We start from the raw sequence: 57,671 nt of genomic DNA on the forward strand, positions 1-57,671 counted from the left end.
CGGCACTCATAGGCGCCGGTGGCGTGGACGGGGTAAAGACACGAATCAAATAGACCGGTCGTCTATAGATAGAGCAAAGAGAAAGGCGGGAGGGCCTGCGCCGCGCCGCCTCAGATGTAGAGCGCCAGACCCAGCAACTGCCGCGTGCCCACCATGGCCGTGTCCAAGGGCGCGCGGTCGCGGGTGATCTTGGCCAGCAGGCTGGCGCCGAGCCAGCTCTGGTAGAGCGTGAGCGCGGCCGCGTTCGCGTCCGGCGGGGCCGACAGCGAACCGTCCTGCCCGCCCTCTTCGATGCAGCGCGCCAGGCGTTCGACGATGCCGCGGGTCCCGCGCCCCAGTGCTGCGCGCATGCTCTCGGACAGGTCGCAGACCTCCGCGCCCAGCTTGACCACGAGGCAGCGGCTCTGGGCCTCATCGCCGGTCTGCGAGTCCAGCCAATCGTGGAAGTAGCCGATCAGGAGACGCGCGGCAGGCCCCGGCTGCGCCAGCAGGGTATCCATACGCGCCAGGTAGTCGCTGAAATAGGCTTCCAGCACGGCCTCGCCGAAGGCCTCCTTGGAACCGAAGTAGTGATAGAACGAGCCCTTCGGCACCTGCGCCGCGGCCAGGATTTCGGCCAGGCCGACCGCGCTGAAACCCTTGCGCAGCAACAGTGGGTGGGCCACGTCGAGGATGTGCTGGCGGACGTCGGTGGGGGCGGTGGCGGTATTCATGGCTACGGACTCTAAACTCAATTAGACCGGTCGTCTAGAACGATGAACAGGACGTAGGCTTACGGAGCGGGAACGCCGAATTGCCATCCGAGGCCCTAGGGCCTCAACCCGTCGCTGGAACCCGGGCTCGATCAGCAGGCAGAAGGACGGAGCTGCAAGGACATCCTGCTATCAGGAGTGCCGATGCCGGCTGCGGATAAAGACCGCTGCAAGGCGACGCCCAATCGCCTTGTCAGAGAGCACGTTGATTTGATGTGGCCGCCAGCCACCCACGGAAATTCGAATTGACCATTACTGTCGGTGCGCACGGAGTAGCGATCGTCGAGCACGATGTGATGTTAGCCGCAGGCAACTCGGAGGCAGCGCCATCGCCTCCAAGCAGCGGGTCGGCCTGAGCAAGCCGTATTCAGCGGCATAAGGAAATGGTCCAGCCATTGTGCGCAATCTGCAGTAAGGCCGAGCAGGTTCCACAGAGGGCGAGAGAAACTGTCCGGGACGAGCCGGACACTTGATCCGGATCAAGGCGCAATACGGCGAGCGCGGATAGCCTGCCGTCATGCGCACTCAACAGCCCACCTTCGATGCCGCGACCCTCCGCAAATATGATCGGCCTGGGCCGCGATATACGTCCTATCCGACCGCGCCGCAGTTCTCCACCGGGTTTGGGGAAGACGATTTGCGGTTGGCTGCCAGGGCCAGCAACGGCGATCCCATCCCGCGCCGGCTCTCCCTGTATGTGCATGTCCCATTCTGCGCCAATCCGTGCTTTTACTGCGGTTGCAATCGGATCATCACCCGGGATCCGGTGCGAGGCGAGGTCTACTTGGTGAGGCTCTATCGCGAAATCGCGATGATGGCCGAGTTGTTTGATCGGGATCGGGAAGTAATCCAGTTGCATCTGGGCGGCGGGACGCCGAATTTCCTGTCGCCAGGACAGTTGGAGGAACTGGTCGCTACCCTGCGCACCCAATTCAGGTTCTCCGATTCGCCCAGGCGTGATTTTTCGATCGAGCTTGATCCGCGTTGCGTTTCACCTGATGACGTCGCGGCGCTGGCTTCGATTGGATTTAATCGCGCCAGCCTCGGCGTGCAGGATTTCGATCCGGCGGTGCAGGCTGCCGTCAACCGTATCCAATCGATAGACGAGACAACGGCCATCGTAGAGGCCTGCAGGCGCCACGGCCTGCGTTCTGTGAACATCGATCTGATTTACGGCTTGCCCAAGCAAAATCGCGAAGGGTTCGCACGCACGCTCGACGCGGTGGTGGCCATGCGTCCGGACCGGCTGGCGGTCTACGGTTATGCGCACATGCCGACGTTGTTCAAGGCGCAAGGACGGATCGCGGAAGCCGAATTGCCGACTGCCGAGGCCAAGCTGGGCTTGTTGCAGTTGGCGATCGAACGGCTGACGGCCGCAGGCTACGTCTACATCGGCATGGATCATTTCGCCCTGCCAGGCGACGAGTTGGCCAAGGCGCAGGCCGAGGGCAGCCTGCATCGCAATTTCATGGGCTATACCACCCACGCCGACACCGACTTGGTGGGGATGGGCGTGAGCGCGATCAGCCACATCGGCGATTCCTATACCCAGAACCCGCGCGATTTGCCCACTTGGCAGGCCGCCATCGACCAGGGCCGGTTGCCGCTGGTTCGCGGCATGCGCCTAAGTGAAGACGACTGTTTGCGGGCGGACCTGATCCAGGAACTGATGTGCCAGGGGGAAATACCGGTCCGCGCCTTGGAGCGGCGCTATGCCATCGATTTTGCCGAGCATTTCGCCGATGCGCTGGCCGCCCTGCAGCCGTTGGTGGCCGATGGGCTGGTGCTGCTCGAAGCCGGTCAGATAAAGGCCACTTCGCAAGGACGGCTATTGCTACGTAATATTGCCATGTGCTTCGACCATTATCTCGACCCACCCGACTCAGAGCGCTTGCCCCGCTTCTCCCGCGCCGTGTAACGGTAGGGCAAAAGGCATGACCGGCAGTGCGTTCCCGCGCACGGACAAGCGCACGCTGGCCAACGACGGCGACGCGCTGACTTTCTGCTCGACCTGCGCGTTCTCGCAGGCTTGCCTGTCGCAAGGCATGGACAAGCGCGCGCTTGTGGATTTGCACATGCTGGTCGAGCACCTCGGCCCGTTGCACGCCGGCGATCATATCTTCCGCGAAGGCGATCCGTTCGAAGCCATCGCCGCGGTACGGGCTGGAACGGTAAAGACCTATGTGGTAGACCCCGACGGCCGCGAGCATGTGCTGGGCTTTCATTTGCCCGGTGAGGTGATTGGACTCAATGCCATCGACGGGGAGCATTACCCCTGCAATGCGGTGGCATTGGACACGGTGATGTTGTGCCGGTTTTCTTTCCCCAAGATCTCGTTGCTGGCCGCGCAGTTGCCAGGGTTGCAGAAGCACTTGTTCCGGCTATTGAGCCGCGACATCGGCCAGGCGTCCCTACTCGCGGGTGACTGGACGGCAGACCAACGCATGGCCGCCTTTCTGATCGGCATGTCACGCCGTTTGGCCACACGCGGCTTTTCATCGGTCCGCTTCCAACTGACCATGGCGCGCACCGATATCGCCAACTATCTGCGGTTGGCGCCGGAAACCGTGAGCCGGGTACTGAAGCGGTTCCAGCAGGACGGCCTGCTGCAGGTCGACCGGCGTGAGCTGGAACTGACGGATCGAGAGGCGCTGGAAGCGCTCGCTGCACCGATACTTCGCGACTGACACCTCATTCTCACGGCGCAGAACCTCGCAGAATCACTTAAGCGGTATCGCTTAACGGCTACTTGGATAGATGCCCGATTCAACTGACGCAGTTGCTTCCCGTCGCGCTTGATTTAGGTCAAGGCGTGTCCAACGGCGGCAATCGATCATGTCGGAAACAAGGAGAATCGCCATGAGCAGTACGCGAAAGCTTTGGTTGGGGCTGGGGGCCCTGCTCGTCGTTTCATTCGGAGTACTGCTGTGGGCGGGAGGCGAAATTTTCCGTGCCGCCCCGCCATTGCCAGAAAAGGTACTAAGCGAAAGTGGGGACGTCATCTACACCCGCGCCGACATCGAGCGCGGTCGACAAGTCTGGCAGTCGATTGGCGGCATGCAGTTGGGCTCGATCTGGGGCCATGGCGGCTATGTCGCGCCCGATTGGAGCGCGGACTGGCTGCATCGCGAGGCGGTCGGGATCCTGGACCTGTGGGCGCGTGCGGATGGCGGCATGGCCACTTATGCGCAATTGCCCGAAGAGGAGCAGGCGGCGCTGCGCGGACGATTGAAACAGGAGATGCGTCGCAATACCTACGATCCCGCAACCGGCACCATCACCTTGTCCCGCGATCGAGTGGCGGCCCTATCGAATGTCGCGGCCCACTACGAGAGCCTATTCGGCAACGATCCGGCCACCGCGGACCTGCGCGAAGCGTATGCGATGAAGAACAACACTGTGCCCGATGCCGCCCATCGACGCGCGCTCACCGGATTCTTCTGGTGGACCGCCTGGGCCGCGGGCACTGAGCGTCCGCGTGAGGCGGGCGATGCGATGGTGCTCGCTCCGGGTGGGGTCGTCGACAAGCAAGTGACCTACACCAACAACTGGCCGAGCGAGCCACTGATCGAAAATACACCGCCACCGTCGATGTGGGTGTGGTCGGCTTTCAGCGTGATGTTCCTGATTGCCGGCATCGCACTGCTCGGCTGGCATCATGCGCGCCAGCACGAGGCCGCACCGCCGCTGCCGGCGACCGATCCGCTGGCTACGCTGCGGATTACACCCTCGATGCGCGCCACCGCCAAATACTTCTGGGTGGTGCTGGCATTGTTCCTGGTGCAGATCCTGTTGGGCGCGATGACCGCGCACTACCAGGTCGAGGGTCAGGTCACCTATGGCTTCAACCTTTCCGACGTGTTGCCGTATTCGATTACGCGCACCTGGCACACACAACTAGCGGTGTTGTGGATTGCGGTGGCGTGGCTAGGCACGGGTTTGTACATCGCACCGGCGATATCCGGACATGAACCGAAGTTCCAGCGCTTGGGCGTCAACTTCCTCTTCACTTGCTTGCTGATCATCGTGGTGGGTTCGTTCGCCGGTCAGTGGCTGGCGGTCATGCAGAAACTGGGCCTGGAGCACAATTTCTGGTGGGGCCATCAGGGGTGGGAATATGCGGACATGGGTCGCTTCTGGCAGTGGTTCTTGTTCATCGGCCTGCTGCTGTGGCTGACGCTGGTCGGTCGCGCCCTGTGGCCAGTACTACGCGGACCGGCGACCGACACCAAGTCGATCGTTGGGCTGCTGTTCCTGTCCACGATCTGCATCGGCCTGTTCTTCGCTGCAGCGCTGATGTGGGGTGAGCACACGCACATCTCCGAAGTCGAGTACTGGCGCTGGTGGCTGGTGCACCTTTGGGTGGAAGGGTTCTTCGAAGTGTTTGCCACCGCGGTGATGGCGCTAATCTTCACCCGCCTGGGACTGGTCGAAACCAAGACCGCCTCGGTGGCGGTGCTGTTCGCCACGATCATCTTCATGTCCGGCGGCGTGCTTGGTACGCTGCACCACCTGTACTTCGTCGGCACGCCGACCGCCGTGGTGGCGCTGGGCGCTAGCTTCAGCGCGCTGGAAGTGGTGCCGTTGGCTTATATCGGCTTTGAGGCCTATCACACCTACAAGCTGGGCAAGGCCACGCCCTGGATGGCGCGCTACCGCTGGCCGATCCTGTTCTTCGTCGCGGTGTCGTTCTGGAACCTGGTCGGCGCGGGGCTGTTCGGCTTCCTGATCAACCCACCGCTGTCGCTGTACTTCATGCAGGGCCTGAACCTGACCCCGTTGCACGGCCACACCGCGCTGTTCGGTGTGTACGGCATGCTCGGCATCGCGCTGGTGCTGTTCTGCATGCGTGGGTTGCGTGGCCAGATGGTGTGGGACACGCGACCGCTGAAAGTGGCGTTCTGGTGCCTCAACATCGGCTTGGCGTTGATGGCGGTGCTGACGCTGCTGCCACTGGGCACGATGCAATTGCTGGCGGCGATCGAACACGGCTACTACTACGCACGATCGGCCGAGTTCATGCAGAAGCCGATCGTGGACATGTTGGTGTGGATGCGGGTCCCCGGTGACACCATCTTCAGTATTGGTGCAGTGGCGCTGACCTGGTTCATCTTCCGGCTGTGGGTGGCACCGAAGCGGGATCCGGCCCTATCAGGCGAGGCCGAGGGCGTCGACCGCTGATCTGCAACCCAGGCGTCCGGCGCAGCGCGTCGGGCGTCTTCACTGCCACACCCACCCCTCGGGATGCACACCATGCAATTTGAACTTTGCACTGCCGGCCATGCGCCGGACCTTGCGGCGATCGAGCACGCGATCGTCACCCTCGACCCAGCCGCCTTGGTCGACCTCGATGCCACCGGGCAGACCCTCAGGATCTCCGCCGCAGTCACGGAGCCGGAACTGCTCGACTGTCTTCGCGCGGCGGACGTGAGCGCCGAGTCGCACCAGTTACGCCCCCTGCCTTCGCAATGCTGCGGCGGCTGCGGCGGTTGATGCGATGACGAAAGTCGCCTCGCCGCGTCTGCTCGCGCAGGCCCCGCATCGCCTGATGTTTTTTATCGGCGCGACCAACCTGCTGCTGGCGATGGTGTGGTGGGCGATGTGGCTCGCCGATGCGCGCTGGCATGTGTTCGGGCTGCGCCAACCACAGCCGTGGGCGGGCTGGCTGCATGCGTTTGTGATGCAGTACCAAATGCTGCCGAGCTTCATCTTCGGCTTTCTGCTGACCGTGTTCCCGCGCTGGATGGGCTTGCCTGACCTGTCGCGCCGGCATTACCTCCCAGTCGGCGCTGGCCTGTTCTGCGGCCAGTTGGCGACGATCATCGGTGCGTTCGGTTATCCACCGGCGATTACGATCGGCTTCTGGATGACGTTGGCGGGATGGCTGGTCGGTGTCGCCACTCTCGGCCCGATGCTGGTGCGCGAGCGCGGCACCACCTGGCATGCACGCGCCTGCTTTGCCGGGCTGGCGCTGGGACTGGCCGGACTCGCTGCCTGGGGCATGTTTCTGCATGACGGCAATGCACGCTTGGCCTTTGCCAGCATCAAGATCGGTACGTTCGGTCTGCTGCTACCGGTGTACTTCAGCGTCGCGCACCGGATGTTTCCGTTTTTCGCCGGCAACGTCGTCGCCGGTTATGTCGCTTGGCGGCCGCTGCCGCTGCTCGGCGCGGCGCTGGCGCTGTCGTTCACGCACCTGGCGTTGGAGCTAACCCATGCGTACGCCTGGCTGTGGCTGGCCGACGTGCCGCTGCTGGCACTACTACTATTGGCGCTGTGGAAATGGTGGCCGCGGGGCGATGCGCCGGGGCTGCTGCTCGTCCTGTTCATCGGGCTAGCCTGGCTGCCGCTGGCAATCGCGCTGTATGCATTCCAAAGCATCGCCTACGAGCTTACCGGGGCCTTTCTGCTGGGTCGTGCGCCGGCGCATGCACTGTTCGTCGGCTTCTTCGGCAGCGTGCTGGTGGCGATGGTGACGCGAGTGACGCAAGGGCATTCGGGTCGAAAGCTCATGATGCCCAAGGCGGCGTGGTTCGCGTTCGCAGCGATCCAATTCGTGGCCACGATGCGCATCTTCGCCGAGGTGCTACCCGACGGGATGGCGTGGCAGGCCGCGGCGGCGGTGGGCTGGCTGGTGGCGTTCGCGCCATGGGTCGTCCGGATAGGCCGGATCTATCTGTCGCCCCGCGTGGATGGGAAGCCGGGGTGAGGGCGGGCGTATGATCGAGTTCTATCCACATATCAAGCAATTCCATATCTTCCTCGCGCTGCTCAGCGGCTCGATCTTCGCCCTACGCGGCGCGTTCGTGCTGACCGGTGCACGCTGGCCGATGATGCTGCCGGTGAAGTGGCTGAGCTATGCGGTCGATACCGCGCTGTTGACCGCGGCGTTGATGCTACTGACGATCCTGCCGTGGACGGTGTTCGGCAATGGTTGGTTGCTGATGAAAGTCGCGCTGATAGTGGTGTACGTGGTGCTCGGCGTGTTGGCAATGCGCAGCAATCGCACCCGGCGCGCACGGATCGTGTGCTACGCGCTGGCGCTGCTCACCTTCGGGATGATCTACGGCATCGCCCGGGCACACCACCCACTGGGGGCCTTGCTGTCGCTGCTGGGGTGAGGACTTCGCAGATTGCGGTTGGCCTTGAGGGTAAGGACCCGGCGGGCCCCTCAGTCGCCTGCCGGCGGCGGGAGTTCAACGAAATGATGATCTATGCACGGGACGTAGCAGGAAGCACCCGCTGCATCCAGCGCCTCGCCCAGGCACTGCCGGTCCGCAAGCCTTCTTCGAATTCCAACGCAATGTATCCGGGTTCCATGGCTATCCCTAGCGATCTTGGTCGCTGCTAGGAAACCGCGATCCGGGACGCGGCGCGCTGACCTGGATCAAGCCGGCGGTGTGCCCCGAGCTGGATGTCGAGGAGGCAGCCGAATCCGAGGTGCGGCTGATCTAGGTCAAAGCACGGCCCCGGCCTCCAGGCGTACCTTGGCACCTGTCGGCGGCACCCCCGCCACCCCTCCCGAAGTTATGAGATTACTGCCGTGAATACGCTGATCACCCCCATCGTCCATACCCCGGCCCGCGTCGAACTGGACAGCCATCGCGCCACCACCGACTGGTCCGACCGCCTGGCCTACGGCATCACCCGTAGCCTGCGTTTCCTGGCCGACACGTTCTTCGCCAAGCGCTACGGCAACCGCGCGATCGTGCTGGAAACCGTGGCCGCGGTGCCGGGCCTGGTCGGTGCGGCGCTGATCCACCTGCGCTGCCTGCGCTGGATGAAGCACGACCTCGGTTGGATCCATGCGCTGATGGAGGAGGCCGAGAACGAACGCATGCACTTGATGACCTTCATCGAGATCGCACGCCCAAACCCACTGGAGCGCGCATTGGTGCTGGTCGCTCAGGCGGCCTTCTTCACCTTCTTCCTGCTTCTGTACCTGCTGTCGGCACGCACCGCGCACCGCCTGGTCGGATATTTCGAGGAGCAGGCGGTGGTCAGCTACAGCCAATACCTGCAGGAGATCGATGCCGGTCGTGTCGAGAACGTGCCTGCGCCGAAGATCGCGTGCGATTACTGGCAACTCCCTTTCGGTGCATGCCTGCGCGATGTGGTGCTGGCCGTGCGCGCCGACGAAGCCGGCCACCGGGACGTCAACCACGGGTTTGCGGATGAACTGCGGCCGACGCGGACGGCGTCGAGCCAGCCGGCCGGCTAACGCGAAGGCGAATCGGTCTCCGCGAGACGGGCCCATTTGGGCCCGTCTCTTTTATGGCGTGGGATCAGCACAGGGCCTTGCACGGACCCAGCGCTAGCTCGCTGCTATGCAGCATGCTCCCGGCGCTACGCCTGGGAGAAGATGGCCGCCGGGCACGAATGTTGCATTACGGTTGACCGAGATCATGTCCGACGCGGCGACGAAGGATCAGACTGTTTCCATCACGTCTTCCATGCCAAAGCGTAGGAGCACTCTAGTGAAACCAGTCGTCCATCGTCACGTACTGTTGCTGGCCTCCGGCATCGTGGTCATCGCCGCGGCCATGCTTATCGTCCGCGCCGGCACTTCCACCACATTCGATCGCAGCTCTGCTGTCGCGCCCCCGATGATGTCCATTCCGTTCTGAACGCCCAAGGAGACGGCAATGAAAGCAGCAGTGCCACGGCTTACCCACCTGTTGTTCCTCGCCGCGGCGTTCGTGTCGCTCGCCGTCGCCGGCTGCAAGAGTGAGACCGATGAGGCAACCAGCGCGAGCACGAGCGTCGATTCCGGCGGCTCGAAGAATGGCGACTTCGGCCCACCGCAGGGCCAACCCGTTGATGCGGTGCTGACCTCGCCGCCGCACGTGCCGCCCGCGACAGGGCGCACGGCGCCGGCGAAGGTAATCGTCAAACTCGACGTGATCGAGAAAGACCTGCCGATTTCCGAGGGTGTGACCTACACCTTCTGGACCTTCGGCGGCACGGTGCCAGGCAGCTTCATCCGCGTACGCCAGGGCGACACGGTGGAGTTCCACCTGCGCAACCTGCCCGAATCGAAGATGCCGCACAACATCGACCTGCACGGTGTCACCGGCCCCGGCGGCGGCGCCGCTTCGAGCTTCACCGCGCCCGGTCACTCCTCGCGCTTCACCTTCAAGGCGCTCAACGCCGGTCTGTTCGTCTATCACTGCGCCACGGCGCCAGTCGGCATGCACGTGGCCAATGGCATGTACGGCCTGATCCTGGTCGAGCCGCCGGAAGGCATGCCGCCGGTCGACAAGGAGTACTACGTGATGCAGGGCGACTTCTACACCACCGGCAAGTACCGCGAGAAAGGTCATCAGCCCTTCGATATGGAGAAGGCGATCGACGAGCATCCTACCTATGTGCTGTTCAATGGCAGCGAAGGCGCGCTCACCGGCGACAATGCGCTTAAGGCCAATGTCGGTGATTCCGTGCGCCTGTACGTGGGCAACGGCGGCCCCAACCTGGTGTCGAGCTTCCATGTCATCGGCGAGATCTTCGACAAGGTCTGGTTCGAGGGAGGTACCCGCTTCCAGGAGAACGTGCAGACCACACTGATTCCCTCGGGCGGCGCGGCGATCATGGACTTCCACCTCGAGGTGCCCGGCAGCTACGTGCTGGTCGATCACTCGATCTTCCGTGCCTTCAACAAGGGCGCACTGGCGATCCTCAAGGCTGAGGGCAGCGAGGACAAAGCGATCTATTCGGGCAAGGAGGTCGACTACGTCTACCTGGGTGATCGCGCGCAACCGAACATGCAGGCGGTCACCGCCGCTGCGACGGCGGCCAAGACCGGCGATTTGTCGGTCCAGGAGCAAATTAACGCCGGCAAGGCGCTGTTCGCCGGGACCTGCTCGACCTGCCATCAACCCGAAGGCAAGGGGTTGCCGGGCGTGTTCCCGCCATTGGCTGGATCGGATTACATCAAAACCGGCCCCAAGCGCGTACCGAACATAATCCTGCATGGCCTACAGGGACCGGTGAAGGTCAACGGCCAGGACTACAACTCGGTAATGCCCCCGATGAGCCAGCTCACCGACGACGAAGTCGCCAACATCGCGACCTACGTGCTCAACAGCTGGGGCAACCCGGGTGGTCATGTGACCAAGGCCGAGGCGGCGGCGATCCGGCAGCAGAAGCCGGCCAACGTCCCCGAAGGCCACTGATATGCGCCGCCTACTCGCCGCGCTGCTGATCGTGCTCCCGCTCGCCGACCTCACCGCCGGCGATGCGGGCAGGCGCTACGTCGGGTTGCCAGGTGGGATGTTCAAATCGGCGCTGCAATACGAGGACGCCAAGCAGGGTGCACGTATCGCTCCGTTCGCGCTGATGCGGCGGCCTGTGACCAATGCCGAGTTCCTGGCCTTCGTCACGACGCATCCGCAGTGGCGTCGTGACCAAGTTGCGAGCGTCTTTGCAGAGTCTCGATACCTGTCGCACTGGCAATCGGCCACCCAACTGGGACCGGACGCCCTGCCCGAACAGCCGGTCACCTCGGTCAGCTGGTTCGCGGCCAATGCCTATTGCCAATCGCTGGGTGCCCGGCTTCCCACCTGGTCCGAGTGGGAATATGCGGCTGCGGCCAATGAGACGCGCCGCGACGCCCGCAAGGATCCGGCGTGGCGTGAGCGCATCCTGACCTGGTATTCCAGGCCATCCAACCAAGCCCTCCCACGAGCCGGGCTGCAGACGCCCAATGTCTATGGCGTACAGGATCTGCACGGTCTGGTCTGGGAGTGGACCGACGATTTCTCGTCTTTGCTGGTATCGGCGGACAACCGCAGCCAAGGCGATGCAGACCGGACGAAGTTCTGCGGCGCGGGCGCCCTGTCGATGGACGATCGCGATAACTACGCCGTGTTGATGCGCGTAGCGATGCTGTCCGCGCTCGAAGCCCGCGACATCACTGCCAATCTTGGTTTTCGTTGTGCGAGGAACAGCAAATGAAACGTTTAGCGATGCTGGTTGCATTGCTGTTCGCGGCGGCGACGCTGGCCGCAGCCCCGACTCAAACGCCTTTGCCCAGAGATTCGGTCTATCAGCTGCCTTTGCGCCTGATTGACCAGCACGGCAAGTCGTGGGATTGGCGCAGTAAGCGCGGAAAACCACAGGTCGTAGCGATGTTCTACACGTCGTGCCAATACATCTGCCCGCTGATCGTCGACAGCGGCAAAGCGGTGGAGCACGCGCTCCCGCCGGCCGATCGCGACCGGCTGGGCATCCTGCTGATCAGCATGGATCCGGCACGAGACGATCCCGCTGCACTGAAGGCTGTCGCCGATAAGCGCCATCTTGACCCATCGCGCTGGTCACTGGCCAGCCCGCAAGCCAACGATGTGCGCAGCGCAGCCGGTGTGCTGGGGGTGCGTTACCGCCAATTGAGCGACGGCGAATTCAACCACACCAGTGCGCTTGTACTGATAGATGCAGAGGGCCGTGTGATAGCCAAGACCGAAAAGGTGGGCAGTCAGGTCGATGCCGAATTCTTAGCCGAAGTACGAAAGATGATCACGGCGAAAAAGACGAATTTGAAGGGACGCGGAAACTAGCGTCATTTGGGGAGCATCCATGAAGCCAACTAAAGCCTTACGCACCGTTATTCACTAATGGCCGATGGTCCCCAATCCACCAACTTGTTTCGGAAAGGTCGTTAACCAAGCCCGGCTAGGACCCGCTGGCGCGTCTCTTCGTCAGTTAGCTTTCGGGCTGCGCGAAGATGTCGTAGTAGTGCATTGGTTGCATGGGACGCACTTTTTCGAGCTGGCCGGTGAAGAACCGGTCCTGGTGGAGTTCATCGTCACCGACGCCCAGGCCCGGCAATTGCTCGACCTGCTGGCAGCCGAGGGCCCTGCACCTGTTCTATGCCAAGCTGCCGACTGAGTACGGTGTAGCCGGGAAGCCCGATCCTTAGCGCTCTCCAACCTATAGGCAGTTTACGCGGCCAGATCAGGCCAAAACATCCGGATGCGGCGTCGCCGGCGATCTCCACTTCGATCGCGCCCGCATACGCCGGCGGCAACCGTGCCGCCCAGGCGCACAGGCGCGACAGCCAGGAGCGGCCGCGCTCGGCCACCACCTCGCCGCGATAGGCGCGCAGCCCCTGGCGACCGTGCAGGGCGCGCAGGCGCGCGGACAGCAGGTCGTAGCGCGGGCCCAGCACCTGCCGATACAGGCCGGGCGCGGCCGCCGTCGCGGCGACGGCAGGATGCGAGGTATCGGCGGGACAAGCGCTCATGGGCAGACGCAGCTCAGTCCGGCTTCGAGTACTCGCGACCGTCGTAGCTCAGGCGCTCGCTGCGCGTCTCCGACTCGGCGACGCTCTCCGCGCATTCATCGCCCTTGAGCGACTGGCGCGTGCTCTTGTCGACGGTGCGCAGGATCAGTCCGGCGTAACCGTGGTCGCGTTTGCCGTCGACCGCGAGCGTGCTGCGGCTGCTATGGAATTCGCCGTCGCAGCGGGTGTCCCACTCGCCGTTGTCGGCATCCATCTCGATATCGCGCAACACCGGCCGGATCGTAACGCCGTCGAGCACGTACAGGCTCAGCCGGGTACTGCTGTAGGGATTGGCGCGCGAGCCATTGGCGGAGTTCACCCGCACACCGAAGGCCGTGGTGCTCTCGTTGAGACGGTAGCGCGCCGTGTCCAGGGCGAGCCCGGTGATCCGGATCGCATCGGACTGCAGGGCATCGTTCTCGCGATATCGCTGGGCGATGCGCTCGTGCATCGAGTCGGCGACCAGCACTTCCAGATCGGCGCTGCCTTCGTCGTCGAAGGTGTTCTGGTGCTGCAGCATCACCGCGATCAAGGTCTTGTCCGGCGATGCCGGCCAGACCTTGCAGGCGACCTCGCCCAGGTTGATCCAGCGCGGCTCGGCGCCGGGCAGGCGCAGCATCTCGCCGTTGTCGCCGGTTTCGCCCTGGGCGCCGGGATAGGCGGCGGTGAGCAGCGAATACATGCGCGACTGGCAGTCCTCCGCGGCGAACGCCTGCGGGGCCAGCGCCAGCGACAGCAGCAGGACGGCGATACGGCGAAACGGTTTGCGCATTACTCGCTCCAGATGAGGGTGGCCATGCGGCCGCCGCGCTGGTCGCGACGGTGGGAATAGAAACGCTGCGGATCGGAGATCGTGCAAAAGCCGCCGCCGCGCAGGTTCGCGGGCACGAGGCCCGCCGCGGCCAGGCGGCGGCGGGCGAGCGCGTACAGATCGACGCGCCAATGCTGCGGGCGAGTCGCGACGAAGGCGTGGGCGGCGGCGCGGTCCTGGGTAACGAAAGCGTCGTAGACCTCGGCGCCGACTTCGTAATGCTGCGGGCCGGCGGCCGGCGCCAGCCAGGCGATCAGGCGCTGCGGCGGCGTGCGCATGGCCGCCACCGTCGCTTCGAGCACGCCCGCGGCAAGGCCGCGCCAACCGGCATGGGCGGCGCCGACTTCGCTGCCGTCGTCGGCCGTAAACAGCACCGGCAGGCAGTCGGCGGTGAGGATGGCGAGCACGGTGCCGGGGGTGGAGGTCACCGCAGCGTCGGCTTCGGGCTCCGGGGCGCCCTCGCCCCAGCCCTCTCCCGCGAGCGGGAGAGAGAGCGTTTGCGTGGCGGTTCGTGCGACCTCGCTCGCTGCCGCGTTTGCGAGATCCGCATGCAGCTGAGCGGCGCCGTCGAAACGCACGACAGCCACCCCATGCACCTGCCGCAGCCAGCGCGGCGGCGACGGCAAGGCCGCGTGTTCGATCAGGGCCTCGCGATTGCGCAGCACCGCCTCGGCCTCGTCGCCGGCGCGCAAGCCCAGATTGAAACGGTCGAACGGCGGCGCCGATACGCCCGGCCCCGTGCGCAGCGTGGTGAAGCCGCGCACGTTCGCCGGCGCGGGCCAGTCGGCAGGCAGCCAGGCGTCGCCGTCGCGCATGGCTCAGCGCGCCTTTTCGGCCGCGGCGACGGTGTCGTCGTGCAGGGTCTTGATCAGCGCGCGCATGTCGGCCGGCACCGGCGCGCTGCAGCGCACCGGCTCGCCGCTGACCGGGTGGGCGAACTCCAGCGTCTCGGCGTGCAGGGCCTGGCGACGGAAGCCGCGCAGGGCCTCGACCAACGCCTCGGTCGCGCCGCGCGGCAGCTTGAGCGGGCCGCCGTACAGCGGATCGCCGACGATCGGGTGCTTGAGGTGCTGCATGTGCACGCGGATCTGGTGGGTGCGCCCGGTTTCGAGCCGGCATTCCAGCAGGGTGTGGGCGCGGAAGCGTTCGCGCAGGCGGTAATGGGTGACCGCGTCGCGGCCGTCCTCGCGCACCGCCATGCGGATGCGGTCGCGCGGGTGCCGGTCGATCGGCGCATTGGCGGTGCCGCCGGAGACCAGCGCCCCCACCACCACCGCCAGGTACTGGCGATGCACTTCGCGCGAGGACAGCTGCTCGACCAGGGCGGTGTGCGCCGGCAGGGTCCGCGCCACCACCATTACCCCGGAGGTGTCCTTGTCGAGGCGGTGGACGATGCCGGCGCGCGGCAGTGCGGCCAGCGAGGGGTCGCGGTGCAGCAGCGCATTGACCAGGGTGCCGGCGGGGTTGCCGGCGCCCGGGTGCACGACCAGGCCGGCCGGCTTGTCGATCACGATCACGTGCTCGTCTTCGTACAGCACGTCCAGCGCGATGTCCTCGGGCTCGGAATGCGTCTGGATATCGAGCACGGCGGTCAGGGTGACGGTTTCGCCGCCGCGCACGGGATCGCGCGGGCGGACTTCGCGGCCGTCGAGGCGGGCATCGCCGGACTTGATCCAGGCGGCCAGCCGGGAGCGCGAATAGTCCGGGAACAACTCGGCCAGGACCGCGTCGAATCGGCGCCCGGCGGCGCTGTCGGGCACGGTGGCCTGGAGGGGGTTTACGGACTTGTTCATCGGATGGGCAGGATTCAGGGGCAAGGCGCAGGGACTGCTATTATCGGCTCTTCGTGCCTCCGGCGCCCGCGAACCTTGCCATGACCCTTCGTTTCGCCCCTTCACTCCGCCTCGTCCGACTGCTGTCCCTGTTGCTGATCGTGGTCCTCGCTGGGTCTGGCTGCGGCCGCCTGGGCAAGATGTTCAAGGACAAGGATGCGGACGAGGGCCAGCCGGTCGAAGCGCTGTACACCAAGGCCCATACCTCGATGACCAACGGCAACTGGGCCGCTGCGGAGGCCACGTTCAAGCGCCTGGTCGCGCAGTACCCCTACGGCCCGTACACCGAGCAGGCCCTGGTCGAGACCGCCTACGCCCAGTTCAAGTCCGGCAAGCACGACGACGCGATCAGCAGCATCGACCGCTTCATCCGTACCTACCCGACCCACCGCTACGCCTCCTACATGTACTACCTGCGTGGCCTGGTGAACTCCAGCCGCGACACGGTGTTCCTGCAGCGCGTGTGGCGCCTGGACGCCAGCCGCCGCGACCTGGCCACGCCGATGCAGGCCTACAACGACTTCGCCATCGTCGCCGACCGCTACCCCAACAGCCGCTACGCCGCCGACGCGCGCCTGCGCATGATGGCGCTGCGCGACACGTTCTCGCGCCACGAGCTCGACGTCGCCCTGTACTACCTGCGCCGCACCGCCTATGTGGCCGCGGCCGAGCGCGCCAAGTTCCTGCTCGAGACCTACCCGCAGAGCAAGTACCAGAACGACGCGGTCGCGACCCTGGCGGCGGCCTACACCGGCCTGGGCAACGAGACCCTGGCCGCCGACGCCAAGCGCGTGCTGCAGCAGAACGACCCCAATCACCCTTATCTGCAGGGCGACTGGCCGGACTATCCGAGCAACTGGCGCAAACTCAACCCGTTCGCGGGCGAGAAGTCGGCCCTGGACAACCAGGACCGCAACGCCAAGTAAGCCTCGGCTTACCTCGCGATGTTGCAGACGCCGCCTTCGGGCGGCGTCTGCGTTTGCGGGGCTCGGATTGCGGGAAGGCCCGGGGGCGCGAATGCGTCGTCATGGAGCCGATGCGGCTATCGCCGCATCCTGCGAATCGCGCAGATCGGCCTGGGTAGGATGCGGCGAGCCACAGGCGAACCGCATCGCGGACGCCGGCGCCACTTACATCCGCTGCACGCCCAACACCACGTTGAGCCGGCGCACGCGCCGCATCACGTCGGCCAGGTGGCGGCGGTCGGCGACCTCGATCGAGAACCGCATGATCGCGATGTTGGAATCGCGCTCCAGGTACTCGACGCGGTCGATGTTGGACTCGGCCTCGGCGATCGCCGCGGCGACCTGCGCCAACGCGCCGGGGCGGTTGTCGACCTCGATCCGAAGCGCCGCGCCGAAATCGCCGCTGACCTGGCGGTCCCAGCCGATCGGTACCCAGCGGTCCGGCGACTTGCGGTATTCGGCGACGTTGGGGCAATCCAGCCGGTGCACCACGATGCCCTTGCCGGCGGTGTGGTAGCCCATGATCTCGTCGCCGGGCAGCGGCAGACAGCAATTGGCGAAGCTGATCACGCCGCGCTCGGCGCCGGTGATCAGGATCTTGTCTTCGGTCAGGCGCGGGCGGTCGATCGCGCGCCCGCGCGGCTTGCCCGGGGTCTCGCGGGCGAGCGCCAGCGCGACCTGGTTGGGCATGCGGTTGCCCAGCGCGATATCGGCCAGCAGCGCTTCCAGACGCGGGTAGCGGCTTTCGCTCAGATACGCTTCCAGGCGCAGCGCCGGCACGCGGTCCAGCGAGGTCTCCAGCGCTTCCAGGGCGCGATCGAGCATGCGGTGGCCGAGCTGGACCGCGTCCTCGTGTTCGAGCTGCTTGAGCTGCTGGCGGATCGAGGTGCGGGCCTTGCCCGAGACCACGAACTCCAGCCATTGCGGCTTCGGCGTCGAGGACTTGGCGGTGATGATCTCCACGCGCTGGCCGCTGGCGAGCTTGGTCCGCAGTGGCACCAGCTTGCTGTCGACGCGCGCGGCCACCGCGCGGTTGCCGACATCGGTATGCACGGCGTAGGCGAAGTCCAGCGCGGTGGAATTGCGCGGCAACGAGAGGATGTCGCCCTTGGGCGTGAACAGGTAGACCTCGTCCGGGAACAGGTCGACCTTGACGTTTTCGAGGAACTCCAGCGACGAGCCGGTCGAACGCTGCGACTCGACCAGGCTGGCGATCCAGCTGTGGGCGCGGCTCTGGGCGCTGTTCGGGCCTTCCCCGCCGTGCTTGTAGGACCAGTGCGCGGCGATGCCGCGCTCGGCGATCAGGTCCATCTCCTCGGTGCGGATCTGCACTTCCACCGGCGAGCCGTAGGGCCCGAACAGCACCGTGTGCAGCGACTGATAGCCGTTGGCCTTGGGGATGGCGATGAAATCGCGGAAGCGCGCGTCCAGCGGCTTGTACGCCGAATGCACCACGCCCAGCGCGTGATAGCAATCGGGCACGCTCTTGACCACGACCCGGAAACCGAACACGTCCATGACCTGGGTGAAGCTTTTGTGCTCGTGGTGCATCTTGGTGTAGATGCTCCACGGCGACTTCACCCGGCTGATCAGGCGGTGCTGCAGCTTCTCTTTCGCCAGGCGCTGGGCCAGATGCGCTTCGATCTGCACCAACGACTCGCGCCGCACCACCGGCTGGGTGCGGATGCGCTTCTCGATCACCGCATGGCGCCAGGGATGCAGGGCGCGGAAGCCCAGGTCCTGCAGCTCGGCCTTGATCAGGTTCATGCCCAGGCGCTGCGCGATCGGGGCGTAGATCTCCAGGGTTTCCAGGGCGATGCGCTCGCGCGCCTCGGCGCTCTGCGCGCCCAGGGTGCGCATGTTGTGCAGGCGGTCGGCGAGCTTGATCAGGATCACGCGCAGGTCGCGCGCCATCGCCAGCAGCATCTTGCGGAAGCTCTCGGCGGCCGCTTCCTGGCGGTCGCGGAAGTGCAGCTTGTCCAGCTTGGTGACGCCGTCGACCAGCTCGGCCACGGTTTCGCCGAATTCGGTCGCCAGCCCCTCCCGGGTCAGCGGGGTGTCTTCGATGGTGTCGTGCAGGATCGCCGCGATCAGGGTCTCGACGTCCAGGCCCTGGTCGGCCAGCACCTTAGCCACCGCGACCGGATGGGTGATGTAGGGCTCGCCGGATTTGCGGGTCTGGCCCGCATGCGCGGCGGCGCCGATCGCCCAGGCGCGGCGCAGCAGTTGCCGCTGCGCTTCGGGCAGGTAGTGCGCGGACCGTTCGAACTCGCGCACATAGTCCGGCAGGTCCGCGTCTTCGTGGGCGGGGACCGGATAGGACTGCAGCGCGGGCTCGGCGGGGGTCATAAGAGCAATCTACGCGGGCGGCGGCGCGGCTTGCAACGCGGCCGCGGACGTTTCCGGCATCGGAAACATGAATATGGTGGCGATTACCGGAATCCGTATGCGCGGGCGGCTCGAGTTAACGGCGGCGGGCACGGTTCGTGCCGGCCGCCGGGCCGCCCGACGGTCTGCGGGAGCGGCGTGAGCCGCGATCGCGCGATCCCGGATCGGGGTTCAATCGCGGCTCACGCCGCTCCCACAGAAAGCTCCGTCCCGCGCCGTGACACGCGGCATCGTCCGCGCCCCGCATACGAAAACGGCCCCGCCGAGGCGGAGCCGTTGGGTGTCGCGGGCGCGGCCCGGAGGCCGCAGCCGGATCAGTCGTCGCCCTTGGACAGGTCGTCGTCGGCGACCACTTCGGCGGCGGCCCATTCCAGCGCCTCGCGCTCCTTGCGCTCGCGCTCGGACTTCTCGACCGCGTCGATGTATTCGGGGTTGATCTGGCGCGCGGCGATTTCGCGCAGCGCCAACACGGTCGGCTTGTCGTTGGCTTCGCTGTTGTCCAGCTGCGGCTCGACGCCGTTGGCCAGCTGACGGGCGCGCTTGGCGGCCAGCATGACGAGTTCGAAGCGGTTATCGACCACTTCCAGGCAATCTTCGACGGTGATGCGGGCCATGGGGCTCCTGGCGGCCGGTGCGGCCGTCTTTACAGCGGATGGGGACCGGGAAGTTTAGCGGCGCCGGCGCCCCAGAGCAAGAATAGGCGGCTTTCGGGGTTAAGAATCAAGCAGTTAACTGCCCAAAAGCAGCGCAACCCGGGGGTAGGAGCGGCGTAAGCCGCGACCGCGGCAGTAGGCTACAGCGTCGCTAAGCTGGGTTTGCGGGGCAGTCGGGTCGCGGCTTACGCCGCTCCTACCCCAAGGCGGAAGGCCGGGCTGGGCTGGGCTGGGCCGGGTCGCGCCCCGCTCAGCCCTCGTCGGCCAGCAGGGCGGTGATCAGGCGCGAATGGCGCGCCACCTGCGGTTCGCGCCGCAGCCGGCTGGCGACGAAGATCGCGCACATCTCGTCGACCGCGGTGTCGAAGTGCTCGTTGACGATCACATAGTCGAATTCGCCGTAGTGCGACATTTCCTCGCGCGCGGCCGCGAGCCGCTGCTGGATCACCTCTTCGCTGTCCTGGCCGCGGGTGCGCATGCGCGACTCCAGCGCCTGCCGCGACGGCGGCAGGATGAACACGCTGACCGCGCCGGGCACCTTGTTGCGGACCTGGCGCGCGCCCTGCCAATCGATCTCCAGCAGCACGTCGCGGCCGCCCGACAGTTGCGGCTCGACCGACTGGCGCGCGGTGCCCTTCCAGTCGCCGTGCACGCGCGCGTGCTCGAAGAAGTCGCCGGCCTCGACCATGCCTTCGAATTCCTCGGCGCTGACGAAGTGGTAGTGCTCGGCATGGCGTTCGCCCGGACGCGGCTGGCGCGAGGTGAACGAGATCGACAGGCTGATGTTCGGGTCGCGGGCCAGCACCGCGTTGACGATGCTGGATTTTCCGGCACCGGACGGGGCAGCGACGATATAGAGGGTTCCGCGCATGAATTCGCCTGTAGCTGGGGGCTAGTAACGAGTGAATAGGAATTGGGAACTAGTGCGGAGCGGCAAAGCACCCCTACTCGCTACTGCATAAACTGGTTACTGCTTTTACCGACCACTGCTTCTACTAGTTGCTGCTCTACTAGTTGCTGCTCTACTAGTTGCTGCCTCTACTGGTTGCCGCCCTTACCAGATGCTGCTTCTCCGCAGCTACTCGATGTTCTGGATCTGCTCGCGGACCTGATCGATCAGCACCTTCAGCTCCACCGCCGCCGCCGAACTGCGCGCGTCGACCGACTTGGAGCCCAGGGTGTTGGCCTCGCGGTTGAATTCCTGCAGCAGGAAGTCGAGCCGGCGGCCGACCGCTTCGCGCAGTTTCAGCACGCGGCGGGCCTCGGCGACATGGGAGTCGAGCCGGTCCAGCTCTTCCTCCACATCCAGCTTCTGCAGCCACAGCACCAGTTCCTGCTCGACGCGGCCCTGATCGAAACCGACGACGCCGCTGGACTGGGCCAGGTCGGCCAGACGCGTTTCCAGCTTGGTGCGCTGACCGGTGCGGATGCCCGGCATCATGCCGCGCACGTCGCCGGCGATCGCGGCGATGGCGTCGACGCGCTCGGCGATCACCGCCGCCAGCTTTGCGCCCTCGCGCTCGCGCGCGGCCAGGAATTCGTCCAGCACCCCGTCCAGCAGCTCCAGCGCCGCGATCTGCAGCGCCGCCGGGTCAGTGGCCGGGGTCTGCAGCACGCCGGGGAACTGCAGCAGGTCGGTGAGTTCGGTGCGCAGGCCCGGGAAACGCGCCTGCAGGTCGATCGCCAGCTCGCCCAGCTCGCGCAGGCGGGTCGGGTTGAGCTGCAGGGCGGCGGCGCCTTCGGGCGCGCGCAGGCGCAGTACGAAGTCGAGCTTGCCGCGGCTCACGCGCGCGGCGATGCGCTCGCGCAGCGCCGGTTCCAGCGCGCGCAGCTCGTCGGGCAGGCGCAGGCCCAGTTCGAGGAAACGGTGGTTGACCGAGCGCAGCTCGCAGCCGAGCGTGCCCCATTCGGTGACGCGTTCGCCGCTGGCGAAGGCGGTCATGCTGCGGATCATGCGGTGGTCCAAGGCCTACAGGGAGCGAATGGTAAACTCGCCGGCCACCAAAACGGTAACTCATGGCCATGACCGGCACTTCCGCCGCCCCCACCGACGCCGTCGCGCGTCCCAGCGGGCGCACGCCCGGGCAGATGCGCGAAGTCCGCATCGAACGCGCTTACACCGCCCACGCCGAGGGCTCGGTGCTGGTCAGCTTCGGCCAGACCCGGGTGCTGTGCACCGCCAGCGTCGAGAACAAGGTGCCGCCCTTCCTGCGCGGCAAGGGCGAAGGCTGGGTCACCGCCGAGTACGGCATGCTGCCGCGCGCCACCCACACCCGCAGCGACCGCGAGGCCGCGCGCGGCAAGCAGGGCGGGCGCACGCTCGAGATCCAGCGCCTGATCGGCCGCGCCCTGCGCGCCTGCATCGACCGCAAGGCGTTGGGCGAACGCACCATCACCCTGGACTGCGACGTGCTGCAGGCCGACGGCGGCACCCGCACCGCCGCGATCACCGGCGCCTACGTGGCCCTGGTCGACGCGGTGCGCTGGCTGCAGGCGCGGCGCGAGATCAACAAGGATCCGATTTTCGGCGCGGTCGCGGCGGTCTCGGTCGGCGTCTACCGCGGCGTGCCGGTGCTGGACCTGGATTACGCCGAGGACAGCGACTGCGACACCGACATGAACGTGGTCATGAACGACGGCGGCGGCTTCATCGAGCTGCAGGGCACCGCCGAGGGCCATGCGTTCCGGCGCGAGGAGCTCGACGGCCTGCTGGCCCTGGCCGAGGCCGGCATCGCCGAACTGATCCAGCACCAGCGCCAGGCCCTGGCCTCGTGAGCGGCGCCTCGCCGGCGCGCAGCCTGGGCGCCTTCACCCTGCTGGTGCGCGACTACGACGAGGCGATCGCCTACTACACCGGCGCGCTCGGCTTCGTCCTGCTCGAGGACACCGACCTGGGCGGCGGCAAGCGCTGGGTGCGGGTGTCGCCCTCGCCCGGCAACGAAACCGCGCTGCTGCTGGCGCAACCCAGCGACGCGACCCAGGCCGCGCGCGTCGGCGACCAGACCGGCGGCCGGGTCGGCTACTTCCTGCATACCGACGATTTCGCCCGCGACCACGCCACGATGAGCGCGCAGGGCGTGCGTTTCATGGAAGCGCCGCGCCACGAGGCCTACGGCACCGTGGCCGTGTTCGGAGACCTGTACGGCAACCGCTGGGACCTGCTGGAGCTGAAGCGATGAAACTGGTGTTGGCCAGCAGCAATGCCGGAAAGCTGATCGAACTGCGCGAATTGCTGGCCGACACCGGCATCGAGCTGGTCGCGCAGAGCGACCTGGGCGTGGAGGACGCCGAGGAGACCGCCAGCACCTTCGTCGAGAACGCCCTGCTCAAGGCCCGCCACGCCTGCGCGATCACCGGGCTGCCGGCGCTGGCCGACGATTCGGGCATCTGCGTCGACGCCCTGGGCGGCGCGCCGGGCCTGTATTCGGCGCGCTATTCGGGCGTGCACGGCGACGCCCAGGCCAATATCGACAAACTGCTGCTGGCGATGAAGGACGTGCCCGAAGGCCGGCGCGCGGCGCATTTCTACGCCGTGATCGTGCTGCTGCGCCACCCCGGCGACCCGCAGCCGATCATCGCCGAGGGCGTGTGGCCGGGCATCATCATCGACCAGCGCCGCGGCACCGGCGGCTTCGGCTACAACCCGGTGTTCCTGGACCCCGACTACGGCCTGACCGCGGCGGAGATGGACACCGAGCTCAAGAACCGCCTCAGCCACCGCGGCCGCGCCCTGGCCGCGCTGCGCCAGAAACTGCTGGACGCGATACGCTGAGCCCATGTTCGCGGTGCTTTGGCAGTATCGGGTGCGTCCCGGCTCGGAACCGGCGTTCGAGGCGCTGTACGGCGCCCAGGGCGACTGGGTCGCGCTGTTCGGCGCCCATCCTGGCTATCTGGGCACCGAACTGCTGCGCGACGAGTCCAGCGGCGAATATCTGAGCATCGATCGCCGGGCCTCGCAGGCCGACTACGACGCCTTCCTCGCCGCCGACGAGCCGCGCTACGCCGAAATCGACGCGCGCGGCGACGCACTGACGCTGTCGGAACGCCGGATCGGCCGCTACCGCGTGGTGTGACCGTCAAAGCCGGAGCGCGGCGTGCGTCACCGGCCGGCGCCACCCGCCCGCGTATCCTTGTCGCCACCGCGATCGTCCTCCCCCCAGGGCCGGCGCGCCCGCCCCACGAATCGAATCCGTCCGCATGCCGCATACCTTCCCGCTCCGCACCGCTAGCCTGGCTCTGGCCGGCGCGCTGGCCCTCGCCGGCTGCAGTTCCTTCGACGCCCTGTCGCCGCTGACCTGCAGCCGCAACGAGATCCGCGAACTCGGCGACGCCAAGCCGGCGCACCGCCGCTACAGCTTCCCGTTCCGGATCGAGTACGAACAGGACGGCCGCCGCGGCGTCGCCGAGAACAGCCTGGTCTGCGTCTACCTCGGCCGCGAATACCAGGGCGAGTGCGAGAACAGCAACCGCTGGAGCGCCTCGCTGGCGCGCGGTCCGGGGCTGCGGGTACCGCTGGGCACCGCGCGCAACGGCCGCCAGGTCGCGTTCGACCCGGGCGATTGCGAGCTGCTGGTCAACCACGGCCAGGACCAGCCGGCCTATCTGGTGGTCGGCCGCGACGCCGGCGAGGCCGACGACGCGGCGATGCTCGAACCGCTGTCGATGCGCCGCGACTACGGCATCCGCATCGTCGACTACCGCATCGACCTGAGCGCGCGCCAGCCGCAGGCGGCCAGGTAGAGCGCATGTTGTCCTTGCCGCCCCTGTCGCTATACGTGCACCTGCCCTGGTGCGTGCGCAAATGCCCGTACTGCGATTTCAACTCGCACGAGGGCCGCGGCCCGCTGCCGTTCGCCGACTACGTCGACGCCCTGCTCGCCGATCTCGACTACGATCTGCCGCTGGTCTGGGGCCGCACCGTGCAGACCGTATTCTTCGGCGGCGGCACGCCCAGCCTGTTCCCGCCGGAGGCCATCGACCGCTTCCTGCAGGCCGCCAGCGCCCGTCTGCGCTTCGCTCCGGGCTGCGAGATCACCCTGGAAACCAATCCCGGCACCGCCGAGCACGGCCGCTTCGAACTCTACCGCGCCGCCGGCGTGAACCGCCTGAGCTTCGGCATCCAGAGCTTCGACGACGGCTGCCTGCAGCGCCTGGGCCGGATCCACGACAGCGACGAGGCCGAGGCGGCGGTCAAGCTGGCCCAGGACGCCGGCTACGACAACCTCAATCTCGATCTGATGTATGCCCTGCCGGAACAGAGCCTGGCGATGGCCGAGCGCGATCTGGAGCGCGCTTTCGCGCTGGATCCGACCCACGTCTCGCACTACCAGCTGACCCTGGAACCCAACACCGTGTTCGCCGCGCGCCCGCCGCGGGGCATCCCCGACGACGACGGCGCCTGGGACATGCAGGAGCACTGCCAGGCCCTGCTGGCCGCGCACGGCTATGCCCAGTACGAAGTCAGCGCCTACGCGCGCCCGGACCGCCGCTGCGCCCACAACGTCAATTACTGGCGCTACGGCGACTACCTGGGCATCGGCGCCGGCGCCCACGGCAAGATCACCCTGGGCGCCGAACAGGCCGTGCTGCGGCGCTGGAAGATCAAGCACCCAACCCAGTACCTGGCCCGCGCCGGCAGCGCCGAGGCGATCGGCGGCGACGACCGCATCGCGCCGGAGCGGCGGCCGTTCGAGTTCATGCTCAACGCGCTGCGCCTGGTCGACGGCTTCGCCCTGTCGGATTTCGAGGCCCGCACCGGCCTGGCCCGGAGCGCGATCGCCGCGCCGCTGCAGACCGCGCTGGCGCGGGGTTGGCTGGAGCGGGACGGTGGGGAGCGAGACGGTGAGGAGCGGGACGGTCAGGGGCACGAAGGCGAGCGCGTGCGCCCGACCGAGCTGGGCCGGCGCTACACCAACGACGTGGTGTCGCTGTTCCTCGACGACTAGGCTTTGCGTCGCAGTCGTCGTGCTGTCCCGCAACATCGGCGGCCGAGCGGGCGCCAACCCGCGCTGGCCGCGCTCCGCCCCTGCCCGCGTTTGAATCGGTGGTCGCTCCATTCCGGCCGCTTAGCAGCGACAGGGCTGGCGGGTCTCAAGGGGGCGTGATTAGATCGCCCGATCCGGTACCGGTGAGTCCTGCATGTCCGCGACATTCGAACCGCTAGGCAAATCGTTCCCGCGGCCCACGCTGGCGTCCGCGGCGATGCCCAAGCGCGTGCGGCGGGTGCTCGAGCATCTGTACGCCCTGGTCTCCGACGAGATGGCGCGCGCGCTCGACCACATGCTGGCCGACTACGAGCAGCAGCTGTTCCGCCAGGCCGACCAGGCCCGCAACGCCAGCCTGCAGTCGGTTCATCTGGAAACCCTGCGCCTGGTGCGCCTGAACCGGGTCGACCTGATCCCGCGCTACCTGGTCGGGCTGGAGACCGCACTGACCAAGGTCCGCGAACCGGTGACGGCGGCCGAGGAGCAGCAGGCCCTGCCGACCTTCCGCGACCTGCGCCTGGTCGAAGACCAGGAGATGGACGAGCACGCGGCGCTGCGCGCGATCGCAGCGCGCCAGGAGGCGCGCGCCGGCCTGCCCCTGCTGTTGCTGGGCCAGCGCTTCGGCGTACTCGCCGGCGCCCCGGCCTTCGACGCCGAGCGCCTGCCGCTGGGCCCGCACAGCCTCGGCCGGATCATGGCCGAGGCCTGCTCGGTGCTGCAGATCGGCCAGGAGGCCAAGCTGGACCTCTACCGCATCTACGACCTGCACGTGATGACCGGCTACGCCCAGCTGGTCGAGACCATGAATGCCCTGCTGGCGCGCGAGAACGTGCTGCCCAGCCTGTCGTTCGTGCCGATCCGGGCGCGCCCGACCGCGCAGAACGTCGAGCGCAGCGAAGACCCGCGCAGCGCGCGCGAGGACGGCGCCCGCGGGCCGCGCGGCGCGCGTCCCTACACCGCCTGGACCGGCCAGACCGACGCCGCGGCGATCGCCGCCGGCGGCGACGAGGGCAGCGACTACGCCTCGCTGCAACAGTTGCTGTCCGGCCGCCGCGAGCTGCTCGGCAAGCTGCGCCCGGGCGCGCAGCCGGCCGCGCGCCCGCCGCTGGCCACCGACGAGCTCATCGACTCCCTGCGCGCGCTCCAAGCCACGCCCGCGCACGCGGCGCCCGCGCAGCGCAGCGTCGCCGATCTGCGCCAGACCCTGCTCGCCCAGGCCCGCCAGCAACGCGGCGAGGCGGCGACCCTGTCGCGCGAAGACAGCGACGCCTTCGAGCTGTTGGACCTGTTCTACGGCGAGATCGAACGCGAACTGCGCGGCGACGCCGCCACCTCCGGCATGCTCGGCCGCCTGCAGGTGCCGCTGCTGCGCCTGGCGCTGCAGGACCGTGCCTTCTTCGTGCGCAGCCAGCATCCGGCGCGGCAATTGTTGAACGCGGTCGCCGAGGCCGGCGCGAGCTGGATCCCGAAAGAGGAAGCCGACCCGCAGCTCAACGACCAATTGCGGCGCGCGGTCGATCACGTGGTCGAGCACTACGACGGCGACGCGGCGGTGTTCGAGGCCGCCAACCAGAGCCTGCAAGACCATCTGCGCTCGATGGCGCGCAAGGCCGAAGTCGCCGAACGCCGCCATGTCGAGGCCGCCCGCGGCAAGGAAAAGCTCGAGATGGCCAAGCAGCAGGCCAGCGACGCCATCGCCGCGGCGGTCCACGGCCAGGCCCTGCCCAAGTTCGTGCAGGCACTGCTGACCCAAGCCTGGTCCGACGTGCTGACCCTGACCCTGCTGCGGCACGGCGAGGAATCCGACGAATGGCGGCGCCAGGTCGAGGCGACCCGTCAGATCGTCGCGGCCAACGTGGCCGGCGCCAGCGAACAGGCGCCCGGCGGCCTGGACGGCGACATCGAACATGCCCTGACCTTGGTCGGCTATCACGCCGACGAGGCCAATGCGATCTCGCGCCAGCTCACCGTCGGCGCCGCCGCGGCCAACGACGACGTCGCCTCGCGCACGGAACTGGCGATGAGGCTCAAGGCGCGCGCGCGCCTGGGCGAGGACAGCGGCACGGCCAAGCGCGAGCTTCCGGCGCGCAGCGAGCAGGAACAGATCTGCTGGGAACACATCCGCACCCTGCCCTTCGGCACCTGGTTCGAGTTCGTGATCAATCAGCAAGGCGATGTGATGCGCAGACGCCTGTCCTGGTTCAGCACCGTCACCGACAACGCCCTGTTCGTGAATCAGCGCGGCCAGCGCGTCGGCGAGCAGTCGCTGGACAGCCTGGCGCGGATGATGGCGCACGGCCAGACGCGCGTGGTCACCGCCGAGAAGGGCCGGCTGGTCGATCGGGCCTGGAACGCGGCGCTCAGCGTGCTGCGTGGTTTCGTCAGCGGCGGGCAGAAGGCGGAGGAGGCCGAGGCATGAACGAGGAATTCCGCCGCGTCCGCCGGCGCCGGGTCAGCGATCCGGTCCAGGTCGTCGACACCATGACCGACACCGTGATCGGTCAGCTCAGCAACCTGTCGGAAACCGGGATGCTGCTGATCGCCAGCGCGCCGCTGGTCGAAGACGCGCTGTACCAGTTGCGCTTCAGCCTGCGCGACGCGCCGCACCACACCTCGCCGATCGAAGTCGGCGCGCACCTGCTGTGGCAGGACCGCGCCAGCATGCCGGGCCAGACCTGGACCGGCCTGCGCTTCATCACCATGCTCGAAAGCGAGATGCTGCAGCTGCGGCAGTGGCTGGATTCGCCGGGCGGCACCTACGAGTAAGGCGCGAACGGGCGCGACCGACGACGTCGTTGGGCGTCGCGCGACGACATCAACGCCGGTGGAACGGCACCGGCTCGGGCTGGTGCAAGGCGTAGCCCTGGGCGTAGTCGACGCCCATCGCCCCCAACTCCATCAGGATTTCGTCGCTGGTCACCCACTCGGCGATCACCTTGAGTCCGCGCTGGTGGCCGATGTCGGTCACCGCCTTGACGATGGCATGGCTCATCGGATCGGTGAGCAGATCGCGGATGAAGGCGCCGTCGATCTTGATGATGTCCACCGGCAGATTCTTGAGGTAGCCGAACGAAGACATGCCGGCACCGAAATCGTCCAGCGCGAACCGGCAGCCGACCGCGCGCAGACGCTCGATGAAGCGCGCGACCTGGGCCAGGTTGCGTACCGCCACGGTCTCGGTGATCTCGAAGCAGACCCGCTGCGGCTCGACGGCGTGGCGCTTGAGCAGCTCCAGGATCAGGTCGGCCAAGGTCTCGTCCTCGATGCTGGCGCCGGAGAGGTTGATGGTCGCCGTGCGCAGCTGTTGGCCGGACGGATGCAGGCGGTCGAAGTTGGCCAATGCGGTCTCGATCACCCAGCGGTCGATCATCGGCATCAAGCCGTAGCGTTCGGCCGCGGGAATGAAGGCGCCGGGCACCACCAGCCGGCCCTCCTCGTCGCGGAAGCGCAGCAGCAGCTCCAGGTGCAGCCCGGGCTCGGCGTCCGCCGACAGCGGCCAGACCTCCTGGTACTTGAGCAGCAGCCGGCCCTCGTCGATCGCCCAGCGCAGGCGATTGGCCCATTCCATCTCGCTGCGCCGGCGCGCGGCGTTGTCGTCGTGCTCGGAATAGAAATGCACGCGATTGCGGCCGCCCTCCTTGGCCATGTAGCAAGCGGTATCGGCCTGCGACAGTAGATCCTTGAGGGTCACGTTGGCGCGGTCCAGCATCACCCCGCCGATGCTCGCGGTGACGGTGTAGGTGCGCTGCTCCCATACGAACACGTAGCCGTCGATGTGCTCGCGCAGACGCTCGGCCACCAGCATCGCTCCGGCGAGGTCGTGGACTTCGGTGGCGAGCACGCCGAATTCGTCGCCGCCCAGGCGCGCGAGCACGTCGCCGCCGCGCAAGTGCACGCTCATCATCGTCGCCAGCTGGCTCAGTAGCTGATCGCCGGCGACGTGGCCGGAGGTATCGTTGATCAGCTTGAACTGGTCCAGGTCGATATACAGCAGCGCGCACGGCGGGCCGCCCGCGGCGACGGCGACCAGCACGCGCTCGATCCTGCGCTCGAACTCGCGCCGGTTGTAGAGCTCGGTCAAGGTGTCGTGACTGGCCTGATACGTCAGCAATTCGGTGAGCTGGCGCTGCTCGGAAATATCGGAAGCGACCATCAGCAGCTTGGAACGGCCCTCCAGCACCACGCCGGTGATCGACACGTTGGCCCAGAAGCGGTCGCCGTTGACGCTACGCAGCATGGCCTCGGCGTTGGCGCAGTCGACCAGGTCGGCCGCGCGCAGCTTGTCGCGCAGCAGTTCGTCCTCGAACAGCTCCGGCAGCGGCACTTCGTATATGGCCTCGCCCAGGCGCGCGCGCGAGGCCTGGTTGGCGTAGGTGATGCTGCCGTCGTCGCGGCGCGCCAGCAGCACCAGCGCCGGCAGCAGTTCGTTGAGGACACGGAAGCGCTCTTCGCTCTCGCGGTAGCGGCGGCTCATGCGCGAGCCCAGCTCCAGCGCCAGCCGGCGCGTGCGCGCGACCGACCACACCAGCGCCGCCAGCAGCACGCTCGCCAGCAGGCCCGGCAGCAGCACCCAGTTGTGCCCGCTCACGCCGTTCTTGACCGAATTCAGCGCGCGCATGCGCACCCGCCAGCGACGCCCCCCGTAGTCGATGTCGCGTTCGAACCTATATCCCGTGGCCGCGGCCGGGGCCGGGCCGGTCGCGAACAGCGGAATCGCCTTGTCCGGCGCGGTACCGTCGGTGACGTCGCTGACTTCGACCTGCAGCTGGCGACGCGCCTCCTCGCCCAGGCCACCCTCGATCAGTTGCCCGGCGTGGAACGAGATCGCGATCGAGCCGCGCATGCGCGCGCGACGCTCCTCCTGCGTGGCCGGCGGCGGGCCGGCGGTGAATACCGGCAGACGCATGGTCACGCCGTCGCGACGCGAATCGGGGCCGCGCTGCTGAGCGAGCCGGAACGGCGCCGACAGCACCGCGCGGTCGCTGTCGCGCGAACTCAGCACGCCGACCAGATTGGTCGGCTGCAGGTTCACGTCCAGCCCGACCACGCGCTCGTTGCCGGCCAGCGGCGCGACCAGGTCGGTGATGTAGTGATCGCCGTCCACTCGCGGCGCGCGGCGCGAATAGGCCATCGCCAGCAGGCTGGGAAAGCGCTCGCGCGGCCGCACGTTGGCGTAGAGGTTGGCGAATTCGGCGGGCGTGACTTCGTCCGAGGTCAGGAACAGGGTCTGGACCGAGCGCAGCAGCAGTTCGCAGGCCTGCAGGCGATCGACCACCGAGTGATAGCCGCGCTCGGCGCTGCTCTCGAGCGCGGCGGTGCGATCGTCGACCACGCGCCGCTCCTGCGCGCCGCCCAGCCACAGGGTCAGGGCGACCCCGAAAGCCAGCGCGAGCAGGCTCAAGGCCCATGCCGGCACGCCCAGCGGCGCGATCCGGTCGGAAACGTCGGTCGGCGGATTGCCGGAACCGGCGAAGCCGCGCCCGCCGTCGACCGAGCCGCCCTGCGAGGACGAAGAGAATCCGTCGAAATCCCTGGACGTCCCCAAGAGACCCTCCATGATGTCCCGCGATCCAGCGATCCTACCCCGCCCACCTCGCCCAGCTTCGACATTGCGTTCACGAGGCCCGAGGCATGCCGGTCTCGAACGCCTGGTCGCGGCCGGCGGGCCCGCACTACCTAGGGCTCGAACCTCGGGATCAGTCTACGCCGTCGTGGCGATCCGCAATCCGCGCAAGACCCTCCCTGTCCAAAGCCGCTTCAACCGCGCCGCGCGGTCTTCGGCGCATGGCCGCCCGTCCACCTTCTGGCCATGGCCGGCGATCGCCTGCCTTGAGTGACGACGCGTCTACAAGTTCCCTACGGAATCCAGAGGATGCGAGCGGCCATGCGCCGCGATCCGCGCAGGCGCGACCATGCCGGCGCGACTCGGTCGGGATCCGGCGCTCGCCGGCGTCGTGCCTCTCCAGACTCAGTCGATGCTGATACCGGTCCTTACAGCGAGAGAAGCGGCATAGCCGCTGTCGGGACGTTCCGCCTCGGCTTTCCCTGAGCGGTTTGAACCGCACTACGGCCGGCTCGGCCGAAGGGCTCCGGGCCAGTTTGGCTGGCCGCCCCAGACGCGCCGCTGCCTCAAGCTGGGCCCGGACTGACCCGTGCGACGCGCGTCACGCCATCCCCGTTCTAAGCTCACGCGTGCCGATCTGGCTCAGCCCCCGAAAGGCGCGCAGGCATCCCAGCCCTGCGGTGTGCCGGCGGTCGAGGCGCCGTTGAAGTTCTCGCGCAGCGTCGTTTGCGCCCACTCGTCGGCTTCGGCGCGCTGCGCCGGACTCAGGTTCGCCGCGGCGAGCGCGAGCTGTCGGTCGATCTGGGCCGCCCGGAAGTTTTCCGCGCCGAGACGATAAAGCTTGAGATAACGATAGTGCCGGTCCACGTCGGTGCCGACCAAGCCCGCCAGCAGGCTCTGCGAGCCCGGCTCGTAGGCGCTCTGCAGCAGATCGACGACCCGCCAGTCCCCGGCGGCCAGGCCGCTCTCGATCAACGCCGTCGCCTCGCGGCGGTACGCGCCGAGCGCAGCCGGTTGCTTGAGCAGGCCGCGCTGGTCGTACAGCGGCCCGCGGCTGAGATAGCAGGCGCGCGCGTCGGCGTCGCCGAGCCGGGCGGCCTGGGCCATGTTCGCGTTCAAGGTATCGAGAATCTCGTCGCCGACATCGGCGCACAAGGTCCGCCCTTCTTCCACCTCGCGCTGCCGGATCTCGGCGGACTCGAGCAGGGCCTGATAAGTCCGCAACTGCGCCGCGTTCAAATTTTCCGTCTTGTGCTCGGTGAGCTCGCCGGCATTGCGCATCGTCGACCATTCGGTGGCGCGCAAACGGCTGCAACGGTTGAGGTCGCGTAACAATCGCGCTGCCGCCCTGGCGTCACCCGCGTTCGCCTGCGCTTGCAATTGCGCATACACCATCTTCAGCGGCGTGCCCAGCGGCGGCATCGACGCGCCCCGGTCGAAGTCGAGACTCGCCTTGGCGACGATCGGCAGCTCGCTGCCGGGAGCCTGGCCGGCGGGATCCGCCGCGGCGGTCGCCGGCAGCGCCGCCGGATGCCCGCTCGATCCTTCCTTGCGGCCGAGCAGATAGGCGCCGAACAAGGCTGCCAGCACTAGGCAAGCCCACAGTAGGAAGCGATATTTGCTCATGCACAAGACCTGGATGGAGTCGTCTGCGTATCGCCGAAGAGAGGTTTCATTCGTAGGAGAACCCGCAAGGATCCCAGCCCTCGGGCGTTTCCTGCGCAGAGTAACCGCTGAAACTCTTCTGCAAGGTGGTCTGCGCCCAGACATCCGCGTCCATGCGCTGCGCCGGAGACAGCAAGGCGGCCGCGGAATCGAGCTGCTGATCCAGTCGGGCGCCATCGCGCGGCCCCATGCCGAGGCGATAGAGCTTGAGATAGCGATAGTGCAGCGTAGGGTCCGAACCCAGCAGGCCGGCAAGCAGGCTGTCGGAGCCGACTCGGGACGCATGGCGGACGATGTCGACCACTTTCCAATCCCCTGCCTGCATACCGGAATCGATCAGGGCATGGACGCTGCGACGATAGCCGTCGAGCAACTCGGGCCGCGTCGCGAAACTGCGCGGATCGACGTTCGGCCCCTGCTTGAGATAGCAGGCGCGCGCATCGACGTCGCCGAGTTCGGCGGCACGCTTGAGGCTGGGCACCAGGCTGGCGAGCATTTCGGCGCTGGCTCCGTCGCACAGATCGTGGAAGCGCTTCATGACCGGCTTGCGCTCTTCGATCGCATCGAGCTGGATCTTGTAATCCCGCAGTTGCTGCGCATCCATCTTGTCGGTCTTTTGCGCGAGCAGCTCGTCGGCGGTGCTCGTCAACATCCAATCTAGCGCGGGCAAGCGGCTGCAAAACCCGACATTTCGATACAGGCGGGTCGCAGCGACGGCATCGCCGGCCTCGGCTTGCGCCTGCAACTGCGCGAATGCTTCCTTCAACGGTGCGGCAGCCGAACCGGGCGACACCGAGACTTGAAGCGTCGTTGCGGAACCGGGGTTTCCACTGGCCACCGCAGGCGTCTCGGCCTGCGTCCCGGCCCGTACCGAATTGGTCTCCGCCGCGGCCTGACCGTCCCCAAAGCGTCCGAAGCAATACGCGCCGACGGCTACGGCCGTCGCAACCAGCGCCATCCACAGAACCCCTCGATTCATGCCTCGATAGTATCGCAAGGCGGTTCTCGCGAACCGCCTTGCGTAGGGTGTTGCGTTGCGCGAATCGTCCGTCACTTATTGAACGCTGGATAGCACGGACGGCGTACCGGCGATGGCGGACTTGCCGCTCATGATGGCGGTGTTCTTGCCCGAGGCCGAGGGCAGGCCCACCTTCAGGTTCACCGCGCCCGAGACCAGCGTATCGAGCAGCTGGGTGATGATCGGCAAGCCCAAGGCGATGTTGCCGCAGCCCTTCGCCGCCGGCACCGCGAACGAGTTGTCGACCAGGGTGTTGTCGCTGATGTGGAGCACGCTGTAGCCGTTGTCCGGATCGGTCGTCTCGAAGTCGTAGCTGCCCGGGTTGCCCGAAATCGGCAGATTCGGCAGCGGCGGCTGGGTGGTGCCGGTTTGCAGCTTGATCGTGATCGGGTTCTGCGCCGAGCCGATATAGCAGCTGTTGCCCAGGAACGGGTTCTGCAGGCGCACGCGCACCTTCAGCGTCGCCGCGGTGGGGTCGCTGCCGTCGTCCGGAGGAAACAGCGCATTGCCGAAGTTGGTCTGGATGGCGTCGACCGGCTCCATGGTCGCGGTCACGTCGTTGACCGTGCCGACGATGTTCCAGAACGCGACCCAGAGCGGGAGCGGCCACTCCGGCAAGGGGTTGGTGATGCCGAGCAGGCCGCCGGGCACTTTCGCCGCCGGAGCCGACAGCGTCGCCGCGCCCACCGCGTCGTAGAGCGGCGAGGGGCCGGTGTCGATCACACCGCCCTGCAACACGATCGGTTGGGTGATCGGCAAGGTGGTCGCGCCCATCGCGAGCGTGCCGGAAGTGGTGGTGTTGACCACGCAGGCGCCGACTTGCGGATTGTTGTACGGGCAGTACTTGAAGATCGCGTAGGGACCGGTGGGTACGGCCGCGGATGCGGCGGACGTGACGGCGATTCCGGCTAAGGCCGTGGCAAAAGCCACGGAAAGCGTCGTCTTGAACATGTTTAACTCCTGGATGGAATGGGAGAGCCGTTTCGGCGATGGCCCGGTGCGCCGCGAACCGTCGGATCGCGGCGCCGTCCATGCCGACGGCGGTGGGCCCATCCCGCGCCGCTTAAAGCGATCCATGCTTTGAGCGATCCGTGCTCGTAGCGGCGGGGATGGCCCGTACCAAAACGCGGGCGCCGTCGGCGTCGTGGCCGTGCTTACGATCGATGCCTAGGGTCCGATCGCACGGATGTCCGCATTCAAGGCGTCAGCTGGATGGGCTTGCTGGCGGTCAGCGAGGGATTCGACTTGACCGTGCAGGTGCCGCCGCCGGTGACGGGCAGGCTGGTGACGGGGAACGAGAATCCGTTGCTGCCGCCGCCGTAGGGATGCGCGTTCGTCAGCGTGCCCGCGACGCTGCCGGTGCAGGTCTTGCCCAGGATCGTGATGCTGATTCCGCCGACCGTCGTGGACACCGAGGTACCGGAAGCGGTGCCCGACACCGACCAGTGCGGCGGGGTCGCGGCGCTGGAGGTGATGTTGTTGCAGGTCGAGCTGCCGGTGAAGGTGGCGGCCGAGACCACGGCCACGCCGCCCGTTACCGTGAGCGTGAAGTTGGCGGTGCACGGCGCCGGGATGCCGTTGACGGTAGCCGAGGTCGGGCCCGAGAGGACGACGGTTCCGTCGCCCCAGGTCGCGGTCCCGGCGTCATAGATTTCCCAACCGGCGAAAGCGGAAGATGAGCAGAACGCGCCTGCCGCAACACAGGCAGCGAGTATGGCTGACTTAAGCTTCATGGTATTCAACTCTCCTTGTACGAGTACGACCGGAATCGCCGGACGCTCGATGCGTCAGGCGGGTTTGCCACGATGGATCGGATGCCGTGGCGACACTTCCTGCCGGTTTGCGCTAGCGACGCCGGCAGGGATGGGAGGAAGGTCGGGCTTCAGAAGAAGCCCTTGCGCAGCGAGATGCCGATGATGCGAGGGTCCTGCGTGAACACGTTCGCGGTCAGGCCGCTGTCGTCGCTGTTGAGGAAGGTGCCGGTGATCGCCTTGCCGTCGAGCAGATTCTTGACGTAGAGCTGTACGGTCAGATCGGCTTCGGGCTTCTGCCAGGTCAGCGACAGGTTGACGTTGCCCCAGTCGTGCAGGCGGTCGATCTCGTCCTGGTAGATGCGCGCCCAGCTCGCGCCTTGGTAGTACAAGTCGGCACGCACGGTGAAATCGCCGTGCGCGGTGAAGAACGTGTACTGCGGGCTGAGGCTGGCGGTGATGTGCGGCGCATTCGGCAGCTCGTTGCCGCCGACGTTGGCCGCAAAGCCCTGGCCGCCGTTCGGCGCATCGGTACGCGGGTCGTAGAAGAACCCGAACGCATCGCCCCAGGAGCCGCCCGGCGTGAATCCGCCCACCGCGACCGGATAATTGAGCGAACAGAAGCTGTTGAGGATGATGCCGGCATTGGAGGTGACGTCGCCGCCGGCGTAGATCAGGGCCATGACCTGCGCCACCTTGTCGCGCGGCGCGATGCAGTTCGAGGCTTGTTGCACCCACGGCCGCAACACGACCCAGTCGGGATTGCCCTGGGTGCGGTTCATCACGTCGATCGAGTACTGGTTGTCGTCCAGGCGCGTGCGCAGGAAGCCGACGTTGCCGCTGAGCTGGAACGACGGCGTCGGCCGCCACGCCAGTTCGATTTCCGCGCCCCAGGTCTTGGCGTCGAAGTTCTCGTTGAAGGTGGCGCGGTCCTGGATCTGCGAAACCTGATAGCCACGGTAGTCGTTGTAGAACACGGTGGCGTTCAGATTGAGCTTGCCGTCGGCCATTACGTTCTTCATGCCGAGCTCGAACGCGTTGACGAACTCCGCATCGAATCCGAGATCGCGCTGGGTGAAGCTGAGGAAATCGGGATCGGCGCCGATGGCCGGCGAGTTGGTGCCGCCGGCCTTGTAGCCGCGCGAGCCCGACAGATACACCAGGGTGCTGTCGGTGAACGGCAGGTCGGGTTTCCAGTCCAGCACCAGGCGTCCGGTCGGCTCGTTCCAGGTCTGACGGACATCGGGCAGCGCCGGGTAGCCGCTGTTGACGAAGCCGGCGCCGACGAAGGAGTAGTACGGCGGGCCGGATTTGGTGGACGACAGCAGGGTCTGGCTCGGATACGGCGTGGTGATCTTGGTGTCGCGGGTCAGGCGCAGACCGGCGGTCAGCTTGACCGTGTCGGACAGCTGCCAGTAGGCCTCGCCGAACAAGGCGGCGGATTTGGTCTTGGCGACGTTGCGGCTGCGGAAATAGTTGTGTCCCTGGCCGTCGATGCTGTCGAGCGAGTTCGGGTCGATGTAGACGCAGGGATAGCCGGACAAGCCGTTGACAGTCGCGCCACCGTTGCCCTGCGGGCAGTCGACCGGGGTATTGCCGGAACCCAGGCCGACGCCGGCGGTATTGTTGAAGTTCCGCGCGATCGCGGTGAAGACGTTGTTGAAGACGTAGTAGCTTTCGTCGACCGAGTAGTACAGGTAGTTGGCGCCGATGCTGAAATTGAACGGCCCTTCGGACATCGACTGCAGGCGGAACTCCTGCGACCACTGCTTGCTATAGGAATCGACCAGGTCGACCCCCAGCATGCGGTCCGAGCATCCCAGCTGCGGGTCGCAGAGCACGCCCTTCGGCGCCAGCGGATAGGCCGGCGCCAGATCGCCGTTGGGCGTGATCTGCACCAGCGGATCGGTGTCGGTGAACACCGCATTGGACTGGAAGCGGTTGTAGTCCTGGGTCGAGTAGTACTTGTCGCGCGTGTACAGCGTCTGCGAGACGAACTTCAGGTTCTCGTTGATTTCGGTGTCGAAGTTGAACTGGACGACATCGTTCTTGGCCTGGAACCTGGGATCGTAGGTGGTCTCGATCTGGCGCAGGTCGGTCGACTGGGTGCGGCCCTCGTAGGGGTTCACGCCCGGCGGAATGAGGTAGATCGGGCCGACGAAGTTGCCGTCGGGATCGAGCGCCGAGGCCAGTGTGCCGGGAAAGGTGCCGCTCGCCAGCACCCACGGCAGGCTGCCGCCGTTGGGCAGGCCGAAGGCGCCGCGATCGTAGAGCGAACCGTCCGCGCAGCCCTGGCTCATGAAGTTGCGATCGAAGCTGTTCGGCGGAATGCCGTCGACGTCGGTAGCGCCGGGGTCGGTATGGCACAGCTGCTTGCCGGTGCGCGCACGCCTGTCGTCTTCGTCGAAATGCTCCCAGACCAGGCTCAGGTTGGTCGCGTCGCTGGGTTTGAACACCACCGAGGCGCGCGTCGACCACAGGCTGCGATCGTCGACATCCCTGCCGGTGGCGGTGTTCTCGATGTAGCCGCTGCGGTCGGTCCAGGCGCCGGCCATGCGGAACGCCAGCGCCTCGTTGATCGGCAGGTTGACCATGCCGCTGAACCGCTTGCTGTCGAAATTGCCGGCTTCGACCTTGAACCAGCTTTCGTAGGCGCTGGGGTCGGCCAGCTTCGGGATCATGTTGACCACGCCGGCGGTGGCGTTGCGGCCGTACAAGGTGCCTTGCGGCCCGCGCAGCACCTCGACCCGGTCCACGTCGAAGTATTCTTGTTCGAACAGACGGTTCCGGATCATCGGCGTGCTGTTGAAGCTGATCGCCACGGCCGGATCGGTGGTCACCGACAAGGCCTGCGTGCCGATGCCTCGGATCTGAAAGTTGTAGCTGGCGAAGTTGGTTTTGCTGAACGTGACGTTCGGCGTCGCCGTCACCAGATCGCCGCCGGTTTCGATCTTGCGGTCGCCCAGATCGTCGCCGCTGAACGCGCTGATCGCGATCGGCACATCCTGAATGCGCTCGACGCGCTTCTGCGCGGTGACCACGATGGTGTCGAGATTGGTCGCCGCCTGGGCCTTGGCCGTAGCGGTGGGATCGGGCGCCGTTTGCGGTTCTGCCTGGGAGTCCGCCGCCGGCTGCGTGTCAGCGGTCCCCTCTGCGTTTCCCGGTGGCACCGCGTCGGCAGGAGGCTTGGCGTCCTCCGACGCCGAATGTCCGCCCGCGCTGCCGTTGATGAGGATCGCGCCGGATGCGCTGGTCGAGTATTTGAGACCGGTGCCTGCGAGCAGTTCGTCCAGCGCCTGTAAGGTCGGCTTCTCGCCGCGCACCGCGCGTCCGGTCTTGCCGACCGCGAGTTCGGGCGAATACAGCAACTGTTGGCCGCTCTGGCGCGCGTATTCCGACAAGGCGGCATCGAGCCGCTGCTGCGGGATATCGAACCTGGCGGTGATCGCATCGCCGCGGGCATAGGCGGTCAGATACGGCAGCAACGCCAGCAGCAGCACACAGGGTTTGAGCACACGCCTCGACAGTCGCTTCTGGTCTTGCACTCGCATCGGTTCCCCTCCGGTGGCGGGCCCTCTTCGCGTGGCCTCGTGTTTGTAAGGACGCAGCGATTCGGAAAACCCGAACCCGTCCCGGCGCAATCGCGATGCGGGCGGCGAAACCCGCCGATCGCCTCGGAATTGTTTTGCAGCGCAACAAAATCGCAGCTGCGTTCCGCGGCATCGCCTCGCCCGCGATCGCATCGGCGCGGGATCGGTACCGGCCGCGCCTGCGCCGGCGAGCGCCGCGACACCAATCGAACGCGAGGCCGCCGGGCACGACGCAACCCGACGCGGCGCATTGCTGCGCCACGTACGGGAGGATCGGAGGCAAGAGCCGTCAGCCGCGCTCGGGCGCGCGCGGCTTCAGCACGATCGCGTCGCTCTGGCTTACCGCGCGTTCGATCGGGAAGTAGGCGGTCACCGCGTCGACGAAGGTGTCGGTGTCGCCGGTATTGAACGCACCGCTGATCTTCAGCGCCGCCAGACGCGTATCGCCGAGCACGATCTGGTTGCGCGAGTAGCGGTTGATCTCGGCGACGGCGTCGGCGAGGCTCTCGTTCTCGAACACGACCTGGCCGTGCCGCCAGCTCACTTCCCGCCTTACGTCGGCCGCGCGCACCTGCGGCACGGCCGCCGCCAGCGCGACGAACTGCTGGCCCGGCTGCAGTTCCGCGGTCGGCGCGACGGCGATCGCGGTCGGCTGCGTGCGTTCGCGGGTCACGGTCACGCGGCCTTCGAGCAGGGTCACCTCGAACAGGCGTTCGGACATGTGGACCTCGAACTCGGTGCCCAGCGCGGTCACCTGGCGACCGTCCGCGGTGACGACGAACGGTCGCGAGCGGTCCTTCGCCACCTTGAACAGGGCCTGCCCGCGCTCCAGCGTCACCGCGCGCATCCTGCCTTCGTAATGCACCGAGACCCGGCTATCGGTGTTCAGGGTGACCACCGAACCGTCGTCGAGCTTCACCTCCGAACGCTGGCCGATGCCGGTTTCGTGGACGTTGCCGGCGATCGCGTCCTGCATGTCCCGGACCATCCGGCCCGGCGCATCGGGCCGCAGGATCAGCAGACCGATCGCGGCGACGGCCACCAGCGAGGCGGCGATCGAGTAAGCGTAGATGCGCGGCGCGCACGACGGCCGGGCGTTCGCTGCGCGCGCCAGGGTCTCGCGCCGCAGCTCCAGCATCTCCGGCGCATCGGCGATCGCGCGCGCCAACGCGTGCGCGGCCTCCACCCGCCGGAATGCAGTGGCGTGCGCCTGCGAGCCAGCGCGCCAGGATTCGAAGGCTGCGCGCAGGGACGCGTCGGCGTCGGGGTCGGCATCGCGCAGGACTTCGCTCCAGCGCGCCGCCGCTTCGTCGATATCGTCCGGCAAGGGACCCGGTCCGCTCGCGATGGGCGTGGTTTTCCCGTTCATCCGACGCCCTCCCTCGACACGTCCGGCCCGACCGCACAGACGCAGGCGACCGGATCGCATCCGGCTTGCATGCCCCGGCTCATTCCGGCGTCTCCGAGTCCATCGCGCGGCCCAGTTGCGCCAGCGCTTTGGCCATATGCTTTTCGGCGGCCCGCACCGAAATGCCCAACATGTTGGCAATGTCCATATATTTCCGCTTCTCCATTGTGCGCAGCACGAACACGTCGCGCGTACGCTGCGGCAGCGCACGCAGGACGGCGACAGCCAGTTTCACCGCCTCCTCTCCCAGTAAGACGCGCTCCGGCGAGATTTCCGTAGCGGGTTGGTGAATTTCCTCGTCGAAGGACTCGTGCGCGTCCTGGTCGCGGACCTGGCGACGGCGGCCCCAGTCGCGCAGGGCGTTGGCGGCGATCTGGAAAACGTACTGTTTTACATGCTCGATCGGCCCGCCGCGCGCGCGCCGAACCAGGTGCAGGAACACCTCCTGGGTCAGGTCTTCGACTTCGGCCGGATCCTTGACTCGCTTGGAGAAGAATCCGCGCAACGGCGCGCGGTACTGCAGGGAGATGTTCTCCCATTGGCTGGCGCAATCCTCGCCATAGTCGGCGAGCGATGCCGGTTCGCGCGCTGACGGCGCCGGGTCTGCCATCGAGTCCCTCCCCCATACGCGTTGGTATGCGCAGGCCGGCAGCATACTCCGTCGCGCCGAGGCTCGTTTGTGCGGGTGCGTGGCCGCCGCTACGGCATCGCGATCCGGCATTTTCCCCGGCGAAATCGCGGTTTTCACGAACCAGGTGGGATGCGGCGGCGCAACATTTGTTCGACCTCTGGCTACGCAGCCGGCCTGCGGGAACGGACGGAATCCGTCAAAATCCCCGACCCCCCCCAGAGAACTTCCCTGATGTCCCACGATCCAGCGAGCCTGTACCCCGCCCACCTGGCCGAGCTTCAAGGTCGCGTTCACGAGGCACTGGAGCGCGCCGGTCTCGATCACCTGGTCGTGCCCAGCGGGACCTCGCATTACCAGTTCTTCGACGATCGCGACTATCCCTACGCCGTGAACCCGCAGTTCAAGGCCTGGCTGCCGCTGACCCGCAACCCGGGCAGCTGGCTGGTCGCGACGCCGGGACGCAAGCCCAAGCTCATCTACCTGCAACCGTTCGACTACTGGCATGTGGTGCCGCAGGCGCCCAGCGGCTACTGGGTCGATCACTTCGACATCGTGGTGATCCGCAAGCCCGAGGAAGCCCTCGCCCATCTGCCGTCCGACACTGCGCGCTGCGCGATCCTCGGCGAGCCGCAGAGCGCGCTGGGTGCCTACGTGCCCAACAACCCGCAGCCGGCGATCGACTATCTCGAATTCCACCGCGCCTACAAGACCCCGTACGAAGTCCAGATGATGCGGGCCGCCACCCGCCGCGGCGTGCGCGCGCACCGCGCCGCCGAGGCAGCGTTCCGTAACGGCGGCAGCGAGTTCGACATCCATCTGGCCTACTGCGCCGCCGCGCGCCAGGAAGGCGCCGACCTGCCGTACAACAACATCGTCGCCCTGAACCAGAACGGCGCCGTGCTGCACTACACCGAGCTCGAGCGCGAGGCACCGGCGCAGCTGCGCAGCTTCCTGATCGACGCCGGCGCCAGCCACCACGGCTATGCCTGCGACATCACCCGCAGTTACGCCGCCGACGCCGGCAGCGAGTTCCAGGCCCTGATCGACGCAGTCGACGCGGCCCAGCTTAAGATGTGCGACCAGGTCCGCGCCGGCACCGACTACAAGCGCATCCACCTCGACGCCCATCTGGCCTTGTCCGGCATCCTCAAGGACTTCGGCGTGATCAAGCTCTCGCCCGAGTCGGCGCTGGAAACCGGCGTCAGCAACGTGTTCTTCCCGCACGGCATCGGCCACGGCATCGGCCTGCAGGTCCACGACGTCGCCGGCTTCGCCGCCTCCGACCGCGGCGGCACCATCGCCAAGCCCGAGGGCCAGCCCTACCTGCGCCTGACCCGCGAACTGGGCGTCGGCATGGCGGTGACAATCGAACCGGGCGTCTACTTCATCGACCTGCTGCTCGACGGCCTCAAGCAGGGCCCTCACGCCGATGCGGTGGACTGGAACCGGATCGAGCAATTCCGCCCCTACGGCGGCATCCGCATCGAGGACGACGTGGTCTGCACCGACGGCGCGCCGATCAACCTGACCCGCGACGGTTTCGCGGAAGCGGCCTGAACCGCGCGATGCGATGAAGCGGGTCTTGTTCGTCTGCGGCCAGAACCGGCTGCGCAGCCCGACCGCCGAGCATTTGTTCGGCGGCCGGGCCGACCTCGAGGTCGCCTCGGCCGGGCTCAAGCACGACGCGGAGCAGCCGCTGGGTGCCGACCTGGTCGAATGGGCGGAGCTGATCTTCGTGATGGAGAAGGCACAGCGCGCCAAGCTGCAACAACGGTTTCGCACCCAGCTAAAGGGCAAGCGCGTGGTGTGCCTGGATATACCGGACGAGTACGACTACATGGAACCGGCGCTGGTGGAGCTGCTGGAGGCTAAGGTGCCGCGGCATTTGTGAGGCAAGCGAACGCTGGGACGTATGCACCTAAGCGTGATTGGGCGCTGAAGCCACTGGATCCCGCCTTCGCGGAGATGACGGAAAAAACCCAAACAGTCGCTTGCGATGGCAGTTGCGACTGCAGATTCGGTTGCGGTTGCGGTTGCGGTTGCCGCGGCATTGAAATCCAATGCCCCGCACTCACCCAACCCCACTCAGACCCGAAGGGCGGCGCGCAGGACGCGCGCCGTTTTTCGAGGAACAGGATGTTCCGTTGTCTAGGCAAGCCCTTCTCTTTGGTTACTTTCTCTTGGGCTAGCAAGAGAAAGTGACCCGCACGCGCAGCGGGCGGAAGCCGTTGACTTGAGAATCGAAACCTTCGTCGAACCTCGGAGTTCGCGATCGCGGCTTACGCCGCTCCTACCCCAAGGCGGGTGGGTAAGTGACCCGCATGTGCAGCGGGCGGAAGCTGTTGCTCTAAAGAACCGAAGCCATCGCAGAAACCCGGAGTTCGCGATCGCGGCTCACGCCGCTCCCACAGAAAGCAGAAAGCAGAAAGCGAAGCCGATCCGAATCGAAACCAGCGCGGCAGCCGGAGGTCGTGGTCGCGGCTCACGCCGCTCCGAAGCCGATCCGCATCGAAACTCACGCAACAGCCGAAGGTCGCGGTCGCGGCTCACGCCGCTCCTACCCAAAGGCGAGTGGCAAGAGAAAGTGACCCACACGCGCAGCGGGCGGAAGCCGTTGACTTGAGAATCGAAACCTTCGCCGAACCTCGGAGTTCGCGATCGCGGCTTACGCCGCTCCCACAGAAGGCAGAAGGCGAAGCCGTAGCGGAACGTCCGTCGGAAGACGGAGGTCGCGGTCGCGGCTCACGCCGCTCCTACCCCAAGGCGAAAACGCCAACAGAGCGGAACATACCGCCTTACTTCGCCATCAGGGCTTCGATCTCGTCAGCGCTGCGCCCCAGCTTGTCGGTCAACACCTGGTAGCCGTCCTTGGTGACCAGCACATCGTCTTCGGTGCGTATTCCGATCCCGCGCCACTTCGCATCCACGGTGGCGTCGTCGGGCGATACGTACAGACCCGGCTCGATCGTGAACACCATGCCCGGTTCGAGCAGGCGCGACTCGCCCTCGATTCGGTATTCGCCGACATCGTGCACGTCCAGGCCCAGCCAATGCCCGGTCTTGTGGCGATAGAAACGGCGGTAGCTGCCGTCGGCGATGTTCTTCTCCAGCTTGCCCTTGAGCAGGCCGAGCTTGAGCAGGCCTTCGGTCAGGGTTTCCACCGCGGCGTTGTGACCCGCCTCGTAGGCCACGCCGGGGCGCGCCTGCGCCAATGCGGCGGCCTGGGCCGCGCCGACCAGATCGTGCAGCGCGCGCTGCGGCGCGCTGAAGCGGCCGTTGACCGGGAAGGTGCGGGTGATGTCGGCGGCATAGCCTCGAAACTCGGCGCCGGCGTCGATGAGGATCAGATCGCCGTCGCGCGCCTGGCCGTTGTTCGCTCGGTAATGCAGTACGCAGCCGTTGGTGCCGGCGCCGACGATGCTGCCGTAAGCCGGTTCGGCGTCGTGCATGCGGAACACGCGTTCCAGTTCGGCCTGCAGTTCGTACTCGCGCACGCCCGGACGCGCTGCGCGCATAGCGACCTCGTGCGCCTGCACGCTGATGTCCGCGGCGCGCTGCATCAGCTTGAGTTCGTCGCGGTCCTTGAACAGGCGCATCTCGTCGAGCAGATGGCCGAGCTCGAGGAACTCGTGCGGCGGCTGCGCGCCCTGGCGCACCATCGCGCGCACGCGGTTGAGCCAACCGATCAGCTTGAGATCGAATTCCTGATCGCGGCCGAAGTGGTAGTAGACGCGCGAACGGCCTTCGAGCAGGCCCGGCAGGATGTCGTCGAGGTCGGCGATCGGATAGGCGTCGTCGAGACCGAAGGCCTCGACCGCGCCTTCGGGGCCGAAGCGCGGGCCGTCCCAGCCTTCGCGTTCGAGATCGCGCTCGCGGCAGAACAGCAGGGTTTCGCCGTGCTTGCGGCCCGGCACCAGCACCAGTACCGCCTCGGGCTCGGGGAAACCGGTGAGGTACCACAGGTCGGAATCCTGCCGGTACGGGTAGTGGGTGTCGCGGCTGCGGATCACCTCGTTCGCCGCCGGCAGCACCAGGATGGCGTCGTCGCCGGCCATGCGCATGAGCTGCTTGCGGCGGCGCGCGTAGGCCTTGGCGGGGATGTGGCTGGCGATACCGGATGCGTTGCTCATGGTCGCGGCGCCGGGCTCAGTTCAGGCGCTGCCGATGCTGCGCGGCCAGCACGCAGTCGCCGTGCAACAGCAGCGCGGCGACACGCACGAACTCCTCGATCTCGACCAGCGCTTCCTCGTCCTCTTCGTCGCCGTCGTCCTGCGGTTGGGCGACGGCGAGCTTGGCCAGATCGCCCAAGGCCTCGCGGCCTTCCACCGACAAGGCATTCGCCGACACGCCGGCCAGGCCGAACCCGCCGAGGAAGCCGCGGCACCAGTCGAACAACGCGCCGCTGCGCTCGGACAGCGAGGCGTCGGCGTCCGGCAGCAGCAGGGTGAAGTCGAAACTGCGATCGGACAGCTGCGCTGCGCTGGCCAGGCGCAGCTGGTCGAGCGCGCTGCCGGTTTCCGGGGCGGCGACGGTGTCGTCGGCCAGCACTTTGGCCGGCCATTCGCGCAGCGAAGCGCCGCCGCCGGCGAGCCAGCCGCACAGCGCGCCGTGGAGTTCGGAAGCCGAGGCTGCGAGCGCCAGCTGGCGGCTCTGGGCGTCGACGGCGGAGAGGTCGGGCAGTTCGATGGCGGGCACGGGTATGGCTGTGGGGGAGTTGCACCAGTTTAGCAACGCCGCGCCGCGGCTTGTTGCGACGGACTACGCCTGCCTACACTGCGTGCTGCCACGCCCTGCGACCCGGTGTCCGTGCGTCTACCCTGCCCAGCCGTTATCCGTCTCGCCGGTCTGCTCAGCGCATTGCTGGCGCTGGCGGGCACGGTGCTGCCGGCGGCGGCCGCGACCCGGGACTACTACTTCACCCGCCTGGGCAGCGATATCGGCCTGGCCCAGAATTCGGTCACCGCGCTGGCCCAGGACACCCAGGGCTTCGTCTGGGTGGGCACCCAGGGCGGCCTGCACCGCTACGACGGCCAGCGCTTCGTGCCGTATCGCCACGACCCGCGCGATCCCGCCAGCCTGCCCGACAGCTATGTCACCGCGCTGACCCTGGAGAGCGACCGTGCGCTCTGGGTCGGCACCTATTCCGAATACGTGGCGCGGCTGGACCTGGGCACCGGCCGTATCCGGCGTTACCCGGCCCCGGCCGGCAGCCAGGCCTCGCGCCAGGTGATGACCCTGCTGTACCGAGCCGGTCGGGTCTGGATCGGCAGCCTCGCCGGCCTGGAACGGCTGGACCCGGCCAGCGGCCGCCGGCAGACCCTGCTGAAGCTGCCCGACACCGTGCGCGACCGTCCCTGGCAGAAGCTGGTGTCGGATACGGACGGCAACGTCTGGTACGGCAACGGCACCGGTCTGTATCGGATCGGCATGGACGACCGGGTCGAATTGATCGACCCGCAGCCGGTCGCCAGCCTGCTGCGCGACCACCGCGGTCAAGTCTGGATCGGCCGCAACGATGGCCTGTACCGCCTGCACAGCAACGGCCGCAGCCTGATCCGCGCCCTGCCCCCCGAAGCGGGCCCGCCGACGCCGTCCACCGACGTGCGCGCGATAGTCGAAGCGCCCGACCACCGCCTGTGGCTGTCGATGTTCGGCGACGGTCTGCGCCGCTACGACCCCGACACCGGCCGGGTCGAGCCGGTGCGCGAAGACGACGGTATCGACGCCGGTCTGCCGGAAGACACCATCGCCAGCCTGATGATCGACCACGGCGGTTTGCTCTGGGTCGGCGGCACCTTCCGCGGCGTCGCCCTGGCCGACCCGCGCGGCACCCGTTTCAGTTACGTGCTCGACCTCGACAGCGGCCGCCCGCGCAACGCCGCCGCCGACGACAGCATGCGCGCCCTGATCGAGGACGACTCCGGCGGGCTGTGGCTGGGCACCGACAACGCGCGCCTGTTGCGCTACGACCTGGCCCAGGACCGCTTCGACGATTACACGGCGCAGCTCGGCGTCGGCGTGCGGGTGATGGCTTTCGCCCGCGCCGATCGCGGCCGGCTCTGGGTCGCGACCGGCCAGGGCCTGCACCGGCTCGATCCGGCCACGCGCAAGCTCGAACGCATCGACCTGGGCTCGTACAGCGCGGCGCCCCTGCGCAGCATGATCGTCGCCCGCGACGGCACGCTCTGGCTCGGCTGCAGCGGCAAAGGCGCGCTGCGCTACGACCCGGCCAGCGGCGCGATCGCCCATTACGGCTACCGCGAGGGCGATCCCAGCGGGCTCAGCCACCCGGTGGTGCATGCCTTGCTGGAAGACCGCCGCGGCCGCATCTGGTTCGGCACCGGCGACGGCCTGGACCTGCTGGAACCGGCCAGCGGGCGCATGCGCCATTACCGCCATCGCGCCGACAACCCCGACAGCCTGCCCGGCAATCTGATACGCGCCCTGCACGAGTCCGTCGACGGCACGGTCTGGATCGGCGGCCACTCCGGGCTCAGCCGCACGATCGAACACGGCGGCGAGATCCGCTTCGCCCACCCGCTGGGCGCGGCCCTGAACGACCGCCCGGTGCCGGTGGTGTTCACCGTCGCCGAAGCGCCGAACGGACGTCTGTGGCTGGGCACCGACGCCGGCATCCTGCGCTTCGACGTGATGCCCGGCTGGGTGCGTCGCTACGGCCTGGCCGACGGCCTGCAGGACCTGGAATTCAACGGCGGCGCGCTCACCCGTCTGCGCGACGGCCGCTTCGTATTCGGCGGCGTGCGCGGCCTGAACCTGTTCTCGCCGACCCGCATGTACGACTCGCGCTACACCCCGCCGGTGCGCCTGCTCGGGGCCTGGATCGGCGCCGAGGCCACGGTCGACAGCGGCGCGCTGTGGCAGCCGGCGCAGCTGGACGTGCCGGCCGCGGCCGGGATCCTGCGCCTGCGCGTCGGCGCCCTCGACTTCGCCCCGGATTCCAGCATCCGTTACCGCTACCGGATGGACGGCTTCGATCGCGGCTGGATCGAAAACGGCATGCGCCGGGACATCACCTACACCCGCCTGCCCGCCGGCCGCTACACCTTCCGCGCCCAAGCCACCAACCGCGACGGGGTCTGGACCTCGCGCGAGCTGGTGATCCCGATCCACGTCGCCCCGCCGCTGTGGCGGCACCCGATGGTGATCCTGGCCGCGGCGCTGGCGCTGATCGCCCTGCTCGCCAGCGCGGGCTGGCGCTGGCACCGCGCCCGCCAGCGCGAACGCGGCTACTTCCAGCAGATCCGCGAGCGCGAGGAGCGCCTGAAGCTGGCGCTGTGGGCCTCGGGCGAACAGTTCTGGGACTACGACCTGGCGCGCCGCGAGATGCACCGCATGCGCGTCGACGAACAGCACGCGCAGACCCCCGACATCGGCGTCCAGACCCACGTGGTCGACGACCACGAGATCCACGCCGACGACCAGCAGCGCGTGCTCGACCTGCTCAAACAGCACCTGCGCGGCGACGCGGCGCTGTTCCTGTCCGAACACCGCATCCGCAATCCCGGCGGCGGCTGGAGCTGGGTGCGCGCGCGCGGCCGCGTGGTCGAACGCGACGCCAAGGGCCGCGCCCTGCGCGTGGCCGGCACCGCCCGCGACATCACCGCCAGCCGCAGCGCCGAGCGCGACCGCCGCATTTCCAGCGAAGTGCTGCGCAGCATGGCCGAGGCGGTCGCGGTGATCGACCGCGACTTCAACTTCATCTCGATCAACCCCGCCTTCACCCACATGACCGGCTACGGCGACGCCGAGGTGATCGGGCGTTCGGCCAGCCTGCTCGACAGCCGCCAGCACGACCCCGAGTTCTACCGGGAGATGCGCGCCGAACTGGAGCGCAGCGGGCGCTGGTCGGGCGAGATCTGGCAGTCGCGCAAGGACGGCGCCGAGTTCCTGTGCTGGCTGCAGAGCAGCGCCGTGCTCGACGCCGGCGGCCAGCGCAGCCACTACGTCGCCGTGCTCGGCGACATCACCGACCAGAAGCGCGCCGAGCAGGAACTGCGCTACCTCGCCAACTACGACACCCTTACCAGCCTGCCCAACCGCACCCTGCTCTCGGAGCGGCTGTCGCGGGCGATCGTGCGGGCGCGCCGGCAGGGCCACCGCATCGCGGTGCTGTTCCTGGACCTGGACCGCTTCAAGGACATCAACGACTCGCTCGGCCACGCCGCCGGCGACCGCATCCTGCGCGCCGCCGCCGCGCGCCTGCAGGAAACCGTCGGAGCCGAGCACACCGTCGCCCGCCTGGGCGGCGACGAGTTCACCGTGGTGCTGGAGAACATCGACACGCCGGAGGATGCCGAAGCGATCGCGCGCCGCCTGCTGCGCGCGTTCGAGACCCCGCTGGATTTCGACGAACGCCACGACGTTTCGATCTCGCCCTCGATCGGCATCAGCCTCTACCCCGACCACGCCCAGGTGCCGACCGACCTGCTCAAGCACGCCGACACCGCGATGTACCAGGCCAAGGCCGCCGGCCGCCGCACCTACATGCGCTACACCGAGGACATGGACGTGGAGATCCGCCGCCGCGCGACCATCTCCGCGGCCTTGCGCAAGGTCCTGGACCGCGGCGAGCTGCGCCTGGTGTTCCAGCCGCGCATGTCGCTGCCCGAGCAGCGCATCACCGGCGTCGAGGCCCTGCTGCGCTGGCGCAGCGCCGAGTACGGCGACATCTCGCCGGCGCAGTTCATTCCGCTGGCCGAGGAAAGCGGCCTGATCCTGGAAATCGGCGAGTGGGCGATGAACGAAGCCTGCCGGGTGCTGGCGCGCTGGCGCGGGCAAGGCCTGGACCAGCTGTCGATGTCGGTCAACGTCTCGGCGCTGCAACTGCTGCGCAGCGACCTGCCGCGGGTGGTCGCGCGCGCGCTCGACGACAGCGGCATCCCGGCCTGGCGCCTGGAGCTGGAACTCACCGAAAGCGTGATCATGGCCAACGCGGTGCAGACCGCGGCCACGCTGCAGGCGATCCGCGATCTCGGCGTCGGCCTGGCGGTCGACGACTTCGGCACCGGCTATTCCTCGCTGGCCTACCTCAAGCGGCTGCCGATCAACACGCTCAAGATCGACAAGGAGTTCGTCGGCGATCTGGGCCGGGACCCGGACGACGAGGCGATCACCAGCACCGTCATCAACATGGCCCATTCGCTGGGCCTGAACGTGGTCGCCGAGGGCGTGGAGTCGGAGGCGCAGATGGAATTCCTGCGCGCGCACGGCTGCGACGAGATCCAGGGCTACTGGCTGGCGCGGCCGCTGGAACCCGAGCAATGTCTGGCGTTCATCCTCGCGCGCACGCCCGCCACGCCCCTCCCCGCCGCCGATCCGGACTGAGACCGCCGCCCCGCTCCGGCGCATCCGCGCACGCGACGGCGCGCTCCCGGCCACGGCCGCTTGACCGGCTCCCGGCTCCCTGCCTATCGTGCCCGCATGGACCGCGCCGAACTGCTCGCCCAAATGCAATCGCTCGCCGACCGCGTCGACGAGCTGGCCGAGCGCGCGCGCCGTCTGCACGACGAGAACCGCAGCCTGCGCCAGCAGCAGGAACAGCTGGCCGGCGAACGCTCGGCCCTGTTGGCCAAGAACGAGCAGGCGCGCACCCGCGTCGAAGCGATGATCGCGCGGCTGAAGTCGCTCGAGCAGCACACCTGAGCACCCGCCCGATGAGCGCCAGCGAACCCGTCAGCATCCGCCTGCTCGACCGCGAGTACACGGTCGGCTGCGAGCCGTCCGAACGCGACAGCCTGTTGCTGGCGGCCAAGCTGCTGGACAGCAAGATGCGCGAGATCCGCGGCGGCAACCGCATGGCCGCGCTCGACCGCGTCGCCGTACTCGCCGCGCTCAACCTCGCCCACGAACTGCAACAACTGCGCGGCGAGAACGAAACCCGCGACCGCGAACTGGCGCGCACCCTGGGCGACCTGCATCGCAAGCTCGACGGCCTGTTCGACGCCGCGCCGCGCTGAATCCGCGCCGCGCGCATGCCGACGGCGGCGCGATTCGCGGACGCAATTCACGGTATCGATGAACCGCTACGCAGCGTTGCCGACGAGCGGACATGCGTACCGGTACTCCCGCGCTATACTTCGCCCACGTCCTCTGCTGTGCGCGACGGCGTGCACAAACATTCGCCTTGTCCCTTAAATACGACCACGGGGGCGCAGCGGAAGCCCGGAGTGCAAGTCCGCCTCGCAGCGGGAAGCCCGAAGGCAGCCAAGCGTCCCCACTTGAACCCCGGGTTCAAGGTCGTTTGGCATGCATCGCCATTGGCGGAGGACTACTTATTCCCGGACGGGCGCCTCGCGGCGCCCGCTCCTTCTTGGCACGCCCCTTGGGTCTGTTACCAACGGGGTCGTGTGTCGATGGGTCGCGTGCCCCCTGATGGAAGCCCTGCCGCATGACGGCTGACCGTGCGGCGCTGCGCCGCGACCTGCGCGAACGCCGCCGCGCCTTGGGCGCGGCCGAACGCATCGCCGGCGCCGAACGCCTGGCCGGACATCTGCTGGCGCTGCCGTTCGCGCCGCAATCGGGCTATGTCGCCGGCTACTGGGCCCTGGATGGCGAAATCGGCCTGCACGTCTGGCAGCTGCGGCTGCCGCCCGACTGCGTCTACTGCCTGCCCGTGCTCGGCGACGACGGCGCGCTGCGCTTCGCGCCCTGGCGCCCCGGCGACCCGCTGGCGAGCAACCGCTACGGCATCCCCGAACCCGACGTAGCCCCGACATCGCTGCTCGACCCGCGCGACCTGAGCATGGCGGTGACTCCGCTGGTCGGCTTCGACCCGCGCGGCCACCGTCTGGGCATGGGCGGCGGCTGGTACGATCGCAGCTTCGCGTTCCGCCAGCGCGAGCCCGCGCCGCCCTGGCTGGTCGGCGCCGCATTCGAGGTTCAGCGCGTCGACGCGCTCGCCCGCGCCGACTGGGACGTCGCCCTCGACGCCGTGTGCAGCGACGCCGCCGTCTACGACACCCGTCATTCCCTGATCGCGTGAACTCCCCATGACCGCACGCCGCCGTTACTGGCTCATGAAGTCCGAACCCGACACGTTCTCCATCGACGACCTCGAGCGCGTGCGCACCGAGCCCTGGAACGGCGTACGCAACTATCAGGCACGCAACTACATGCGCGATGGCATGAAGGTCGGCGACGGCGTGCTGTTCTACCACTCCAACACCGCCGTGCCCGGCATCGCCGGTTTGGCCACGATCGCCAGCGCGGCGTATCCGGACCCGACCCAGTTCGACCCCAAGTCCGACTACCACGACCCCAAGAGCACGCGCGAAGACCCGCGCTGGCTGCTGGTCGACGTGGCCTTCGATCGCAAGCTCAAGCGCGTGATCACACTGGACGAGATCAAGGCCCGCGCCGACGACCTCGGCGAGGACTTCGCCCTGATCCGGCGCGGCAACCGCCTGTCGGTGCTGCCGGTGACCGCCGCGCAGTGGAAGCTGCTGCTGGCGATGGAGTGATAGGCCGGGATTCGAGATTGGGGATATAGGGGTTCGCACCAGCGTCCCGGCCCGACCGAATCTCCACTGCTCGCTTTCATTACCCGCTTTAACCAATCCCGAATCCCTACTCCCGAATCCCGAACATGACTGAAGCCAAGCGCCTGGCCGGCGAAAAAGCCATCGACTACATCGAGGACGGCATGATCGTCGGCGTCGGCACCGGTTCCACGGTCGCCTACTTCATCGACGCGCTCGGCCGCAACAAGGAGCGCATCAAGGGCGCCGTGTCCAGCTCCGAACAGAGCACCGCGCGCCTGAAGGCGTTGGGCATCGAAGTGCTCGATCTCAACGCCACCGGTCCGCTGTCTCTGTACGTCGACGGCGCCGACGAGTGCGACCCGCACAAGCGCCTGATCAAGGGCGGCGGCGCCGCGCTCACCCGCGAGAAGATCATCGCCGAGGCCAGCGCCAAGTTCGTCTGCATCGTCGACCCGGCCAAGCGCGTCGACGTGCTCGGCAAGTTCCCGTTGCCGGTCGAAGTGATCCCGATGGCGCGCAGCCTGGTCGCGCGCGAGATCCTCGGCATGACCCGCGCCCAGCCGGTCTGGCGCGAGAACGTGGTCACCGACAACGGCAACTGGATCCTCGACATCCACGGCTTGGCGATCACCGATCCGGTGGCGCTGGAAACCGCGATCAACCAGATCCCCGGCGTGGTCAGCGTAGGCCTGTTCGCGCGCCGCGCGGCGGACGTGGTGATCGTCGGCGGCGAGCCGCCGATCGTCATGTAAGCCGTTGATTCAGCTGTAACTCTCAGCATTCGAGACGATCCGCCGGCAGACTCGGCGGATCGTCGGCCGGCGGCCCTCCCGGAGCCCGTCGCCCAGCGCGATACTGGATCCCCATGCGTGGCCCGCCGCCGTGACCCTGCGCTGCCTGTTCGTCGACTTCAATTCCTACTTCGCCTCGGTCGAGCAATACGACGAGCCGCGCCTGCGCGGCCGTCCGGTCGGCGTGGTGCCGGTGATGGCGGCGACCACCTGCTGCATCGCCGCCAGTCGCGAAGCCAAGCTGCACGGCGTCAAGACCGGCACGCCGGTGCGCGAAGCGCTGGAACGCTGCCCCGATCTGATGATCGTGCAGGCGCGGCCCGCCCGTTACGTCGAACTCCACCACAAACTGATCGCCGCGATCGAAGACTGCATCCCGATCGACGGCAAACCGCTGTCGATCGACGAAGTCGCGTGCCGGCTGATGGGCCGCGAGCGCCAGCGCGACAACGCGGTTGCGATCGCGCAACGGATCAAGCGCACACTGATCGATCGCGGCCTGAGCCCGGCGATCCGCTGTTCCATCGGCATCGCGCCCAACACCTTTCTGGCCAAGACCGCGTCCGACATCGAAAAGGTCGACGGCCTGACCGTGGTCGAACTGGCCGATCTGCCGCAGGCGCTGCACGGGCTGGAACTGCACGACCTGTGCGGCATCGGCCCATCGATGCTGCAGCGCCTGCACGAAGCCGGCTTGAGCACGGTCGCGCAACTCGCCGCCGCGCCACGCGAACACCTGCGCGCGATCTGGGGCGGGATCGAGGGCGAACGTTTCTGGGCCCAGTTGCGCGGCATCGAACCGCCGTCGCGGCAACGCAAGGCGGTCGGCTCGGTCGGCCATTCGCACGTGCTCGATCCGCAGATGCGCAACGCCGAGGGCATGCGCTCGGTGATGTTCAAACTCCTCGCCAAGGCGGCGATGCGCCTGCGCCAGGAACGTTGCCAGGCGCGCGGCCTGAGCTTGCATGTGCGCTTCGTCGGTCGCGAGCAACGCTACGACCGCGGCCTGTCTTTCGCCGCGCTCGACGACACCCCGACCCTGCTGCAACTGATGGCCGAAGCGATCGAACCGCTGATGCGCGCCGCCGGCAACGGCCGCTGGAACCTGCAGCGGCATCCGCCGCTGTCGGTGGCGGTGTCCCTGATCGATCTGCAACCCTGCGCCGCCGAAACCGGCGCCCTGTTCGTCGATCGTCAGCGCAATCAGGCCCTGACCCGCGTGCTCGACCAGGTTAATCAGCGTTACGGCAACAACCGCCTGTACTTCGGCGCGATGCATGAAGCGCTGGCACAAGGCGCCGCACCGATGCGTATCCCCTTCAGCCATATCCCCGACGAGGCCATCGAGGCCGATGTCGGAACCGGCCCGCTGGTCGCCGATCCGAGCATGGACGAGCTTTGGCTGCAGCGACTGCGCCAGTTCAACGTGATGGCGGAGACGGCGCATCGGCAGGCGCGCGAACGTGGCGACGCGAAGCCGGCTGCTGCTGCCGGCCATCAGCCCTCGGGCGTTGGGGGCTGGGTGCGTAAGCGCCGCGGCCAGCCTGGGGATGGTGAGCGTGGTAGTACGGGTTCGCTGTTTTGATCGATTGGCCTCTTCCTGTAGCGGAAGGAGCCGGCTGAGGGAGCGGCGCGAGCTCGGATCTCACACCTGATCCCGGGCCCTCATCCGGCCTGCGGCCACCTTCTCCCGCAAGCGGGAGAAGGGACTGCGAAGGATCCTTCGCTAAGGAACCGCGAAGAACCTCTCGCTCTTGAGCCCCTCTCCCGCATGCGGGAGAGGGGTTGCGGTAAGAGCCGCTGCGCTGTGGGGTGATAACCGTCGCCCCGTTAGTCATCCACGCCGACAAAGCCACCGGTCTGTCGCTTCCACAGCCGCGCGTACAGGCCGTCGCGCGAGATCAGTTCCTCGTGCGTGCCGGTTTCGATGATCCGTCCCTGGTCCATCACCACCAGCCGGTCCATGCGCGCGATCGTCGACAGGCGGTGCGCGATCGCGATCACCGTCTTGCCCTGCATGAGCGAATCCAGGCTGTCCTGGATCGCCGCTTCGGCCTCCGAGTCCAAGGCCGATGTGGCCTCGTCCAGGATCAGGATCGGCGCGTTCTTCAGCAGCACGCGCGCTATCGCCACCCGCTGGCGCTGGCCGCCGGAAAGCTTGACCCCGCGTTCGCCGACCAAAGCCTCGTAACCCTGCCGGCCTTCGCCGTCGACCAGGCGCGGAATGAACTCGTCCGCCCTCGCCTCGAGCGCGGCCGCGAACATCTCCGCCTCGCTCGCGTCCGGACGACCGTAAAGCAGGTTGTCGCGGATCGAACGATGCAGCAGGGACGTGTCCTGAGTGACCACGCCGATCTGCGAACGCAGGCTCTCCTGGGTGACGCCGGCGATGTCCTGGCCGTCAATCAGGATGCGGCCGCCTTCCAGGTCGTACAGCCGCAGCAGGATGTTCATCAGCGTCGACTTGCCCGCACCCGAGGGGCCGACCAGGCCGATCTTCTCGCCCGGCTTCACCGTCAGGTCCAAGTCGGCGATCAAACCGCTGTCGCGGCCGTAGTGGAAGTGCACGTTCTCGAAACGTACACCGCCCTCGCTAACCGTCAGCGCCTTCGCATCCTCGCGATCGACCACGGTCAGCGGCCGCGAGATCGTCTCGATGCCGTCCTGCACCGTGCCGATGTCCTCGAAGATCCCGTTCACCGTCCACATGATCCAGCCCGACATGTTGTGGATGCGGATCACCAGGCCGGTCGCCAATGCGATCGCGCCGACCGTGATCGCGCCGCGGTGCCACAACCACAGCGCCAGACCGCAGGTACCGACGATCAACAGACCGTTGACCACGGTAATGCTCATGCCCATCAACGTGGTCATGCGGGTCATGTCGCGCGAGCGACCGGTCTGCTCGAGCATCGCTTCGCCCACGTATTCCTCTTCGCGCCGCGAGTGCGCGAACAGCTTGAGCGTGGCGATGTTGGTATAGCCGTCGACGATGCGGCCCATCAGCTTGGAACGCGCATCGGAAGCCCGCCACGAGCGCAGCTTCACCCGCGGCACGAAGTAGCGCAGCAGTCCGATATAAACCACGATCCACACCAGCAGCGGCACCGCCAGCCAGGCATCGGCCTGCGCGAACAGATAGATCGCCGAGCCCGAGTACACCACCACGTACCACAGCGCGTCGAAGGACTGGGTGGTGGATTCGCGCAACGACGGGCCGGTCTGCATGATCCGGTTCGCCACGCGGCCGGCGAAGTCGTTCTGGAAGAAGCTCAGGCTCTGCCTGAGCATGTAGCGGTGAGTCTGCCAACGCACCAGGTTGGTGATGCTCGGGTGCACGGTCTGGTTGAGCAGCAGATCGTGCAGGCCGAGGAAGAACGGCCGCGCGATCAGCATCACCGCCGCCATCCACAGCAGATCGCCGCCGTGCCGCGCGAACAGCTCGCCGCTGGGCGTGGTGTTGACCAGGTCGAGGACCCGGCCGAGGTAGTCGAACATCACCACCTCGACGATCGCGACGAAGAATCCGACCACGGTCAGGACCGCGAACACCGGCCAGGCCTGGCGGATGAAGTGCCAGTAGAACGCCGCCACCGTGCGCGGAGGCATGACCTCCGGTGCGGGACGGAACGGGTCGATCAACGATTCGAACCAACGAAAAATCATCATGGCTTTGCGCCTTGTTTGAGCTTGGAAACTCCCTCCGCACGCGCCCGGCTCCGCGCCAGCAACAGGCGCACGAGCGGACGCGCGAGGGCGAACGGGCGCCTGGGGCGCCGGATCAACGAATCGGGAGTGGGGCGGCGGACGAGCGCGCGCGATCAGCGGCCACAACAGGCCCTGTCTGCGGACGGTCTGCCTGGCGCGGCCTGAAACCAGGCCACGGCTGCGGACTTAGCGGTGAACCGCGCCGACGATGGTGAACTTCATGGAACCTCTCCTGTTCCGATCCGGGATCGGTGAGGGCCGACAAGTCGATGCGACCGCGACCGGCGCGCCGCGCACGATCGCGCGGCTGCAGGCGGGAGTGTACTCAGACCTGCGCCTGGATGCAGGTATGGCCGCAAGACGCCAAGATCCGCACATCC

General features: G+C 67.4%; 50 protein-coding genes and 1 other RNA gene (1 of these 51 running past the window's edge). 31 read left to right on the plus strand and 20 right to left on the minus strand.

Annotated features, from left to right (window positions below; genetic code table 11):
• Positions 1-110: 110 nt before the first annotated feature.
• Positions 111-713 (minus strand): TetR/AcrR family transcriptional regulator, encoded by a 603-nt coding sequence (locus tag ASD78_RS18455; RefSeq protein WP_056104154.1) that lies wholly within the window; start codon positions 711-713, stop codon positions 111-113.
• Positions 714-1,269: 556 nt separating this feature from the next.
• On the opposite strand from ASD78_RS18455, the gene hemN reads away from it, so the two are divergent.
• From hemN to ASD78_RS18510, 11 genes are all read left to right on the plus strand, one after another.
• Positions 1,270-2,670: an oxygen-independent coproporphyrinogen III oxidase gene (hemN, locus tag ASD78_RS18460; protein ID WP_056104156.1), complete on the plus strand. Its 1,401-nt coding sequence runs from the start codon at positions 1,270-1,272 to the stop codon at positions 2,668-2,670.
• Positions 2,671-2,686: 16 nt separating this feature from the next.
• A complete protein-coding gene (locus ASD78_RS18465) occupies positions 2,687-3,439 on the plus strand; it encodes a helix-turn-helix domain-containing protein (protein WP_056104158.1) in 753 nt (250 codons plus the stop codon).
• Between the two features lie 172 nt (positions 3,440-3,611).
• Entirely contained in the window at positions 3,612-5,933 is a 2,322-nt protein-coding gene (locus ASD78_RS18470; RefSeq protein ID WP_056104164.1) for a nitric-oxide reductase large subunit, read from the plus strand.
• A gap of 72 nt (positions 5,934-6,005) precedes the next feature.
• The gene (locus ASD78_RS18475) at positions 6,006-6,245 is read left to right on the plus strand and encodes a hypothetical protein (protein WP_156087870.1); all 240 of its coding nucleotides are present in this window, start codon (positions 6,006-6,008) and stop codon (positions 6,243-6,245) included.
• 4 nt (positions 6,246-6,249) lie between these two features.
• Positions 6,250-7,461: an NnrS family protein gene (locus ASD78_RS18480; RefSeq protein WP_056104172.1), complete on the plus strand. Its 1,212-nt coding sequence runs from the start codon at positions 6,250-6,252 to the stop codon at positions 7,459-7,461.
• A gap of 10 nt (positions 7,462-7,471) precedes the next feature.
• On the plus strand, positions 7,472-7,873 hold the full coding sequence (locus ASD78_RS18485; protein ID WP_056104174.1) for a SirB2 family protein: 402 nt from the start codon (positions 7,472-7,474) through the stop codon (positions 7,871-7,873).
• Between the two features lie 422 nt (positions 7,874-8,295).
• Positions 8,296-8,973 (plus strand): alternative oxidase, encoded by a 678-nt coding sequence (locus tag ASD78_RS18490; protein ID WP_235566542.1) that lies wholly within the window; start codon positions 8,296-8,298, stop codon positions 8,971-8,973.
• Positions 8,974-9,145: 172 nt separating this feature from the next.
• The gene (locus ASD78_RS21130; protein WP_056104177.1) at positions 9,146-9,379 is read left to right on the plus strand and encodes a hypothetical protein; all 234 of its coding nucleotides are present in this window, start codon (positions 9,146-9,148) and stop codon (positions 9,377-9,379) included.
• 18 nt (positions 9,380-9,397) lie between these two features.
• Entirely contained in the window at positions 9,398-10,924 is a 1,527-nt protein-coding gene (gene nirK, locus ASD78_RS18500) for a copper-containing nitrite reductase (RefSeq protein WP_082575712.1), read from the plus strand.
• 1 nt (position 10,925) lies between these two features.
• Positions 10,926-11,705, plus strand: coding sequence for a formylglycine-generating enzyme family protein (locus ASD78_RS18505; RefSeq protein ID WP_056104182.1), 780 nt, complete (start codon positions 10,926-10,928; stop codon positions 11,703-11,705).
• The gene (locus ASD78_RS18510) at positions 11,702-12,307 is read left to right on the plus strand and encodes an SCO family protein (RefSeq protein ID WP_056104185.1); all 606 of its coding nucleotides are present in this window, start codon (positions 11,702-11,704) and stop codon (positions 12,305-12,307) included. Before ASD78_RS18505 ends, ASD78_RS18510 begins: the two co-directional genes overlap by 4 nt.
• A gap of 248 nt (positions 12,308-12,555) precedes the next feature.
• Here the strand turns inward: ASD78_RS18510 and ASD78_RS20950 are convergent, their stop codons facing one another.
• Genes ASD78_RS20950 through rluD form a run of 4 tightly spaced genes read right to left on the minus strand, consistent with a single transcriptional unit; the run spans position 12,556 to position 15,636 of the window.
• Positions 12,556-12,993 (minus strand): hypothetical protein, encoded by a 438-nt coding sequence (locus ASD78_RS20950; RefSeq protein ID WP_156087872.1) that lies wholly within the window; start codon positions 12,991-12,993, stop codon positions 12,556-12,558.
• A 13-nt stretch (positions 12,994-13,006) separates the two neighbouring features.
• Complete coding sequence (locus ASD78_RS18515) at positions 13,007-13,804, minus strand: hypothetical protein (protein WP_056104189.1); 798 nt, start codon at positions 13,802-13,804, stop codon at positions 13,007-13,009.
• Complete coding sequence (gene pgeF, locus ASD78_RS18520; protein WP_056104192.1) at positions 13,804-14,658, minus strand: peptidoglycan editing factor PgeF; 855 nt, start codon at positions 14,656-14,658, stop codon at positions 13,804-13,806. The genes ASD78_RS18515 and pgeF overlap by 1 nt, the downstream gene beginning before the upstream one ends.
• A gap of 3 nt (positions 14,659-14,661) precedes the next feature.
• On the minus strand, positions 14,662-15,636 hold the full coding sequence (gene rluD / locus ASD78_RS18525; protein WP_056104196.1) for a 23S rRNA pseudouridine(1911/1915/1917) synthase RluD: 975 nt from the start codon (positions 15,634-15,636) through the stop codon (positions 14,662-14,664).
• 80 nt (positions 15,637-15,716) lie between these two features.
• Between rluD and ASD78_RS18530 the strand changes: the two genes are divergently transcribed.
• Positions 15,717-16,601, plus strand: coding sequence for an outer membrane protein assembly factor BamD (locus ASD78_RS18530; RefSeq protein WP_056104202.1), 885 nt, complete (start codon positions 15,717-15,719; stop codon positions 16,599-16,601).
• A 204-nt stretch (positions 16,602-16,805) separates the two neighbouring features.
• Here the strand turns inward: ASD78_RS18530 and ASD78_RS18535 are convergent, their stop codons facing one another.
• The 4 genes from ASD78_RS18535 to ASD78_RS18550 form a co-directional block, all read right to left on the minus strand.
• Complete coding sequence (locus ASD78_RS18535) at positions 16,806-18,989, minus strand: bifunctional (p)ppGpp synthetase/guanosine-3',5'-bis(diphosphate) 3'-pyrophosphohydrolase (RefSeq protein ID WP_055900337.1); 2,184 nt, start codon at positions 18,987-18,989, stop codon at positions 16,806-16,808.
• A gap of 353 nt (positions 18,990-19,342) precedes the next feature.
• Positions 19,343-19,642: a DNA-directed RNA polymerase subunit omega gene (rpoZ, locus tag ASD78_RS18540; RefSeq protein WP_055900332.1), complete on the minus strand. Its 300-nt coding sequence runs from the start codon at positions 19,640-19,642 to the stop codon at positions 19,343-19,345.
• Between the two features lie 289 nt (positions 19,643-19,931).
• Complete coding sequence (gmk, locus tag ASD78_RS18545; RefSeq protein WP_055900326.1) at positions 19,932-20,552, minus strand: guanylate kinase; 621 nt, start codon at positions 20,550-20,552, stop codon at positions 19,932-19,934.
• A 207-nt stretch (positions 20,553-20,759) separates the two neighbouring features.
• Positions 20,760-21,635, minus strand: coding sequence for a YicC/YloC family endoribonuclease (locus ASD78_RS18550; RefSeq protein ID WP_056104204.1), 876 nt, complete (start codon positions 21,633-21,635; stop codon positions 20,760-20,762).
• Between the two features lie 68 nt (positions 21,636-21,703).
• Between ASD78_RS18550 and rph the strand changes: the two genes are divergently transcribed.
• The 8 genes from rph (at position 21,704) to ASD78_RS18590 (ending at position 28,431) form a co-directional block, all read left to right on the plus strand.
• On the plus strand, positions 21,704-22,456 hold the full coding sequence (gene rph / locus ASD78_RS18555; RefSeq protein WP_056104295.1) for a ribonuclease PH: 753 nt from the start codon (positions 21,704-21,706) through the stop codon (positions 22,454-22,456).
• 23 nt (positions 22,457-22,479) lie between these two features.
• Positions 22,480-22,860 (plus strand): VOC family protein, encoded by a 381-nt coding sequence (locus tag ASD78_RS18560; RefSeq protein WP_200944274.1) that lies wholly within the window; start codon positions 22,480-22,482, stop codon positions 22,858-22,860.
• A complete protein-coding gene (gene rdgB / locus ASD78_RS18565; RefSeq protein ID WP_055900320.1) occupies positions 22,857-23,453 on the plus strand; it encodes an RdgB/HAM1 family non-canonical purine NTP pyrophosphatase in 597 nt (198 codons plus the stop codon). Before ASD78_RS18560 ends, rdgB begins: the two co-directional genes overlap by 4 nt.
• A 4-nt stretch (positions 23,454-23,457) precedes the next feature.
• The gene (locus ASD78_RS18570) at positions 23,458-23,754 is read left to right on the plus strand and encodes an antibiotic biosynthesis monooxygenase (RefSeq protein WP_055900317.1); all 297 of its coding nucleotides are present in this window, start codon (positions 23,458-23,460) and stop codon (positions 23,752-23,754) included.
• A 124-nt stretch (positions 23,755-23,878) separates the two neighbouring features.
• Complete coding sequence (locus ASD78_RS18575) at positions 23,879-24,421, plus strand: hypothetical protein (RefSeq protein WP_055900314.1); 543 nt, start codon at positions 23,879-23,881, stop codon at positions 24,419-24,421.
• Between the two features lie 5 nt (positions 24,422-24,426).
• On the plus strand, positions 24,427-25,626 hold the full coding sequence (gene hemW / locus ASD78_RS18580) for a radical SAM family heme chaperone HemW (protein ID WP_056104209.1): 1,200 nt from the start codon (positions 24,427-24,429) through the stop codon (positions 25,624-25,626).
• A gap of 193 nt (positions 25,627-25,819) precedes the next feature.
• Positions 25,820-28,084: a DUF1631 domain-containing protein gene (locus ASD78_RS18585; protein ID WP_055900305.1), complete on the plus strand. Its 2,265-nt coding sequence runs from the start codon at positions 25,820-25,822 to the stop codon at positions 28,082-28,084.
• Positions 28,081-28,431, plus strand: coding sequence for a PilZ domain-containing protein (locus tag ASD78_RS18590; RefSeq protein WP_055900302.1), 351 nt, complete (start codon positions 28,081-28,083; stop codon positions 28,429-28,431). The genes ASD78_RS18585 and ASD78_RS18590 overlap by 4 nt, the downstream gene beginning before the upstream one ends.
• A 49-nt stretch (positions 28,432-28,480) precedes the next feature.
• On the opposite strand, the gene ASD78_RS18595 is transcribed toward ASD78_RS18590, so the two are convergent.
• The 8 genes from ASD78_RS18595 to ASD78_RS18635 form a co-directional block, all read right to left on the minus strand.
• Positions 28,481-31,210 carry an EAL domain-containing protein gene (locus tag ASD78_RS18595; RefSeq protein ID WP_235566543.1) on the minus strand — a complete coding sequence of 910 codons (2,730 nt, stop codon included), beginning with the start codon at positions 31,208-31,210 and terminating at the stop codon, positions 28,481-28,483.
• A gap of 660 nt (positions 31,211-31,870) precedes the next feature.
• Positions 31,871-32,854 (minus strand): hypothetical protein, encoded by a 984-nt coding sequence (locus tag ASD78_RS18600; RefSeq protein ID WP_156087873.1) that lies wholly within the window; start codon positions 32,852-32,854, stop codon positions 31,871-31,873.
• A 46-nt stretch (positions 32,855-32,900) separates the two neighbouring features.
• Positions 32,901-33,851, minus strand: coding sequence for a hypothetical protein (locus tag ASD78_RS18605; protein ID WP_156087874.1), 951 nt, complete (start codon positions 33,849-33,851; stop codon positions 32,901-32,903).
• Positions 33,852-33,947: 96 nt separating this feature from the next.
• Positions 33,948-34,862, minus strand: coding sequence for a hypothetical protein (locus ASD78_RS18610; RefSeq protein WP_056104229.1), 915 nt, complete (start codon positions 34,860-34,862; stop codon positions 33,948-33,950).
• 245 nt (positions 34,863-35,107) lie between these two features.
• On the minus strand, positions 35,108-35,644 hold the full coding sequence (locus ASD78_RS20955; RefSeq protein WP_156087875.1) for a hypothetical protein: 537 nt from the start codon (positions 35,642-35,644) through the stop codon (positions 35,108-35,110).
• Positions 35,645-35,793: 149 nt separating this feature from the next.
• A complete protein-coding gene (locus tag ASD78_RS18625) occupies positions 35,794-39,213 on the minus strand; it encodes a TonB-dependent receptor (protein WP_082575714.1) in 3,420 nt (1,139 codons plus the stop codon).
• A 328-nt stretch (positions 39,214-39,541) separates the two neighbouring features.
• Positions 39,542-40,621 carry a FecR domain-containing protein gene (locus tag ASD78_RS18630; protein ID WP_162250186.1) on the minus strand — a complete coding sequence of 360 codons (1,080 nt, stop codon included), beginning with the start codon at positions 40,619-40,621 and terminating at the stop codon, positions 39,542-39,544.
• Positions 40,622-40,700: 79 nt separating this feature from the next.
• A complete protein-coding gene (locus ASD78_RS18635) occupies positions 40,701-41,270 on the minus strand; it encodes a sigma-70 family RNA polymerase sigma factor (protein ID WP_162250187.1) in 570 nt (189 codons plus the stop codon).
• 249 nt (positions 41,271-41,519) lie between these two features.
• On the opposite strand from ASD78_RS18635, the gene pepQ reads away from it, so the two are divergent.
• Together pepQ and ASD78_RS18645 are read left to right on the plus strand one after the other, a co-directional pair.
• Positions 41,520-42,848, plus strand: a complete 1,329-nt coding sequence (gene pepQ / locus ASD78_RS18640; RefSeq protein ID WP_156087881.1) for a Xaa-Pro dipeptidase — start codon at positions 41,520-41,522, stop codon at positions 42,846-42,848.
• Positions 42,849-42,861: 13 nt separating this feature from the next.
• Entirely contained in the window at positions 42,862-43,182 is a 321-nt protein-coding gene (locus ASD78_RS18645; protein WP_056104240.1) for a low molecular weight protein tyrosine phosphatase family protein, read from the plus strand.
• Between the two features lie 904 nt (positions 43,183-44,086).
• Here the strand turns inward: ASD78_RS18645 and ASD78_RS18650 are convergent.
• Together ASD78_RS18650 and ASD78_RS18655 are read right to left on the minus strand one after the other, a co-directional pair.
• Positions 44,087-45,421, minus strand: coding sequence for an aminopeptidase P N-terminal domain-containing protein (locus ASD78_RS18650; RefSeq protein ID WP_056104243.1), 1,335 nt, complete (start codon positions 45,419-45,421; stop codon positions 44,087-44,089).
• A 16-nt stretch (positions 45,422-45,437) separates the two neighbouring features.
• Complete coding sequence (locus ASD78_RS18655) at positions 45,438-45,977, minus strand: UPF0149 family protein (RefSeq protein ID WP_055900850.1); 540 nt, start codon at positions 45,975-45,977, stop codon at positions 45,438-45,440.
• Between the two features lie 120 nt (positions 45,978-46,097).
• On the opposite strand from ASD78_RS18655, the gene ASD78_RS18660 reads away from it, so the two are divergent.
• From ASD78_RS18660 to ASD78_RS18690, 8 genes are all read left to right on the plus strand, one after another.
• A complete protein-coding gene (locus tag ASD78_RS18660; RefSeq protein ID WP_156087877.1) occupies positions 46,098-50,636 on the plus strand; it encodes an EAL domain-containing protein in 4,539 nt (1,512 codons plus the stop codon).
• 96 nt (positions 50,637-50,732) lie between these two features.
• Positions 50,733-50,954, plus strand: a complete 222-nt coding sequence (locus ASD78_RS18665; protein ID WP_055900271.1) for a TIGR02449 family protein — start codon at positions 50,733-50,735, stop codon at positions 50,952-50,954.
• Between the two features lie 11 nt (positions 50,955-50,965).
• Positions 50,966-51,268, plus strand: a complete 303-nt coding sequence (locus ASD78_RS18670) for a cell division protein ZapA (protein ID WP_055900268.1) — start codon at positions 50,966-50,968, stop codon at positions 51,266-51,268.
• A 127-nt stretch (positions 51,269-51,395) separates the two neighbouring features.
• Positions 51,396-51,582: non-coding RNA, 6S RNA (gene ssrS, locus ASD78_RS20255), on the plus strand.
• Positions 51,583-51,699: 117 nt separating this feature from the next.
• On the plus strand, positions 51,700-52,293 hold the full coding sequence (locus ASD78_RS18675; protein WP_055900265.1) for a 5-formyltetrahydrofolate cyclo-ligase: 594 nt from the start codon (positions 51,700-51,702) through the stop codon (positions 52,291-52,293).
• A gap of 7 nt (positions 52,294-52,300) precedes the next feature.
• Positions 52,301-52,771, plus strand: coding sequence for an EVE domain-containing protein (locus tag ASD78_RS18680; protein ID WP_055900262.1), 471 nt, complete (start codon positions 52,301-52,303; stop codon positions 52,769-52,771).
• 125 nt (positions 52,772-52,896) lie between these two features.
• Positions 52,897-53,544 (plus strand): ribose-5-phosphate isomerase RpiA, encoded by a 648-nt coding sequence (gene rpiA, locus ASD78_RS18685; protein ID WP_055900260.1) that lies wholly within the window; start codon positions 52,897-52,899, stop codon positions 53,542-53,544.
• Positions 53,545-53,674: 130 nt separating this feature from the next.
• Positions 53,675-55,168: a hypothetical protein gene (locus ASD78_RS18690; protein WP_056104249.1), complete on the plus strand. Its 1,494-nt coding sequence runs from the start codon at positions 53,675-53,677 to the stop codon at positions 55,166-55,168.
• A 245-nt stretch (positions 55,169-55,413) separates the two neighbouring features.
• On the opposite strand, the gene ASD78_RS18695 is transcribed toward ASD78_RS18690, so the two are convergent.
• Positions 55,414-57,246, minus strand: coding sequence for an ABC transporter ATP-binding protein (locus ASD78_RS18695; RefSeq protein WP_056104305.1), 1,833 nt, complete (start codon positions 57,244-57,246; stop codon positions 55,414-55,416).
• A gap of 265 nt (positions 57,247-57,511) precedes the next feature.
• Between ASD78_RS18695 and ASD78_RS21625 the strand changes: the two genes are divergently transcribed.
• On the plus strand, positions 57,512-57,671 hold part of the coding region annotated (locus ASD78_RS21625; protein ID WP_235566544.1) for a hypothetical protein (this coding region is incomplete at its 3' end). 159 nt of the annotated region lie beyond the right edge of the window; 160 of 319 annotated nt are visible.

The organism is Lysobacter sp. Root667 (genome assembly GCF_001427715.1).
GTDB lineage: Bacteria > Pseudomonadota > Gammaproteobacteria > Xanthomonadales > Xanthomonadaceae > Lysobacter.

Excerpts from the sequence above, each read along its gene's own strand:
- ASD78_RS18680 (WP_055900262.1), top strand. The coding sequence starts at position 52,301 with ATGACCGCACGCCGCCGTTACTGGCTCATGAAGTCCGAACCCGACACG.
- ASD78_RS18635 (WP_162250187.1), bottom strand. The coding sequence starts at position 41,270 with ATGGCAGACCCGGCGCCGTCAGCGCGCGAACCGGCATCGCTCGCCGAC.
- ASD78_RS18465 (WP_056104158.1), top strand. The coding sequence starts at position 2,687 with ATGACCGGCAGTGCGTTCCCGCGCACGGACAAGCGCACGCTGGCCAAC.
- ASD78_RS18600 (WP_156087873.1), bottom strand. The coding sequence starts at position 32,854 with ATGAGCAAATATCGCTTCCTACTGTGGGCTTGCCTAGTGCTGGCAGCC.
- rpiA (WP_055900260.1), top strand. The coding sequence starts at position 52,897 with ATGACTGAAGCCAAGCGCCTGGCCGGCGAAAAAGCCATCGACTACATC.
- ASD78_RS20955 (WP_156087875.1), bottom strand. The coding sequence starts at position 35,644 with ATGAAGCTTAAGTCAGCCATACTCGCTGCCTGTGTTGCGGCAGGCGCG.
- rpoZ (WP_055900332.1), bottom strand. The coding sequence starts at position 19,642 with ATGGCCCGCATCACCGTCGAAGATTGCCTGGAAGTGGTCGATAACCGC.
- ASD78_RS18665 (WP_055900271.1), top strand. The coding sequence starts at position 50,733 with ATGGACCGCGCCGAACTGCTCGCCCAAATGCAATCGCTCGCCGACCGC.
- ASD78_RS18590 (WP_055900302.1), top strand. The coding sequence starts at position 28,081 with ATGAACGAGGAATTCCGCCGCGTCCGCCGGCGCCGGGTCAGCGATCCG.
- hemW (WP_056104209.1), top strand. The coding sequence starts at position 24,427 with ATGTTGTCCTTGCCGCCCCTGTCGCTATACGTGCACCTGCCCTGGTGC.
- ASD78_RS18515 (WP_056104189.1), bottom strand. The coding sequence starts at position 13,804 with ATGCGCAAACCGTTTCGCCGTATCGCCGTCCTGCTGCTGTCGCTGGCG.
- ASD78_RS18605 (WP_156087874.1), bottom strand. The coding sequence starts at position 33,851 with ATGGCGCTGGTTGCGACGGCCGTAGCCGTCGGCGCGTATTGCTTCGGA.
- rdgB (WP_055900320.1), top strand. The coding sequence starts at position 22,857 with ATGAAACTGGTGTTGGCCAGCAGCAATGCCGGAAAGCTGATCGAACTG.
- ASD78_RS18530 (WP_056104202.1), top strand. The coding sequence starts at position 15,717 with ATGACCCTTCGTTTCGCCCCTTCACTCCGCCTCGTCCGACTGCTGTCC.
- ASD78_RS18470 (WP_056104164.1), top strand. The coding sequence starts at position 3,612 with ATGAGCAGTACGCGAAAGCTTTGGTTGGGGCTGGGGGCCCTGCTCGTC.
- ASD78_RS18650 (WP_056104243.1), bottom strand. The coding sequence starts at position 45,421 with ATGAGCAACGCATCCGGTATCGCCAGCCACATCCCCGCCAAGGCCTAC.
- ASD78_RS18645 (WP_056104240.1), top strand. The coding sequence starts at position 42,862 with ATGAAGCGGGTCTTGTTCGTCTGCGGCCAGAACCGGCTGCGCAGCCCG.
- ASD78_RS18585 (WP_055900305.1), top strand. The coding sequence starts at position 25,820 with ATGTCCGCGACATTCGAACCGCTAGGCAAATCGTTCCCGCGGCCCACG.
- ASD78_RS18675 (WP_055900265.1), top strand. The coding sequence starts at position 51,700 with ATGACGGCTGACCGTGCGGCGCTGCGCCGCGACCTGCGCGAACGCCGC.
- ASD78_RS18610 (WP_056104229.1), bottom strand. The coding sequence starts at position 34,862 with ATGTTCAAGACGACGCTTTCCGTGGCTTTTGCCACGGCCTTAGCCGGA.
- ASD78_RS20950 (WP_156087872.1), bottom strand. The coding sequence starts at position 12,993 with ATGAGCGCTTGTCCCGCCGATACCTCGCATCCTGCCGTCGCCGCGACG.
- rph (WP_056104295.1), top strand. The coding sequence starts at position 21,704 with ATGACCGGCACTTCCGCCGCCCCCACCGACGCCGTCGCGCGTCCCAGC.
- ASD78_RS18485 (WP_056104174.1), top strand. The coding sequence starts at position 7,472 with ATGATCGAGTTCTATCCACATATCAAGCAATTCCATATCTTCCTCGCG.
- ASD78_RS18625 (WP_082575714.1), bottom strand. The coding sequence starts at position 39,213 with ATGCGAGTGCAAGACCAGAAGCGACTGTCGAGGCGTGTGCTCAAACCC.
- ASD78_RS18455 (WP_056104154.1), bottom strand. The coding sequence starts at position 713 with ATGAATACCGCCACCGCCCCCACCGACGTCCGCCAGCACATCCTCGAC.
- ASD78_RS18630 (WP_162250186.1), bottom strand. The coding sequence starts at position 40,621 with ATGAACGGGAAAACCACGCCCATCGCGAGCGGACCGGGTCCCTTGCCG.
- ASD78_RS18670 (WP_055900268.1), top strand. The coding sequence starts at position 50,966 with ATGAGCGCCAGCGAACCCGTCAGCATCCGCCTGCTCGACCGCGAGTAC.
- gmk (WP_055900326.1), bottom strand. The coding sequence starts at position 20,552 with ATGCGCGGAACCCTCTATATCGTCGCTGCCCCGTCCGGTGCCGGAAAA.
- pgeF (WP_056104192.1), bottom strand. The coding sequence starts at position 14,658 with ATGCGCGACGGCGACGCCTGGCTGCCTGCCGACTGGCCCGCGCCGGCG.
- ASD78_RS18550 (WP_056104204.1), bottom strand. The coding sequence starts at position 21,635 with ATGATCCGCAGCATGACCGCCTTCGCCAGCGGCGAACGCGTCACCGAA.
- ASD78_RS18510 (WP_056104185.1), top strand. The coding sequence starts at position 11,702 with ATGAAACGTTTAGCGATGCTGGTTGCATTGCTGTTCGCGGCGGCGACG.
- nirK (WP_082575712.1), top strand. The coding sequence starts at position 9,398 with ATGAAAGCAGCAGTGCCACGGCTTACCCACCTGTTGTTCCTCGCCGCG.
- ASD78_RS18575 (WP_055900314.1), top strand. The coding sequence starts at position 23,879 with ATGCCGCATACCTTCCCGCTCCGCACCGCTAGCCTGGCTCTGGCCGGC.
- rluD (WP_056104196.1), bottom strand. The coding sequence starts at position 15,636 with ATGAACAAGTCCGTAAACCCCCTCCAGGCCACCGTGCCCGACAGCGCC.
- ASD78_RS18475 (WP_156087870.1), top strand. The coding sequence starts at position 6,006 with ATGCAATTTGAACTTTGCACTGCCGGCCATGCGCCGGACCTTGCGGCG.
- ASD78_RS18480 (WP_056104172.1), top strand. The coding sequence starts at position 6,250 with ATGACGAAAGTCGCCTCGCCGCGTCTGCTCGCGCAGGCCCCGCATCGC.
- hemN (WP_056104156.1), top strand. The coding sequence starts at position 1,270 with ATGCGCACTCAACAGCCCACCTTCGATGCCGCGACCCTCCGCAAATAT.
- ASD78_RS18570 (WP_055900317.1), top strand. The coding sequence starts at position 23,458 with ATGTTCGCGGTGCTTTGGCAGTATCGGGTGCGTCCCGGCTCGGAACCG.
- ASD78_RS18535 (WP_055900337.1), bottom strand. The coding sequence starts at position 18,989 with ATGACCCCCGCCGAGCCCGCGCTGCAGTCCTATCCGGTCCCCGCCCAC.
- ASD78_RS18505 (WP_056104182.1), top strand. The coding sequence starts at position 10,926 with ATGCGCCGCCTACTCGCCGCGCTGCTGATCGTGCTCCCGCTCGCCGAC.